Source organism: Clostridium bornimense, assembly GCF_000577895.1.
Lineage (GTDB): Bacteria > Bacillota > Clostridia > Clostridiales > Clostridiaceae > Clostridium_AN > Clostridium_AN bornimense.
In genome coordinates this window covers 2479875-2537545 of record NZ_HG917868.1, presented here as the reverse complement: position 1 = coordinate 2537545, position 57671 = coordinate 2479875, and the positions used below count along the sequence as shown (strand labels likewise).

The window sequence follows — 57671 nt, the reverse complement described above, 5'->3', positions numbered from 1 at the left end:
AAGAAAATTGTAGTTATGGATGAAAAAGGATTAAAAAAATATATTTAAAAATTTGATTTGAATCACATTTTGTTTCTACATATTAATTTATACTAATAAAACAATACGTAGGAAATGTGAGGTAAGAAAATGAAAGAAATATATCTTAATGATTTAAATATAGAGTTAAAGAAATTATTAAATGGTAAGTGGATAGAAAGTGATAGTGATACATACATAGATATACACTCACCTTTAAATAATTCTTTATTAGGTAAAGTTCCAGCAATGAGTAAAGAAGAGGTAGATTTAGCTATAGAAAGTTGTAAAGAGGCTCAAAAGAAGTGGAAATTAACTAATATTTTTGAGAGATCAGAAATATTATATAAAGCAGCTGATATATTAGAAGAGAAAATTGATGAGTTATCAGAATTACTTATTATGGAGGTTGCAAAAGATAGAGAAAGTGCTAGATCAGAAGTTAATAGAACAGCTGATTTTATTAGATTTACAGCAGATACTGCTAAAAATATGCAAGGAGAAATTTTACAAGGTGATAGTTTTAAAGGTGGTACAAAAGACAAGATAGCAATGGTAACAAGAGAACCACTTGGTGTTGTTTTAGCAATATCACCATTTAATTATCCTGTTAATTTAGCAGCATCAAAAATAGCACCAGCCATTATAGGTGGTAATACTGTTATTTTTAAACCAGCAACACAAGGAAGCTTAAGTGGACTATATTTAGCAAATATTTTTCAAAAAGCAGGTGTTCCAGCTGGAGTTATTAATACAATAACAGGAAAAGGTAGTGAGATAGGAGACTATGTTGTTACACATCCTGATATTGATTTTATTAACTTTACAGGAAGTTCAGAGATAGGAGCTAGAATTTCTCAAATATCAAAAATGACACCTACATTAATGGAATTGGGTGGAAAGGATGCAGCTATTGTTTTAAAGGATGCTGATTTAGATTTGGCAGCAAAGAATATTGTTGCAGGTGCTTATTCATATTCTGGACAAAGATGTACAGCAATAAAGAGAGTATTAGTAGAAAATGAAGTTGCAGATAAGTTAGTGGAAAAGCTAAAAGAAAAAGTGGAAAAGCTAGTTGTAGGAAATCCATTAGAAAAACAAGTTGATATTGTACCACTTATAGATAATAAAAGTGCATTATTTGTAGAAGGATTGATTGAAGATGCTATAAAAAAGGGTGGAAAACTTATAGTAGGTGGGAAAAGAGAAGAAAATATAGTTTATCCAACACTTATTGATAATGTTAATGAAAAAATGGAATTAGCATGGGAGGAACCATTCGGACCAGTATTACCTATTTTAAGAGTAAATAATATAGAAGAAGCTATTGAAATAGCTAATAAATCTCAGTATGGATTGCAGTCATCTGTATTTACTGAAAATATAAATGATGCATTTTATATTGCTGGAAAGCTTGAAGTAGGAACTGTTCAAGTTAATAATAAGACAGAAAGAGGGCCAGATCACTTCCCATTTTTAGGCGTGAAGAACTCTGGTATAGGGGTTCAAGGAATAAGATATTCTATAGAAGCAATGAGTAGAGTTAAATCTACTGTAATTAATTTAAGAAAATAATAAATAATAAGATTAAACTTTACATTAGCAAAAGAGGAGAGTATATAGATATGAGTAATAAATGGAAGGGATTTAAGGAGTTAATAGTATTTGATAAAAAGAAAGAAGATGAATTAGTAACTTCATTTTATTTAAAAGCATCAGATGGATTAGAATTACCTAAGCATATACCAGGACAGTTTATTGCTATAAGAGTTGAAATGGAAGATGGTAAGTATAGTAGAACAAGACAATATACATTATCTATGGATTCTAATGAAGATTATTATAGAATTAGTGTAAAAAGAGAAGCAGAAGGTGATGTTAGTAAGTTGCTATGCGATAACATAAATATAGGAGACAAAATTCAAGGAAGTATTCCTATGGGGAAATTCATTTTAAAAGAAAGTGATGCACCACTAGTTTTAATTGGAGGAGGAATAGGAATAACACCAATGTTATCTATGGCTTATGCTACTATTGGGGCAAGTAGAAAAGTAAGCTTAATATATAGTTTAGGAAACTCAAATCATCATAGTTTTAAAGAAGAAATAGATGAGTTAGTGAATAAAAATAATAATATAGAATTAACAACAATTTATACAAGACCATTAGAAAAAGATAAATTAAATGAAGATTTTGATGTTCAAGGTAGAATAACAACACAATGGATGAAAAATAATCTTCCAAAGAATGGACAGTTTTATTTTTGTGGACCAATAGAATTTATGAGAACTATCTATAAAGGTCTAGTATCTATGAATGTAGAAAAAGATTTTATAAATTATGAGTTATTTGCACCAGGAGAAGATATAACTAAATAATAATATCTTATAGTAAGAAGATTGATTATAAATATTATTCTGAAATGACATATATAAACTACAACTAAAATTATCAGTTGTAGTTTTTTAGTTATAAATAAGTTATTGATAGAGTATACTTTTATGAAATATAATAAAGTAAATGGAGTTTAAGATAGAAAAGTATAGATATGGAGGTGACAGTATGAAAAAGAGTAAAGGAATATTGATAATGGTACTTGTGATAATTGCTTTATTGGGACTATACATAGGTATGAAATTTATTTTTAGCAAAGGTGAGAAAAATTCTAATGAAGCATCTATAGTATCTGAAGACCAGTTGATAAATGAAAAGTCAAATAGTGATAAGTATCATAATATAGATATAGACGAACAGAGTGATATAGCATTAGATGATGTAGAAGAGATATTTTTAAATTGTACTACGGCTAATATAAATATTATAGATACTGATAAGGAGAATATAGAGGTATGTTTAGTTGGTCATACTCATGTTAAATCTTATGATTATGCACCAAGATTAGATATTGATAAATCAAATGGTAAGATAGAAATAAATGAAGTAATAGATAATAATTCTACAGGTCTTATAAATATAGGTCAGGAATTAAACATAGAATTAAAGATTCCTAAAGGTTATACAAATAAGTTATATATAAATAATTTCCTTGGTGATATTAATATATCAAGTAGTAATGAATTAATAAAGTATCTAAGTGTAGAGTGTGAAGAAGGAAATATAAGTATTAAAAATATGCTCCCAAAGGAAGTTGTTGTTATAAATAAAGAGGGAAATGTAGAGTTACAAAATATAGGTGGAGAAGTAAGTGTTGATTCTTACTTAGGAGATGTAAAAGTAAAAAATTTAAAAGCAAATGGAAATATATATTTAAAAGTAAATAAAGGTGATGTAGAAACGGAATTGTTAAAAAATACATATAAAGTTATAGCTAAATCAAGTAAAGGAAAAGTAAAAGTAGAAAATTATAAAGCTGATAGTGATATTGTATTAGATATACAAGTAAATGAAGGCGATATAAATGTAAAATAGATTATATAGCGTATAATTTTTAGTTTATAGTGCTTGATATAGATTAGAGTTTTGGATGTGGAGCTGTTGCACAAGGTGTGGCAGCTTTTTTTATTAGGGCACAGGAATATATCAGTGCACAGTGATAGCGTAAACTAGAATTTTTGGATTTATATTAAATAAAAACAACACTTAAGTATAATAGCTCTATATATGAGCTGAACATATAAATATATCACCATAATTGAGAATTGTGAATTAAAAAATAGGCTGCATTGCACAGCCTTAAGAATTATTCAAAATCCAATTATAAATATTCAGTGTTTCAAAGGAGGTATTGAGCCAAGAAAAATTCTTAGCTCGATTAAGGGCTTTGAAGCGCAATTGAACATTGAGCTTCTCATCAGTTAACAAAGTTATCATCGATTTGGTTAATGAATTTTCATCGAAAGGGTCGATTAGTATACCGCCATCAGATACAACTTCAGGTATAGAAGTAGTATTTGATGTTATTACGGGAATACCACAACTCATTGCTTCAAGCGGTGGGAGTCCAAATCCTTCATAAAGAGAAGGATATATGAATATCTCACAACCGTTATAGAAGATAGGCAAATCTTCTTCTGGGATAAACCCAGTAAAAATTATTTTATCATCTAGATTTAAATCATGACAAAGTTTTAGAAGATTTTCACCATCATCTTTAAGTGAGCCTGTCACGACTAACTTTAGTGGTTTATCAAAAACTTTTATCAGATTGTAGAAGGAAAGAATTAGTCCTTTCACATTTTTTCTAGAACTAAATCCTCCTACGTACAGAAGAAAAGGCGTATCTATAGAATATTTTCGTTTTAGATATTGAATACAAGATTGACGTCTAAGTGGTTTATAGATATCCTTTGGAGCTAAATAAGTCACAAAAACTTTTCCTTCAGCATTAGGGAAAAATTTTAATATGTCTTTTTTTGAATGTTCAGATACAGTTATTATGGCAGAGGATTCTTTTATTATTTTTGGCATCTCTTCCATAAATTTAGCAAGGTAACCTTTGCCGACAGTTTCAGGCATTATATATGGAATAAGATCATGAATAGTGACGACTTTTTTACAGTTCATATCTTTATATAATCCAATTCCATTTTGAGGTATATGGTGTATATCTATATCATTAATGTCATTGGTAATAGGAAAATAACTTTCTTCAAAAAATCTATGATATCTTTTAGAACACATATGAATAGTTGAATTTTCTCTTTTATATTTATCATAATCAGGCCCAGACCAGTATAAAAGATAGTGATTTTTTTTGTCTATTTGAAGAAGATTTTTAACTAGACTTTCAGTATAAGTCCCTATACCAGTACCATGATACCAGTTAATACCTCGTCCATCAATTGCTATTCTCATACAATCCTCTCCCTGTAAATACATATCTATTAAAGTATATTACTAAGGAACTAAAAATGTGCTACTTCATATAATATAATATAAATAATTTTTAGGAGTAGAATATGGATATTGAGGCTATAAAAGACGAAGTTGAGAAGTCTTATGGTTTTAATATAAAAAGCATTAATAAGATAAAAAATGTTTATAAGATAATAAATGAAAATGATAAAGATTATTGCTTAAAAGTCATAAGATATGAATTTAAACATTTCTATTTCATTTTTTCTGCCATGAAATATTTGATGGAAAAAGAGTTAGATAGTATGGTTCCTTTCTTAAAAACATTAAATGGAATGGAGTACATTAAGTTAGATAGTAAGTATGGGTACTTAACAGAATGGATAGATGCAAGACAGGCAAATTACGATAATATGGTGGATATAATGCTAGCTGTAGAAGCTATGTCAAAATTACATTTAACTAGTAAAGGTTTTATAGATACAGAAGAGATGAAACCAAGAATAGGTTGGGGAAGGTGGATAAAGACTTTTAATACAAGGATAGATGAGATTTATGATTTTAAAGATAGAATACTTAAAAAGAATATTAAAAGCGAATTTGATCAATTATATTTTCAATTTTTAGAGGAAGAAGCAGATAGAGGAAGACGAGCTGTATCAAAATTAATTAATTCAGAATATTTTAGTCTTATGAACGAAGAAAAAAAATTTAGTGGCTTTTGTCATCATGATTTTGCTCACCATAATGTTATGATACAGCCAGGAAATAAAATTAAGCTTATAGATTTTGATTATTGTATTTTAGATACACATCTACATGATCTTAGTTCAATAATTATTAGAACTATGAAAAATGGCAAATGGGATTTAGAAAAAGCTGAGTTTATACTAAGTGTATATAATGAATCTTTTAAGATTAATGAGAGTGAAATACCAGTGATGTCTGGATTTATTGCTTTCCCACAAGATTTTTGGCAAGTAGGTATTCAATATTATTGGGAAAAGCAAAACTGGGGTGAAGAATTTTTTATGACAAAATTAAAAAAAATTATTGATGATAGAGAAGAACGGGAGGAGTTTGTTGAAGAGTTTGAAAAATTAAAAGTTAGGTGGTAGTTATTATGTTTCAGGATTATCTAAAATCGTTTAATGTAGTTCAAGGAGAACTATCTCCTAGAAAGAATGGAGACATAACTTTTGTAGAGTGTGTTAAGCATCTTCATGTTGTATCAGATTTTTCAAATATAGCATCTAGATATAGTGGTATTGAAGGAAAAATGATAAATAATAAAACTGGGAGATACTATGAGAATATTAAGATGTTATCAAGAAGAGCTGATAAATATATTTATAATCTAGAAAAATTAGATCAGTTAACAGAAGTAGAAGAATATATTTTATTAAATACAAAGGCAATGCTAGAAAGAGGAGAAAGGGCTCTAGAGAAAATTGAATTTTCTTCCTATTTAGAAATATTAAAAAGAAGTATGAATAATACAGAGATATCTATAGGAAATACATCTTTTCACAATATTACAAGGGAAAAAGGAATTATATATTATACTACATTAGACTATTGCAACTATAACTTTATAGAGATTAATGCTGTAGACTTTATAAGAAGGTGTAAGAAAAAGAAAATAAATATAGATTACTCTTCATTAATACGAGATTTTGTTAATTATAATGACTTAAGTAAGTCTAGCGAAAATTTAATATCGGCATTAGTATCTTATCCATATGAATATATGAAATGGGTAAATTATTATAGATTGAAAAAGAAAGAATTATCAGAAGAAGAATATAAAAATAAATTAGATTTATCAAAAATCATAGATGGCGATAGTATTGTGTAGGAGAGGATTTATATGAATAACTATGGGTACAACTTAGATGTTGAGTTATTTGAAAGATTTAATCTAAAGGTTAATGATTTATATCCCTTAAGGAATGTCTATATATTATATACAGATAAAGGCGAAAAGATTTTAAAAAAAGGTGATTGGAAGATAAGTGAATTTAATTTTATAAATTCGTCTTTGGAGTATATATCAAAAAATTTTAACAGAGTTGTGAAGTTTGAAAAAAATGCAAAAGGGGAATATTATACTAATTTTAATGGAGAAATATATGTTATAATGGATAACTTAAAAGGATTAATGTGCGAATTTAATAATCCATTACATTTAAAAATTGCATCTAAAGGATTAAGTGAATTGCATAATGCTGGAGTTGGATTTAACACTAAAATAAAAAATAGAAATAATATTGGAAATTTAGAAGTATCCTTAAAACGATACATTAATGAACTAAAGTTTATTCATAGTCTTATAAATAAGTTTGATAGCTTTACAGACTTTGATAGTAAGGTTTCTAAAGAAATAAGCGGATATATAGAGTTAGGGAAAAAAAGTTTAGAGGGATTGAAAAAAACTGCTTACTTAGATTTATGTAATGAAGAAAATAAAATAACTATTTGTCATCACGATTTGGCTTATCATAATATATTGATAAATGAAGAGAAAGCATATTTTGTGGATTTTGATTATGCTATTGTAGATCTTAGGGTTCATGACTTATGTAATTTCATTAATAAAGTGGAAAAAAATTTTGATTTTAATATAGATAAAGCAAAATTAATTTTAGAGGAGTATTCCAAAGAAAGTGATTTAGATAATAGAGAATTAGAAGTTTTATATTATTTGCTAATGTTTCCTTATGATTTTTATAGTGTATGTAGGGATTATTATACTAGAAGAAAAAATTGGAACGATCAATTATTTAATAGTAAATTAGATAGAAAACTATCATTAAAAGATGAAAAAAATCAGTTCTTAGAAGAATTTAAAAATATGTATAATATAAAATAAAAATATTTTATGGGCAGTAGTGTAACTACTATGGAGAGTATTAAATTTAATACACTATGCCCTACTAATAGTTTAGATTAAAAAAATAGCTATATGCAATTATCTTAATGTTGCAATAGCTATTTTTTATTACTTTTCATGGATTGAACTATATGCATCTAAAGTTTGTTTTGCTGTTTTCTCCCAAGATAGTTCTGAAGAACGAGCAAGACCTTTAGATACTAAGGAATCTTTTAATTCTTTATTTGTAAGTACTAAATACATTTTTTCACATAAGTCATCTACATCATAAGGATCCATTAATATGGCAGCATCTCCAACAATTTCGGGGATGGATGTAGAATTAGAAGTTACTACAGGAGTTCCACAAGCCATGGCCTCTACAGGAGGAAGACCAAAGCCTTCATAAAATGATGGATAGACAAATAATTTTGCAGCGTTATAAATATAAGGTATATGATTCATTTCTATAAATCCAGGAAATATAACTTTATTTTCAATGTTTAAGTCGATAGCTCTAGAATGATAAAGGTCGTAAGATTTACCTTTAGTACCTGCAATTACTAGAGAAATATTCTTTTTATATAAAGTTATTAGCTTAGAAAATGATTCAATTAGTCCAATTATATTTTTTCGTGGAGAAAATCCACCAATATATAAGATAAAATCTCCATCTATACCGTAGTTATGTTTTATTAGACTACAACTTTTAGATTTTGATAAAGGTTTATATATATCTTCAGCTGCTAAATGAGTAACATATACTTTATCTTCATTACAATTAAAAGACCGTATTATATCCCTTTTGGAAAAATTGGATACTGTAATAATTCCATCACAAAGAGGAATTACTTTAGGAATTTCTTCATTGAAGATTTTTAAATACCTATCTGAAGCAGTATTAGGCATTCTATATGGAATAACATCATGTAATGTAATTACGTATTTGCAGATTTTGTCCTTTGAAAGTCCAACACCATTTTGAGGGACATGATATATGTCTAAGTTCTTATCTTTTATTATATTAGGCATGTTAACTTCATCCCAAAATACTCCTGAACCACAAGATTCACTGGTCGCAGTAAGAAAATTACTATTAAGATTTATATTCATATCCCAAGGGGATGGTGCAAAGAGTACATAATCGTTAACTTTATCTATATTATTAAACATATTTAATAATTGGTAAGCGTAAGTACCTATACCTGTACCTCTATACCACTTAGCGGGTCTACAATCAAAACCTATTTTCATGGCTAGGTCCTTTCATAATTCCTATAATTTATTATATTTAGAAGTATGATAAAGTGTTAATTTATTTTATGACAATAAGTATTCTAAAATACATATTACCTTCATATATTAAAATGTGGAGGTGATAGGTATGATGAGAGAGTTTGAAATAGAGAGACAATTTGGAATAAAGATTGAATCAATTAAGCCCAACAAAGGGGTATACTTCCTCAAGACAGATAAGGGGAATAAGTGTCTGAAAAAAGTAAATTATGGGATACAAAAATTACTATTTGTATATGGTGCAAAAGAACATTTAAGAAACAATGGCTTTAATCAAGTAGATAAGAATGACTTAAATATTGATGGAACATCTTACGCTGTTGTTAATGAAGATATATATACTCTTTCAGAATGGATTGAAGGAAGGGAGTGTGATTTTACTAATATTGATGATTTAATAGCTGCAGCGAAGACATTGGCAAGGCTACATGAAGCATCAAAAGGATATGAGCCACCAGAAAATTCTAAATTAAAAACTGATATTGGAAGATGGCCAAGTCTCATGGAAAAAAGAACTAAGGCTCTAGATAAAATGAGGGATATGTGTAGAAAGAAAAATCAAAAAACTGAATTTGATTTAATGTATTTGAAGAATTATGAGGAATTTAAAAAGTTAGGTATTAGAGCAAAGGAAATTTTAAATGATTCTGCTTATTTAGAGTTATGCAAAAAAGCTGAACAAGATAAAAATTTCTGTCATCACGATTATACATACCATAATATAATTGTTGATGATAATAATGAAGTTCACGTAATTGATTTTGATTATTGTAAGAGAGAGGTTAGAGTGTATGATATATCAAATTTTTTAATCAAAGTATTAAAAAGAGTTGATTGGAATATAGAATATGCAAAAACTATAATAGAAGCTTATGATTCTGTGTCATCAATAGAAGAGGAAGAATATAAGGTTTTATATGCTTTCTTAGTGTTTCCACAAAGGTTTTGGAGACTATCAAATAGATTTTATTATAATGAAGTAAATTGGGGGCAAAAGATATTTGATAGAAAAATTAATGATCTTATTAATGAAAGAGAAAAGTTTATTAATTTTATAGAAGAGTTTAAAAAAATATATATTGATAAAGAATAAGGTAATTGAGTGATAATAAATGTCCTATAAGTAAACGGATTTATTATCACTTTTTTCGGTTAATGAATAATATATATAAAGAGCAATATATAGGAGTAAAAAATGAATATAGGAGATAAAGTAGTAAGGAAGTCTCATGGAAAAGATTTGACATTTGAGATTATAGATATTATAGAAAAAGAAGAAAAAACTATATGTATGCTAGTAGGATGTAATATGAGAATTATTGCAGATTCATCAATTGATGATTTAGAATATGCATCACATGAATTTAGTAAAAAGGAAGAGATTTTTGATTCGAAGGTAAAAGATAATATAAAAAAAATAATGAAAATGAGAGGAGGTAGTAATTTAGCGGCTCAAGATACTGGAAAAGTGGTGCAAATGAATAAGGTTAATAAAAAAGATAAAAAAAAAGTTCAGAATAAAGAATTATTTTTCGGTAGACCGGGCAGAATATTACACGTAGATGGAGATTCTAGATATCTAGATGAATGTTTAAAAGCTTATAAACAATTGGGGTTAGTAGCAGAAGGGATAGCTATACCGGAACAAGAACAACCCAATGTTATTGTTGACTTAGTAAAAAAATATAAAGCAGACATTGTAGTTTTAACGGGACATGATGGAATGATAAGAAGTAATGATGATTTTGGTGATTTATTAAACTATAGGAACTCAAAATATTTTGTTGACTCGGTTACTAATTTGAGAGAGTATGAACCTAACTATGATGATTTAGTTATTTTTGCTGGAGCTTGTCAGTCTTGTTATGAATCGATATTAGATGCTGGAGCTAATTTTGCAAGTTCACCGAAGAGGGTTCTTATACATTGTCTTGATCCAGTATTTTTATGTGAAAGAATAGCCTATACCAATATAGCTAGTGTAGTAGAGATAGAACAGGCAATAGGTAATACGTTAACAGGCATCGATGGTATAGGAGGATTACAAACAAGAGGGAAATATAGAGAGGGATTTCCTAAATCAAGCTATATATGATAAAGTTCAGGGAGTGTCCCTGATACATAAAATCGGGCTTAATAAAAGTTGTCGGTATTTGACAATGGATAAAATTGGTGATATAATATAGAATGTGGAAAGAGGGTGTTTCGATGGAAGCAAAAAAAACGCTAGACTCCATTAAGAGAAATATAGAGAGCCACGTGGGAGAGTGTGTAACACTCAGAGCTAATACAGGAAGAAAAAGGATAACTGTAAATAATGGAGTTATAGAGCAAACTTATCCTAGTATATTTATAGTAAGACTAGATGATGACACCCAAAGGAAAGTGACTTATAGTTATTCAGATGTATTAACAAAGACTGTCCAAATTTTATTTACATAATAGTATAATAAAGTTTAACAATTTGCTAATGTATAAGCGCTTAATAATATTTATAGTACATTGAATAAGATAATAAGAACTGCTAAATAGCAGTTCTTTTTATCTTTTTGATATATAAAAATAGAAAGATGGTGGGTATCCATCTTTCCAATGGTATAAAAGGGTATTGAGAATTTATGAGAGGTTATATGGTTAATAACCTCTTTTATAATATATAAAAATGAAATTAAAGTCAATAAAAAAAATGAGATAAAACGAAAAATGTAGAAATTTAAGGAGAAAAATAAATTTTAATCAACAGTAATAATTTAGTGATAAATTATATATAAATCTTATAGAGAAGTAATTGATATTAGAATTCTATATTAATTTTTATCGAGAAAGAATTAATATTACTATTCTATATTAATTTTTATCGAGAAAATTATAGGAGGGGTAGTATGTCGGTAGAACTTTTAAAAGAAAATATAGAGTTTGAAAAATTTTTTGGAGAAAATACATCTAGTGTTATGTTAAAAGAAGATTTTATAATTCCAGATACTAATCCGGATGTAAAAGAAATTGTTGGTGTTGAGACTAGCTATAAAATAAATAACAAAGATGCTATGCAAGATAAAATATATGTTGAAGGAGAAATTTGCTACAATGTTTTATACTTAGCTGAACTAGAGGACAATTGTGAAGTGTTCAACTCAAAGTATACATCAAAATTTTCATGCTATGTAGATATTATTGAGTGTGACAGTAAGATGGATATAAAGGTAGATGCTTTTATAGAACATATTATGTCTACAATGGTTAATGAAAGAAAGGTTTGTGTAGAAGTAGTATTAAAGGTAAAAGGTCAATGTTTTAAAAAGGAACAAGTTGACATTGTCAAAGGTATAGGAAACTTAGAAGGAGTACAATATTTAAATTATCCATTAACAGTAGATAAATTAGGTGGTGCAGGTACAGCTACATTAAAAAATGATTGTACATTAAAGGTGCCTATGGATATGCCTCAAATAGGTACGATATTAAGTTGTAAAGGTATTGTATGTAAAAGAAATGTCAAAGTATTTGATGGGAAAGTTATTGTAGCTGGTGCAATAAAATATAATGCTATATATAAATGTAAGAATTCAAGAGACGTAGATTATTTAGAGAAAGAGGTGCCTTTCGAAGAAGAAGTTATTATAAACAATGCCACCGCCGATATGACAGAAGAAGTAGAAATAAAAATTGATAATTTTGATTTTATACTAAAGGACGATGAATTAGGAGAATCTAGAATTATAGATATTGAATGTGGAGTTAATATTGTTTGCAAAGTAGTAGGAAAAGACGAAATAGAGGTTATCGATGATGCTTATTCTCCAGGATCAATGATTGAGTTAGAAAAAGAAGATAAAGATATCAGCGTACTATTTGGTAATGGTCAAAATGAAACTATAGTAAAAGAGAATATAGAAGTAGATGATGTACCTATAGATGTAGTGTCTATGACAGGTGAGCCTATGGTAACAGATAAAAAAATAGTAGATGACAGAGTGGTGCTTGAAGGAATACTTAAGGTTTATGCTATTTATAAAACTAAAGATGATAAAAACTATGTCAATAATTGTGACGAAGAAGTACCATTTGCTGTAGCGATAGATATTCCGGGTTGTAGAATAGGGATGGAAGCATTGGACACTGTTGCATTAGAAAATATAGAGGGATTTATAGAAGCAGGTACAATAAGTGTTAAAGCATTGATTTCCGCTAAAGTTTTATTGAAGTATAGTACTCATAAAGAGTTTATACAAGGAATTGAGATGTTCGAAGGTGTAGCACCTAAAAAGGCATCTATAATTATCTATATTGTACAAAGTGGAGATACATTGTGGAAAATAGCTAAGAAGTATAGCACCACTGTGGATAAATTAATGGAAATAAATGAAATAGAGATTCCGGAACTTATAAAACCAGGAGATAAAATTATTATAGAAGGACGAGCAGTTATTGTATAGAAAAAGTTGCACTTAACCATTCACGATGCTGAGGTCTTTAAGAAAAAGATATTTCTCTAAAGTACAATTTAATTGTGAATTGAGCTTTGTAAATTGATAATTGGTAAAGGTATATAGTATTTCGTTTTAAAGGTAAAAAATAAAGAACTATCACAACAAAATGAAAATTTGTTAGTGATAGTTCCTTTTATTATGGCACAGGTTAGAAGGCACAGGGTACAAGTAAGGTAAAAATTCCTCTTTAGAAGGAATTTTATTATAGTCCTGCGGACGGCAAGTTATAATTCTCAATTATGGTGATATATTTATATCTTTAGCGAATATATAAAGCTATTATACTTAAGTGTTGTTTTTTATTTACTATAAATCTAGAAATACTAGTCCAAGCTTCATGAAAGTGTAACTTTCATGAGCCCTATGTAATGACCTGTATATCAACTATAATCTAAATAAGAAATATAGTCTAACTTATAACATTTAACTCAACACTTATAATTTAAGAAATTCCGCAGGAATTTCCTCTATACCTGTGACTTGTGCCCTCATACCTGTGCCATGTTAAGAAGTCTAAGTTAATTGTGAGTTGGTTCTATAGTTCGTGTGATATATACATCATTAAATTTGTCTTTAAAAAAGTCATAAAGCTTTTGTGCAGATAATGAATCTTCGCATATACCGAATATAGTTGGACCACTACCGCTCATCATTGAGGCAATGGCTCCGTTATTGATCATATCATTTTTTATAGATTTTAGAATCTTATGCCTACCTAAAGTTACATTCTCTAATAAGTTTCTCATATTATTCTTTACACCGTTAAGATCCATATTATCCATAGCTCGTATTAGATCATAAGTGTTAACATGTGTATTAACTTTAGCGAGATTAAAGTTTTTGTATACATATATAGTTGAAACACCAAAGTTTGGTTTAACAATTACTATAGGCACATTGTTAAAAGGTTTAAGCGGTGTCATTTTTTCGCCTATACCTGAGCATAGAACAGTTCCCCCTTTAATGCAGTAAGGAACGTCTGCACCTAATAGTAATGAAAGCTTTTCTAGATCTTTATCAGAGACTGGAACCTTATATAAATCTCTTAAGCCTCTAAGAACACCAGCAGCATTAGAACTTCCACCGGCCATTCCAGCAGACACTGGAATATTTTTCTCTATATTAATTTTTACTCCGCCTTTTATAGAATAAGTATTTATAAATAATTCAGCTGCTTTATAGGCTATGTTTTTTTCATTATTAGGTACATAAGGCTTAGAACAACATATCTCTATACCACTAGAAAGCTTTGTAAGAGTTATAGTATCATACAGGTCTACTGTTTGCATTACCATCTCTAATAGATGATATCCATCCTCACGTTTACCTACAACATCTAAAGAAAGATTAATTTTCCCGTAACATTTAACTATCATATTTATCCTCCAGAGTTTTCTTAATTATATTATATAGAAAAATAAGAATAAATAAATGAATAAATAGAAAAAATATATTTAACGTGAAAGAGGTGGAAATATGTTATTTTTTGCAGATGGGTATTTTGTTATATTAACTTTTATAGGATTACTTACTGTTTGTATGGCAAAGGAGAATTATGATAAACGAGGAAAAACAGTTTCAGTAATTGTATTTATTGTATCAGTGATTTTATATGGTATACCTAAATTTATATTGTGAGGTGGAATATGGAGGAAAATGTACGAGAATGGATAGATAAATCAATAAAAAATAATTTGGATTATATGAAAGAGTTGTTAAAAGACAATTCAGACGTTATTTATAGAGAGTTTACTGTTTGTGATATTAAATGTGCTCTTATATATATCGATGGTATGGCAGATAAGGTACTCATTAATGATTTTATATTAAAGCCGTTAATGAAAAGAAGAGATATAGTTTTAAATAATGTGGATGATCTTAAAGATAGTTTAATGGCAATAAGTGATCTAAGAGATGAAGATAACTTTCATAAAATGATAATTTCTATGCTTAGTGGTGATACTATGATGATTGTCGATGGATATCAATCAGGTTTTGTCATAGCTACTAGAGCGTGGCCAAATAGAGGTATAAGCGAGCCATCAGGAGAGACGGTGATTCGAGGGTCAAGAGAAGGGTTTACAGAAACTATAAGATTTAATACTGCTTTAGTGAGAAGAAGAATAAGAGATCCTAAATTTAGGATTAAACCAATGACATTAGGAGTAAGATCGAAAAGCGATGTAGCTATAATGTACATTGATGATATTGTAAACCCTGGTGTATTACGAGCTACTATAGAGGAGCTACAGAAGATCAAGCTAGATGCGATATTGGATTCAGGATATATACAATCATATCTTGAGAGAAATACATTATCTCCATTTCCTCAAGTTCAAAGTACAGAAAGACCAGATGTAGTAGCCGCTGCATTATATGAAGGAAGAGTAGCAATTATTGTAGATAACTCACCTTTTGCAATAATTGTACCAGCAACTCTAGTTAATTTATTTCAATCACCAGATGACTATTATCAAAGGTCCATATATGGATCAATTACTAGATTTATAAGAGTTGTAGCGGTACTATTATCTGTATTATTACCAGCATTTTATATAGCTGTGACGTCATTTAGCCCATCGATAATACCATCAAAATTGGCTTACTCTATAGCGGCAGCGAGAGAGGGTGTTCCTTTTCCAGCATTTATAGAAGTAGTAATAATGGAAGTGTCTATGGCGATATTAATGGAAGCAGTGGTAAGGCTACCAAAACCTATAGGTTCAACAATAGGTATAGTAGGTGGACTTATCATAGGTCAGGCAGCAGTTAGTGCAGGAATAGTTAGTCCGATAATGGTTATAATTGTTGGGGTTACCGCTGTGACATCTTTTATATCACCTAGTTATGAAATAACATTTGGATTGAGGATTATAAGATTTCTTTTAATAGCTTTATCAACTTGCTTAGGATTATATGGAATTACAGTGGGGATATTAATAATTTTAATTCATTTAGTAAAATTAAAATCATTTACATTATCTTATCTAAGTCCAGTAGTTAATAGTAATATATCAGATCAAAAAGATGTATTTGTAAGGATGGATTGGAAATATTTTTGGAAGAGACCTAAGTATATGAAAACTCAAGATAAGATAAGACAAAAGTAGGAGGGAAATATGAAAGAATTAAGTATACATCAATTAAGAATGACCCTCCTTGTATCTATAATAGGAGCAGGAGGATTTGCATTTTCGAGAGGATTAGGTGAGTATGTTGGTAAAAATGGGTGGATAATAACAGTAGTTTGTGGTGCTATATCATTAATATCAATGTATCTTATTCTTTATATAAGTAAAGTTAATGGATACGTAGGTATAGGAGAAATAGTTGAAAATTCATTAGGAAAATTTGTAGGTAGAATAGTGCTTATAGAGTTTGCTATTTTTATAATTATAAATGGAAGCCTTCAAGTTAGAGATTATGCAGAAGTAATAAAATTATATTTATTAAATAGAACACCAATTCAATTAATATTGCTAGTTTTAATATTACTTAGTACATATTTAATCATAGGACGAATAGAAGCATTAATAAAATTTAATGAAATAACTGTGTGGATAATGTTAGTGCCAGCATTAGTAGTTCTTCTTTTTGTCATAGGAAGAGGGAAAATTACAAATGTATTACCATTTTTTGATTTTGAAAAAACAAAATTTTTACAAGGAATAAAAGTAGGGATTAATTCATTTACATCATTTGAAATATTATATTTTCTATTGCCTAGATTAAAAGAAGAGGAAAGAAAAAAACTAAAATATTCAGTAGCAGGGGTTGTAGGAATTGCAGTAGCATTTTATATATTATTATATACTGCTATAATATATTACTTTGGAGCTGAGGAAAGTCAGCATTTATTATGGCCTTTTATAGGATTAGTAAAAAGTATTGATATACCAGGAACTTTTATAGAGAGATGGGATGGATTAATACTTATGATTTATATGATATTTAACTTTGCAGCTTTTGTAAATATATATTATGGAGCAGCATATATAACTAAAAAGGTATTTAATTTTAAAAGAATGGTTAATTCTTTTTCTATAGTATCGGTATTATTTTATATAGGAAGTATGTTGCCGAAAAATATATTAGAGAATAATGCATTGCAAGATAACTTTTTATCATATTTATTCTTAATAAATAATATTGTTATACCCATAGTATTAATCATAGGGTTGAAAATAAGGAGGGGAAGATATGAGGAAGCTTAGTGTGTTAATAATTTTAGTTATAATCTTCCCAATGTTATTTGGTTGTTATGATAAAGTTGAAATAGATAAAAGAGCATTTGTATCTACTATAGGATTAGATACTTTTGAATTTATAGATAAAAAAGAAGAGTTGAAAAATATAAATCCAGATGCACCATTTGCTATGAAACAACTAGAGAAGATTAAATTGACTTTGGGATTTCCTAATATTTCTGAAACAGGTGAAAAAGAATCAGGAGATGCACCTAATAATACTATGGTGGCAGAAGCACCATCTTTTGAAGATGCAATAATAAAAATAGGAAATAAGAGTTCTAGAACAGTTACTTTTGGAACAGGAAAGCTAATGGTAATTAGTGAAGATTTTTTTAGATATCCAGATACATTGAAAGAGGTTTTAGATAATATAAGGAGGAGTCCTAATATTAATAGAGTAATGTATGTAATCATTTGCGAAGGTCAGGCAGAAGATATTTTAAAATTCATGCCCCCAATGGAGAATAATGTTGAAAATTATTTGCTTGGACTTATGGAGAATGCAGGAGTAAATTCGTACATAAAACCTGTAAGATTAAATGATATGCTATCATTGATGTCTAAAGAGTGTGATATTGCAATACCTAAGGTATCAATAAAGAAGGAATCTAATGAGGTTGTGTTAAAGGGTGCTTCTATAGTAAAAGATTTTAGTATAGCAGGTAGTTTATCTGAAATAGAAAGTTCTGATATAGAACTTTTAAGAGGTAATCTAAAGGGTGGAAAGAAAATAATTTATATGGAAGGACATCCTGTAGATTATTATATAACTGAAGTTACAAGAAAGTTAAAAGTTAAAGAAGATGAGGGTAAATTAAATTTTCAAGTATTATTACAGTTAGATGGTGAATTACAAGGATATATTCCGGATAAAAAAGCCTTAGATAATGCGGACATAGAGGAGATACAAAATCATTTTGACAACTCTTTAGCCAAAGAAGGAAGGATGGTGCTAGAGGGAGTTCAAAGTCAATATGGAGCAGATTTATTGGAGTTAAAAGAATATTTAAAAGGATATCATCCATTCATATGGAATGATGTAAAAGATAATTGGAGTGATACTTTTAAAAATTCAAAAATCGAAGTATATGTAAAAACTAATATACGAAGAATCGGTGTAGGATATTAAAATAATAAAAAAGTGTTTAAAAAATATATAATTGGTAATAAATAACAATAGATAAACTTAAGGGGGAATAAATATGAAAAAGTTATCTACTGTTATTATTATAATTTTATCTATACTATTATTATTACCTGGAAACAGTGATGCAAAAGGTAAGGATGAGGAAATTCAAAAGGATATTGCAAGTAAAATAATAAGATTTCACGTTATAGCAAATTCTGATTCAGAGGAAGATCAAAATTTAAAAGAGAAAGTAAGAGATGAGATATTAAAATTTATTTCACCTAAGTTAAATGAAAGTAAGTCAAAAGATGAGTCAAGAAAGTTACTAGAAGAATATGATGATGAAATAAAAAATATAGCTTTAAATAAAATTAAAGAAGAGGGATATAGTTATAATGTATCTACTACTTTTGAAAATACTATGTTTCCTGTAAAGCAATATGGAGACTTAGTATTTCCAGAAGGTGAATATGAAGCATATAGAGTAGTTATAGGAAGTGGAGAAGGGAAAAATTGGTGGTGCGTGATGTTTCCACCATTATGTTTTGTAGATGTAACTGTTGGAGAAGTAGAAAAGGAAAAAAGTGATGAAATGATGGAAGGGTATTTAAGTAAAGAAGAATTTGGATATTTGGTTGGAGAAGAAAAATGTGATATAGAGATAAGATTTAAAATTGTAGACTTAATAAGAGATTTTTTAAAAAAGTGACAAAATAAATAATTCTTAGAGATTAGCTTTTGTAAAATAGCACAAAGAAGATAGGTTTTTAAAATATAAAAAACTGCATTTTCTTTGTGCTTTGCAATTTTTATATGTACTTTTGTTTGTAAGGATAGATGTTTTTAAACGATAAAGTTACCGTAAGTATAAAGTTATAGCTAGAATTAAAAGTTAGTATTGTTTTACCTATGAAGCTTTTATTATTTTTTTAATTAGTGTGTATATATCATGTGCAGAATTTGGTTTTGCAAATTTTTTAGTATTTTCCTTCATTGTATTTAATAAGTGATTATTTAAAAGAATATAGTTTATGTTGTTTATGTAGTTAGGATCGTCATCTATATCTATAGCTAAATTATGACGCAATAAAAACTCCTTATTTTTAATTTCTTGACCAGGTAGTGGAGAAAATACTCCCATAGGCAATTCTGATGCAAGAGATTCAGTGATAGTTAATCCACCTGGTTTTGTTAGGAGTAAATCTGATGCTTGCATTAGTTTATTTACGTCATTTGTATATCCGATGATTACAGAAGGTAAGATAGAGGTCTTAGATATTTCTATAAGCGTATCATAGAGATTTTTATTTTTTCCTGCAATTACTATTAATTGAGCATCCAAATCAGATGTTGATAATTCACTAAATAGTTCTGATATTTTACCCATTCCAAGACTTCCACCCATTATTAAGATAGTTTTCTTTTTAGGACTTAATTTTAGTTTCATTAGTGTAGTATCTCTATTAAATTTATCGAAAAAGCTTGGTTTAATTGGTATACCTAGAGTATGTATAGAATTAATATCTACGCCTTTAAAAGCTATTTCCTTTTTCATATCGTCATTTGAGACTATGTAGTGATCTATACCTTGGTGTATCCAACTACTGTGTGAAGCGTAATCGGTTAATATTACTATAGTTGGCAAAGAAATATACTTTTTGCGTTTCAAATAGCCAATCATATCTGCAGCAAATGGATGGGTAGCAATTAGGAAGTCAGGATTAAATTCTTTTATTTTATCATGGACTTCTATGGACATAAGCTGATTAAACTTAGAACTTATATATGAAGTTAGACCATCTTCATCTTCTGTGAAATTATACAACTTTCCAAAGATTGATGGTGTATATTGAATTGTTTTAAGATAACTGCCAATAATAACTTTATCTAAAACAGGACTTATTTCTTTTATAGTATCTAAAATCTTAATTTCGCTATAAGGTTCTTTATTTAATATATATTCTTTTAATGCGCTAGCAGCATGCCCATGTCCTCCACCAGCAGCTACAGAAAAAATCATACATTTCATTTATATGGCACCTCCTACTAGACATATCAAAATTACCTATTTAAGGAATATGCCTATTTATAATTATATAGAATATTTTGTAAATGTTAAAGTACTTTACATTAATATTAAGTTACATTATATTTAAAAGTATGTATTAAATTATAAAAAAGAAGTGTGATAGATATGAAAAAGAAGATTGCTATTATTTTTGGAGGAGAGTCAATAGAGCATGAGGTTTCTTTAGCATCAGCAGCTGAATTATTGACTCATATTGATAAAAGTAAATATTATGTTTATCCTATAGGAATAACTAAAGATGGTGAATGGTTTGAGTATAATGGAGATGTAGAAAAAATTGCGTCAGGGCAATGGGAAAAAGATGAGTTTTATAAAGTTCCTAATGGGGAGAAAATATTATTTAATAGAGATGTAGATTGTGTGTTCCCTCTTTTACATGGAAGAAATGGAGAAGATGGTACTATTCAAGGACTTTGTAAATTACTAAAATTACCCATTGTTGGATCAAAGGTTTTATCATCTTCATTGTGTATGGACAAGGCATATGGGAAATTTATACTTGAAAAGTTTGATCTTCCTGTAACACCATATATGGTTATAACAGAAAAAGAGTTTAAAGATGATAAAGATAGGATATTATCACAAATAGTAAATAATTATTCTTTTCCACTTATAGTTAAGCCTTCTTCTGGTGGATCATCTATGGGGGTATCGAAGGTTAGAATAAAAGAAAATATTGAAAAAGCTATAAAAACAGCTTTTGAATTTGACAATAAAATATTAATAGAAAAGGCAGTAAATCTTAGAGAATTTAAAGTACCTGTGTTAGGTAAGGATAATTTATTTTTAGGAGAAATAGGAGAAATAGATTATCATGGTAAAGAAATTTTTGATTATGAAGAAAAGTATTTAAAAGAAGTAGATAACCTTGTATGTCCTGTAGATTTATCAGAAGAGTATAAAGATAGAATTTATGAATATGCAAAAAAAGCATTTAAGGTTTTAGATTGTTCTGGTATGGCAAGAGTAGATTTCTTTTTTGATAAGGAAACAGAAGAGATTTATATAAATGAAGTTAATACAATACCAGGATTCACCAAGAATTCTTCTTATCCAAAACTTTTAAATAAGAAGGGAATAAGTGAAAAAGATATTATAGATAAACTTATAGAATATGCAATAAATGAATGATAAAGATTAAGGAGTTGGAAAGTTTGACAAGAGCACTAGCAATGTTATCAGGAGGATTAGATTCTATATTAGCAGCTAAACTTATAAAGGATCAAGGAATAGAAGTTATAGGTATAACTTATAAATCATATTTTTTTAATGAAGAAAATGCAAGAAGAATGGTAAAACAAATAGATATACCATTGGAAGTAGTAGATTTTTCAGAGGAGCACTTTGAATTGGTTAAGAATCCCAAACATGGATATGGAAAAAATATGAATCCGTGCATAGATTGTCATGCCATGATGATGAGATATAGTGGAGAGTTATTAAAAAAATTTGAAGCCGATTTTATAATAACAGGAGAAGTTATAAATCAAAGACCAATGAGTCAAAATGCAGGAGCATTAAATACTGTAAAAAAAGAATCTGGATTTAGTGATAAGATACTTAGACCATTATGTGCTAAGTTATTACCTCCAACAGAGATGGAAGAGTCAGGCCTGGTAGATAGAGAAAAGCTTATGAATATCAATGGAAGAAGTAGAAAAGTTCAAATAGAATTAGCAGAAAAGTGGAATATAAAAGATTATCCATCTCCAGCGGGAGGGTGTAAATTAACAGAACCAGGATATTCTAAAAGGCTAAGAGATTTATTAGATAATAATGATGAAGTAACTCCAAGAGATATGGAACTATTAAGATATGGTAGAAGATTTAGAATATCTAGGAATACTGTAATAATATCAGCGAGAACAAAAGATGAAAGTGATTTAATTAAGCCTATTTTAAATAGTAGTGACACAGGATTTATTGTAGATAAATATACAGGATCTATGGTAGTTTTAGTTGGAGAAGCTACTGAAGAGGGAATAAAACTTGCAGCAGCTATAGCAGCTAGATATTCAAAAGGTAAAGATGAAGAAAAAGTAACTGTAAGATACGGAAATGTAACTAAACCTTATAATGGCATTATTATGGTTACGCCAGCGACAGATAAGGAATTGGAACAATATATGATTTAATGGACGATTCCAGTGCACAGTGAGGGCAGTACACAGTTGTGAATGAAATTCCTCGTTAAGAGGGATTTCCACATTTACTGTGCACTGAGTTCATGATAAAGGAGGACGTTTAATGAGAGCACTTATTGAAGTAGAGAGTAAACAAAATATAGATGAAGAAGGTATAAAAGTCATAACTCCTGGTAATTTTTATGAGGAAGATGGTGTATTTTATGCTGTATATGAAGAAACAGAGATTTCAGGAATGGAAGGAACTATTACTACTATAAAAATAGAGGGAAATAAGGTGTTCTTAAATAGAAAAGGTAGTTTAAATTCGGAAATGATTTTTGAGGAAGGAAAAAGTACTTATGTACTTTATGAGACACCATATGGAACTTTAGATATGAAGATAACTACAGATAGTATAACTGGAGAGATAAAAGAAAGTGGTGGGGAGCTAGCTTTAGAGTATATTTTAGAGTTTCCAGGTCAAGCGCCTATAAAAACAAATCTTAAGATAAGCATATCTTTTCAAGATGCAGATGTTATGACAGAAAGTGTAGAATAGTTATTAAAAAAATAAAAATGGAGCTATCGCTCACAAAAATTTATTTGTTATTGCGATGGCTCCTTTATTTTATACATTAATAATATTTTTATTGTAAAATAAAAAAACGATACTAGAAATCTTATATTATTTGTGGTAATATAAGAGTTAGATTTTTTACATTATAATCCTATTTTAAGGGTAATTTTAATTATACAATATAACTTAACATAAGTCAATATATTTAACATAAAGAGGAGGAAAAATATTTATGAAGTCAAATACAAAGTATATTTTTGTTACTGGCGGTGTCGTTTCAGGATTAGGTAAAGGTATAACAGCTGCATCATTAGGTAGATTGTTAAAGAATAGAGGGTTAAAAGTTTCTATACAAAAATTCGACCCATATCTAAATGTTGATCCAGGTACTATGAGTCCCTATCAACATGGTGAAGTTTTCGTTACTGATGATGGTGCAGAAACAGATTTGGATTTAGGACACTACGAAAGATTTATAGACGAGAACCTTTCGAAGAATTCCTCCGTTACTTCAGGTAAGGTTTATTGGAGTGTTTTATCTAAAGAAAGAAGAGGAGATTATTTAGGTGGTACAGTTCAAGTTATTCCTCATATAACAAATGAACTTAAAGAAAGAGTTTATAGAGTAGCTAAGGAAAAAGATGTAGATGTAGTTATAACAGAAATTGGTGGAACTGTAGGGGATATAGAATCACTACCATTCCTTGAGGCTATAAGACAAATCAGATATGATGTTGGTAAAGAAAATGTATGTTATATTCATGTAACATTAATTCCATATTTAAGAATGAGTAAAGAAATAAAGACTAAGCCAACACAACATTCAGTTAAGGAGTTAAGAAGTATCGGTATACAACCAGATGTTATTGTATGTAGAACTGAGCAAGAATTATCTGATGATGTAAAGGGTAAAATTGCTTTATTCTGTAATGTAGATAAAGAAGCTGTTATACAAAACTTAGATGCAAGACATCTTTATGAAGTACCACTAATGCTTCACAAAGAAGGATTAGATAACTATGTTATAGATAGACTTAATATAAAGTGTAATGAGGTTGATAATTCTCAATGGGTTGAGATGGTTAATAGAATTCTTAGCTTAAAGAATAAAGTTAAGATCGGATTAGTTGGAAAGTATGTAGAGTTACACGATGCTTATATTTCAGTAGTAGAATCATTAAATCATGGTGGTTTTGTAAATGACTCTAAAGTAGAAATAAAGTGGATAAATTCAGAAGAGTTGGAAAATGGAGATGTTGAAGAAGCGTTAGGAGATGTAGATGGTATTCTAGTGCCAGGTGGATTTGGAGATAGAGGTGTAGAAGGAAAAATATCTGCTATTAAATATGCAAGAGAAAACAAGATTCCATTCCTTGGAATTTGCCTTGGTATGCAATGTACAGTTATAGAATATGCTAGAAATGTTCTTGGATTTGAAGGTGCACATTCAGCAGAAATAAACCCTGACACCAAATATCCAGTAATTGATTTAATGCCAGATCAAAAAGATGTAGACGAAATGGGCGGAACAATGAGATTAGGATTATATGCATGTAAATTAGAAAAAGGTACAAAAGCTTATGATGCATATAATGAAGAAGTTATCTATGAAAGACATAGACATAGATATGAATTTAATAATGAATTCAGAAAAGAGTTAACAGAATCAGGACTAATCCTTTCAGGAACATCTCCAGATGAGAGATTAGTAGAAATTGTTGAACTTAAGGATCACCCATGGTATGTGGCTGCACAATTCCATCCAGAATTAAAATCAAGACCAAACAGACCACATCCATTATTTAGAGAATTTATTAAAGCAGCATTAGAAAACTCTAATAAATAATTATAAAAAAGTAGCATCTTTCATCGATGCTACTTTTTTATAATTTACAGTGCACATTGAAGGTGGAAGTTGTCGTATTGACAAATTTTCATGGCACAGGTTAGAAGGCACAGGGCACAAGTAAGGTGAAAATTCCTCTTTGAGAGGAATTTTATTATAGTCCTGCGGATAGCTAGTGTATTTTATGGGAGAGATACAGTTTTACCACTACTTAATTAGAACAGGTACTAATATAAACTTAACTCTCTATATATAATCCTATGCAAATATATATTCAAAGCTTCATGAAAGTGCAACTTTCATGAGCCTTCTGTAAGGACTTTTATATCAACTGTAATCTAAATTACCTGTGCCATGTGCCCTCATACTTGTGCCCTGACATATTCCTGTTCATTGTGCACTGAATAAAAATAGTGGATAATTTTTTCTAAATGGGATATAATCAAAAAAGAACGTATCTAAGAATCCAATCTTAATAAATCAAGATCTTTTATATTTTTTCAATTTGTTTCTAATATAAACGCAGAGAGGTGGAAGTGCTATTTTGAATAGTAAAGATTATGAAAATATGAAGCTTAATGAGCTAAAAGAGCTTGCTAAGGAGTTAAATATTAAAAATTATTCTAAATATAAAAAAAGTGAGTTAATTGACGTTATAAAACAGTCTAGAAATGAAGAGGAAGGCGCAAAAATAGAAGTTAATGGTGTTACATTAAAAGAAAGTATAAAGCCTAAGAATAATGTTGTTGAGGAAAAAAGAGAATCAAATACTTATTCACATCAAAGTAGCACTAGACCTCATCATCAATCAAGACAAGAAAATAGTGAAGAAAAAAGAGAAAAAATGAAAGAAATGATAAGTACTCTTGATATGGCTAAAGGAGTAATTGAAATAAATGAAAGTAATAATTTTGGGTTTTTGAGAGGAAAAAATTATTTAACATGTTCAGATGATGTATATGTATCACCTTCTCAAATAAGAAGATTTAACTTGAAAACTGGTGATGAAATAGAAGGTAAGGTCAGAAATCCTAAAGAAGGTGAAAAATTTAGAGCGTTAGTATATGTTCATAAAATAAATGGTGAAGAACCAGATAGAGCTGTAGGTAGAGTACCTTTTGAGAAACTAACACCAATATATCCAACTGAAAGGATAAAACTTGAGACAGTACCAACTGAGATGTCTACGAGACTTATGGATTTTATATCTCCTATTGGTAAAGGACAAAGAGGTCTTATAGTTGCTCCACCGAAGGCTGGTAAAACTACTCTTTTAAAAAATGTTGCTAATGCAATAACTACAAATAATCCAGAGATAAAACTTATAGTAGTACTTATTGATGAAAGACCAGAAGAAGTAACTGAGATGGAGAGAAGTATAAAAGGAGAAGTTATTTACTCTACTTTTGATCAAGATCCTAGTAGACATATAAGAGTAGCTAATATGGTTCTTGAAAGAGGAAAGAGAATGGTGGAGCAAGGTCAAAATGTTGTTATCCTTTTAGATTCATTAACTAGACTTGCTAGAGCAAATAATCTACTTGTTACACCAACAGGAAGAACTCTTTCAGGGGGATTAGACCCAGCTGCATTATTTATGCCAAAGAGATTATTTGGAGCAGCTAGAAATATAGAAGAAGGTGGAAGTCTTACAATTCTAGCTACAGTACTTACTGATACTGGTAGTAGGATGGATGATGTTATATTTGAAGAGTTTAAAGGTACTGGTAATATGGAAGTACATTTAGATAGAAGATTACAAGAAAGAAGAATATTCCCAGCAATAGATATTTATAAATCAGGAACAAGAAGAGAAGAATATTTACTTAGTGATGAAGAAAAACGTGCAGCAACAAATGTAAGAAGAAAATTAAATAGTGACAATAATACTATGGCTGTTACAGAGTTGATTATAAATTTATTAAATGACAGTAAAACTAATAGTGAATTTATAGCTAAGATAAACAATAAGATAAAAGAGTAAAAATAAAAAAGGTTCACAAAATGTGAACCTTTTTTACATAAGTAGAATATGAATAAAATTATTTGTTCATGTTGTATTTCTTCATGAACTTTTCTACTCTTCCACCTACATCGATAAGTTTTTGCTTACCAGTGTAGAATGGGTGACATTTAGAGCATATTTCTACCTTTAATTCATCTTTAACAGAACCAGTTGTGAAAGTGTTACCACATGCACATTTTACTACTGCTTCATTATTGAATTTTGGATGTAATCCTTCTTTCATTGTTATTCACCTCGCTAAAATATTGAGAACACTCATTTAAGTCCCAAAGTCAAAAAGGACTTAAACTTAATTAAGGTAAATCTTTAATTTAAAAGTCAAAAAATCATTTATTATCATTATAAAAAATTAATCTCCTTATGTAAAGATATTTAATAAAAATATTTATTGCCAAATATTTTTATATATCTATAATACTTTAATAACTAATTATTATTTGATAGAATATACCCAGGTAAACTAAAGATGAGATTTAAATTTTTGGAGGTGTAATAAAATGTACAGACCTAAAGATCATGGTTGTATTGAAGTAGTATGTGGTCCTATGTATAGTGGAAAATCAGAAGAACTTATAAGAAGAATTAGAAGAGCTGAAATAGCAAAACAAAAAGTTCAAGTGTTTAAGCCAACTATTGATGATAGATATGATAAACAAGATATAGTTTCTCATAGAGGAGATAAAATTCAAGGAATACCTATAAGTAGAAGTGAAGAGATTTTAAATTATCTTGATGAAGATACAGAAGTTATAGGGATAGATGAGGTACAATTTTTTGATGATGGAATTATAAAAGTTGTAAATCAGTTGGCTGATAATAATAAGAGAGTTATTGTAGCTGGTTTAGATACAGATTTTAGAGGAGAACCTTTTAATGTAATGCCACAACTTATGGCTATAGCTGAATTTGTTGATAAGATTACTGCTATATGTATGAAATGTGGTAATCCGGCAACTAAAACGCAAAGATTAATTGATGGTAAGCCAGCAGATTATAATGATCCTATTGTATTAATAGGTGCAAAGGAATCTTATGAGGCTAGATGTAGAAATTGTCATGAGGTTCCTAATAAAAGGAGGTAGCTTATGGGAAAAAAGAATGTTGGGGGTCAAGCAGTAATTGAAGGTGTCTATATGCGCGGAGAAAGTGGATGTGGCACAGCTGTACGATTGGAATCAGGGAAAATAAAAGCTAGTTTTGATAATAAAATGCCTTTAAATAAAAGAAAGGGGCTTTGGTCTAAACCATTTATAAGGGGAGTAGTTGGATTAATAGATTCTATGGTAGAAGGAATATCAAAACTAAATTATTCAGCTTCTTTTTTCGAAGAAGTAGAAGCAGAGAGTAAGTTTGAAAAATGGTTAGAGGATAAGTTTGGAGATAAATTAAATAGTATTATTTCTGTAGTCACAATAATTTTTTCTGTTTTTATATCTTTAGGTTTATTTATGTTTATTCCAACAGCATTGGCAAATATATTTAAAAAAATTGGTATAGAATCTACTATCATGTTAAATCTTATAGAAGGTCTAATAAGAATAGGTATATTTTTCTCATACATAGTGCTTATTTCAAAATTAGATGATATAAAAAGATTATTTCAATATCATGGTGCAGAACATAAAACAATTTTTGCATATGAAAAAGGATTAGAGCTTACTCCTGCCAATGCAAAAAAACAAAGTAGATTTCATCCACGTTGTGGTACTAACTTTATGTTTTTAGTAATGGTGGTTTCTATATTATTATTCTCATTTACTGGATGGGGAAATGCTTTTGAAAGATTATTTTGGAGAATAGTTTTATTACCAGTAGTGGCAGGGACAACTTATGAAATAATAAGATGGCTTGGAAAGAGTGATAGCAAATTATCTAACATATTAGCTTATCCAGGATTACGATTTCAAAGATTAACTACAAGAGAACCAGATGAAAAAATGCTAGAAGTAGCAATTATAGCATTAAAATTAGCAGAAGGTATAATAACTGTTAGTGATGTTGAAAATATGTATAAAGAAAATCATGATGAAGAAGTATTTCCAATAGAGATGAAAGAAGCAGTAGGAGGAAAAAATGAAAATTAGAGAAGCGTTGAATAAGGGGAGTAATATCTTAAAAGAGTCAGAAATTGAATATTTTAAAGAAGATGCCCTTGAGCTTCTATCTGTTATATTAGATACAGATAAGATTAATATAATTTTGAATGGGGAAGAATTATTAGATAGTGATAAAGAAGAGCAATATTTTAATTGGATTGAGAGAAGAAGTAAAAAAGAACCATTAAAATATATAATAGGATATGCAGAGTTTTTTGGCCTTGTATTGAAGGTGAAAAATGGTGTATTAATACCTAGAGTAGATACAGAGACTTTAGTAGAAGAAGTTATTGCAATAGAAAAAGAAAAAAAGAATATTTTAGATATGTGTTGCGGAAGTGGAGCTATAGGAATAGCATTAGCTAAAAATATAAAAAATGTAACGGTAACTTTAGCTGATATTTCGAAGATTGCAGAAGAAGTAACTAAAGAAAATATAGATAGATTGGATATAGAGAATGCAAAATTTATTCATAGTAATTTATTTGAAAATATAGAAACAAATAGATTTGATGTGATAGTGAGTAATCCACCGTATATTAGAACTGATGTAATAGAGACGTTGATGGAAGATGTGAAAGATTATGAACCTCATCTAGCATTAGATGGTGGGGAAGATGGATTGTATTTTTATGATAAAATAACAAAAGAAGCTATCAGACATCTTTGTGAAGGTGGTTATTTATGCTATGAAATAGGATATGATCAAGGAAATGAAGTTAGGAAATTGATGGAAAACTCAGGGTTTAAGGATGTAAGAATTGTCAAGGATTTAGCAGGTAATGATAGGGTAGCTATAGGTCACCTTTAGTTGAGTAAAGTAAAATTATGTGATATAATTGTAAATCGAGAAATTTTAAGTGCGGAGTTGATAAATAATGTTAGATAGACTTAACTTTATTGAAAATAAATATGATGAATTATCAGTAAAAATATCAGATCCATCAGTTATGGCGGATCAAAAAGAATGGCAAAAGCTTTGTAAGGAACATTCTGAATTAGAAGTTATAGTTACTAAATATAAAGAATATAAAAAGGCATGTGATGATTTAGAATATAATAAAGAGATGTTACAAGATTCAGATACTGATGCTGAAATGAAAGAAATGATAGAAGAAGAAATAAAAGAATTAAACGCAGTAAAAGAAGAAAGTGCGAAAGAACTTAGAATTTTATTATTACCTAAAGATCCTAATGATTCTAAAAATGTTTATGTAGAAATAAGAGCTGGAGCAGGTGGAGAAGAGGCAGCATTATTTGCCGCTAATTTAACTAGAATGTATGTAAAATATGCAGAAAAACATCGTTGGACTGTAGAGACTATGTCTATAAATGCTACTGATATTGGTGGGTTTAAAGAAATAGTATTTATGATAAAAGGTAATGGAGCTTATTCCATGTTAAAATATGAATCAGGAGTTCATAGAGTTCAAAGAGTTCCAGATACAGAATCAAGCGGAAGAATTCATACATCTACAGCTACTGTTGCAGTTCTACCAGAAGTAGATGATGTAGAAATTGATATAAATCCAAATGACTTAAGAATTGATGTATTTAGAGCGTCAGGTAATGGTGGACAATGCGTTAATACAACAGATTCAGCGGTAAGAATTACTCATATACCTACTGGACTTGTAGTTTCATGTCAAGATGAAAAATCACAGCTTAAAAATAAAGAAAAAGCTATGAAAGTGTTAAAAGCTAGAATGTTTGAGATGGAAGAAGCAAAAAGAAATGCAGCAATAGCAGAAGATAGAAAGAGCCAAGTAGGTACTGGGGATAGAAGTGAAAGAATAAGAACATATAACTATCCACAAGGTAGAGTTACAGATCATAGAATAGGATTAACTCTTTATAAGTTAGAAAGTTTCCTTAATGGAGAAATTCAAGAAGTTATAGATGCTTTAATAACAGAAGATCAAGCTAAGAAAATGGAAGCTATGGGGAACGCGGGAGAAATGTAAAAATAAAAAACTTGAGGAGAGGTTAGATGGATATAAATAAAGCTATTAGAAAGCAAAATCGATCATTTAAGATATTTATGCTAACTATTTGCTTTATTTTTTTTATGAATCCCCTAATTTTATATTTATCTCAAATAAGAAATATTATACTAATAATAATTCTAGGTATTATTGAAATTTTAATAGTAATTGTTGCATCAGTAGCTATAAATAATCAACGATTGGATTATGATATAAAAAATGATTATATAATAATAAAGAGTGGATTTATTAAAAGAGAAAAAGCTATAGTTTTTTTAGAAAGTGTATGTGGTATTCATGTATATAAATCAAATGATGATATAAAAATAATTATTTTTACTACTAGAAAAATACCTTTGAAAAGTTGCAGAGTATTAGGTGAGGTAAAATTTAAGAAAAATAAAGATTTATATAATTTAGTAGATAGAATGGTAAGAAAAAATAAAGAAAAAATTTACTTCTATACTGTTAAAACTGGTGGATACAAAAAATATTTATTATTAGATTATTTATATAAAAATTGTATTTATTCTATAGTATCAGCCTCTGCTATTGAGGAGATAAAAAGATATAGAGAGGAATATTAATCATAATAAATCTCTTTCAGCATAAATAATACTGGAGGGGATTATTATGGAAGAGAAAGTTATATATACAATATTATTAGCGGTGACGATATCTTTCCTAGGTATGTTAATTGGAACATTAATAGGAGTAATGATGAAGAAGCCTTCTAATAGATTACTATCAAATACATTGTGTTTTGGTAGTGGATTTATGTTCATATTGGTTTTTGCAGATTTAATACCTGAAGCTTTAGAATGGAATGTTATGGGGACATTAACAATATCTTTAGTATCTATATTTATTCTTTTTTTATTAGATTATTATTTTTCTGGGAATACTAATAATCATAAGAAAGTAGCAATATTTATGGCTGCAGGTATAATGTTACATAATTTTCCTGAAGGCTTAATTATGGGAGTAGGATTTATGACTAACGATGCTTTAGGTATTAAGATGTCAATGATGATAGGACTTCATGAAATTCCAGAAGCAATGACATTAACAGCTCCTATGATGGCTGCAAAGATGAAAAAGAAGAATATTATTATAAGTACTTTAGCTACATTTATTCCGTCAGTATTAGGTATTTTTATAGGTGTAATTTTTTCATCAATATCTAAGAGTTTTATGGGAAGTGCTTTAGCATTAGCATCTGGTGTAATGGCATATGTAGTATTTTTAGAAATGTTACCGGAAGCTTCTAAACTATATAAAGGAAAAGATTCATATGTTTATTTTATTATAGGAACTATTTTAGCTTCTATAATTGTAATATTATTATAGAGTGGTGTTTAATATGGATACAAAAATTATTATTTTAGATGAAAACAATATTGATGAGAAATTAATTAAATCGGCAGGAGATGCTATTAGAAACGGTAAACTTGTAGCATTTCCAACGGAAACGGTATATGGATTAGGTGCAAATGCATTAGATGAAGAAGCTGTTAAAAATATTTACATAGCAAAAGGACGTCCTTCAGATAATCCATTGATAGTCCATATTTCAAAAGTAGAAGATGTTGATTTAGTTGCTAAAGAAGTACCGGCAGTGGCAAGAGAAATAATGGATAAATATTGGCCGGGTCCTATTACAATAATATTACCCAAAAGACCAGAGATTCCATATGTAACTTCAGGAGGGTTAGAATCAGTTGGTGTTAGATTGCCATCTGAAGAGATTGCAAGAAAGGTAATAGATGCTGCTACAGTACCAGTAGCGGCACCTTCTGCTAACTTGTCTGGTAAACCTAGTCCAACTAATGTAGAGAGAGTTATAGAGGATTTACAAGATAGGGTGGATTACATAATTGGTGGAAAGTCATCTGTTATTGGATTAGAGTCAACAGTTATTGATTGTACAATATATCCACCATGTATATTGAGGCCTGGAGCTATAACGTTAGAAGACTTAAAAAATATTGATGAAAATATTTATATGGATAAAGGAATTGAGTCTAATAATACAAATGAAGGAATTAAGCCAAAAGCACCAGGAATGAAATATAGACACTATGCTCCTAAAGCGGCAGTAAAAATCGTTTCAGGTAATGCAAATAAAGTTATAGAAGAGATATCTTCAATTTTAGAAAGAGAAGAAAAGTTAGGTAAGAAGATAGGTATTATTGCCACTGATGAGACAATAAATAAATATAGTACATCTATAGTTATTTCTCTTGGAAGTAGAAAAAATTTATATGAAATAGGGAAAAATATCTTTGAATCATTAAGGAAACTTGACGATTTAGAAGTAGATATGATTTTATGTGAAGGTATAGAGGAAAAAGGATATGGTGTTGCAATAATGAATAGGTTAAAAAAAGCGGCGACTTTTGATATAATAGAAGTATATTAATTAAGGTGGTGTCAATATGAAGGTAGCATTAGGTTGTGACCATGGTGGATATCATTTAAAAAATGATATAATAAAACACTTGGAAAGTAAAAATATCGAAATTAAAGATTTTGGAACGTATAGCACAGAATCTTGCGACTATCCTGATTACGCATTAAAAGTTGCAGAAGAGGTAGCAAGTAAAAATTATGATTTTGGAATTTTAATTTGTGGAACAGGGATAGGAATATCAATAGCAGCCAATAAGGTGCCAGGAATAAGAGCAGCATTATGCTCAGATACATTTTCAGCTCATGCTACAAGAGAGCATAATAATGCTAACATATTAGCATTAGGAGCTAGAGTAGTGGGACCAGGTTTAGCATTAGATATAGTAGATACATTTTTAAATGCTAAATTCGAAGGAGATAGACATATCAACAGAATTGATAAAATTTCACAAATAGAAAAAAAGTATAATGCCTAGGAGGATAATATGAGCAAGGTAACAGAAATCAATCACCCATTAGTACAACATAAGTTAGCATTAATCAGAGATAAAAATACAGGTTCTAAAGATTTTAGAGAATTAGTAGAAGAAGTTGCAACTCTTATGGCTTATGAAGTTACAAGAGATGTACAATTAGAAACTGTAGAGATAGAAACTCCTATATGCAAAACTAAATGTAAGATGTTAGCTGGTAAGAAAATAGCTATAGTACCTATATTAAGAGCAGGACTTGGAATGGTAGATGGTATGATAAAATTAATTCCGGCTGCAAAAGTAGGACACGTAGGATTATATAGAGATGAAGTTACTCTTAAGCCTGTAGAATATTTTTGTAAATTACCAAGCGATATAAATGAAAGAGATATTATTGTAGTTGATCCAATGCTTGCTACTGGAGGTTCTGCTATAGGGGCCATTGATGTTCTTAAGAAAAGAGGAGCTAAGTATATAAGATTAATGTGCTTAATTGCTTCACCAGAAGGTGTTAAGGCTGTTCAAACAGCGCACCCAGATGTTGACATATATTTAGGTTCTTTAGATGAAAAATTAAATGAACATGGATATATTGTGCCAGGGCTTGGAGATGCTGGAGATAGATTATTCGGAACTAAATAATCATAAACTAAAAACTCTAGGGTTACCTAGAGTTTTGTAATATAAATAAGTTTAAGATAGTATAATCTTAATTAGAATGAGGAATGAATTATGACGAGTATATTTTTAATTACAATTGCTGCGTTTATTTCATGTATCACTGTTCCATTTGTTAAAGTCTTAGCAAAAAAGGTTGGAGCTATAGATGAACCAACTGGTGGAAGAAGGATACATAAAAAGCCTATGCCTAGGCTTGGAGGATTAAGTATATACATAAGTTTTATAATAACTATGACTTTTTTTACAGAGTCTATTGGAAAAGAAGAAATTTGTATTATGATAGGAGCAACAGTAATTGTAATCGGGGGAATAATTGATGATATAAAGGAACTATCGCCAAAGTGCAAGTTTATGTTTCAAATTGTAGCATCGCTAATTTTAATAGTGGGGAATATAAAGATATCCATTGTATCTAATCCTTTCAATAGTAATTTTGCATATTTTGATATAAATTACTTATCTATACCGATAACTATATTTTGGGTTGTAGGTATAACTAATGCTTTTAATTTTAGTGATGGCTTAGACGGTTTATGTGCAGGGATGGGATTTATATCCTCTTTTACTGTATTTTTAATTGCGTTAAGTAATGGTAGAGGAGAAGCAGCAGCATTAATTATAGTATTAGCTGGTGCAATACTAGGATTTTTACCTTATAACTTTAATCCAGCTTCTATATTTTTAGGAGATACAGGTTCTCAACTTATAGGCTTTTTAATAGCTAGTATTTCAATGGTAGGAACATTAAAATATGCAACAGTATTTACTATAGCTGTACCAATATTAGCTATAGGAATACCAATTTTAGATACAGCTTTTGCAATGATAAGAAGAAAAATAAATGGAAGATCTATGTTTTCAGCTGACAAAGGGCATCTTCATCATAGACTTCTTAATCTTGGATTGTCACAAAGAAAAGCAGTATCAATAATGTATTTAATAAATGGAGGATTATCAATAATTGCAGTAATAGCTATGGAGTTAGAGACTAATGTAGCTTATATATTATTTGCAATAACAATATTAATAATTATTATAATTGGATGGAAATTATCCTTCTTTAGAATGAAGGAGTAGATTGGGAGGAAATAATGGAAAAAATAAAGGTTATGACATTGTTTGGAACAAGACCAGAAGCAGTAAAAATGGCACCCTTAGTTAAAGAATTAGAGAAGTGTGAGGTCATAGAATCTATTGTATGTGTAACTGCACAACATAGAGAAATGTTAGATCAAGTTTTAGAGTTATTTAAAATTTCACCAAACTATGATTTGAATATTATGAAAGAAAAACAAACATTAACAGGGATAACTACTAGAGTCTTAGAAGGAATTGAAGATGTGCTAGACAAAGAAAAACCAGATATTGTTTTAGTCCATGGTGATACTACAACAACATTTGCCGGGGGATTAGCAGCTTTTTATAAGCAAATAAAGGTTGGTCATGTAGAAGCGGGACTTAGAACCTTTGATAAGTATTTTCCATTTCCAGAAGAAATGAATAGAAAACTTACTGGAGCCTTAGCTGATATGCATTTTTCACCGACTACAGCATCAAAAAGTAATTTGTTGAGAGAAGGTGTTGATGAAGAGACTATATTTATAACAGGAAATACGGTTATAGATGCTATGGAACATACAGTAGAAGAAAATTATGTTTTCGAAAATAATAGATTAAATGAAATTAATTTTGAAGATAAAAAGATAATAATGGTTACTGCTCATAGAAGAGAGAATTGGGGAGAAGGCATAAAAAATATTTGTGAAGCATTGAAAGAGATAGTTGAAGATAATAAAGACGTAGAATTAGTATATCTAGTTCATTTAAATCCTATAGTAAAAGATATGGTAGAGGAATATTTAGGTAATGTAGAAAGAGTACATTTGTTACCACCATTAGACACTAAAGAAACACATAACTTAATGAATAGGTCATATATGATTATGACAGATTCAGGTGGATTGCAAGAAGAGGCACCACATCTTGGGAAACCTGTTTTAGTACTTAGAGATGTAACTGAAAGACCAGAAGCAGTAGAAGCAGGAACTGTAAAATTAGTTGGTACTAATAAAAAAGCAATTATAAGTGAAGCAAATACGTTAATACGAAATATTAATGAATATGAAAAAATGAGTAGAGCAATAAATCCTTATGGTGATGGTAACGCATCAAAACGAATTGTGGAGAATATATTATATTATTTTAATATGAGAGAGAATAAAGCAGAGGATTATAAGTGCGAATAATAACATTGTGTAATTTTTAACGAATTCCTTGATAATAAATGTAAAAAAAGATATAATTATTATGGAAACATTTTACGGTAAATTATTAGGGAGGTATTAAAATGAGGGATGTCGTTATATGTAGTGCTGTAAGAACTGCCATAGGTAGTTTTGGTGGTACTTTAAAAGACGTACCAGCTGTTGATCTTGGAGCAGCTGTAATCAAAGAAGCTTTAAATAGAGCAAATATCAGTGGAGAAGTTATAGATGAAGTTATAATGGGTAATGTTATTACTGCAGGACTTGGTCAAAACCCAGCAAGACAAGCAGCAGTTAAAGCAGGACTTCCAATAGAAGTGTCAGCTATGACAATAAATAAAGTTTGTGGATCTGGACTTAGAGCAGTATCTTTAGCATATCAAATGATTCAATCAGGTGAAGCTGATGCAGTCGTTGCTGGAGGTATGGAAAACATGTCTGCAGCTCCATATGTAGTACCTAATGCTAGATGGGGTGCAAGAATGGGCGATGCAACTATGAAGGATTCTATGATTAATGATGCATTGTGGGATGCCTTCAATCAATATCATATGGGTATAACAGCAGAAAATATTGCAGAACAATGGGGATTAACAAGAGAAATGCAAGATGAGTTTGCTGTAAATTCTCAAATGAAAGCAGAAAAGGCAATTAAAGAAGGTAAATTTGAAGATGAAATAGTGCCAATAACTATTCCTCAAAGAAAAGGAGACCCGATTGTATTTAAACAAGACGAGTTCCCAAGATTCGGTACTACTATTGATAAATTAGCAAAATTAAGACCATCATTCAAGAAAGATGGAACAGTTACTGCAGGAAATGCTTCAGGTATCAATGATGGAGCAGCAGCATTAGTTGTTATGAGTGCAGAAAAAGCTGAAGCATTAGGAATTAAACCATTAGCAAAGATCACTTCATGGGGATCAAAAGGGGTAGATCCTAAGATAATGGGATATGGACCATTTGCAGCAACTAAAGTTGCTCTTGAAAGAGCTGGATTAACTATAGGTGATATGGATCTTATAGAAGCTAACGAAGCTTTTGCAGCTCAAAGTTTAGCAGTTGCTAAAGATTTAGAATTTAATATGGATATAGTAAATGTAAATGGTGGAGCTATTGCACTTGGACATCCAGTAGGAGCATCAGGAGCAAGAATTTTAGTAACTCTTCTTCATGAAATGAAGAAAAGAGATTCAAAGAGAGGATTAGCAACTCTTTGTATCGGTGGTGGAATGGGTACATCAGTAATAGTAGAAAGATTATAAAACATATTGGAATATAAATAGAGAATGTTGCAAGATAACAAAGATTATTTTGCAACATTTTTATATACACTAATAATGTAGTGAATTTAGTAGAATAATATAAAATATGAATAAAAGAAACCTTAATATAATGAAAAGATAATAGAGTTTATTCAAAGTGGTAAATATCTATCTTTATGTTATATATATAAGAAAAATAAAATATGAAGAAATATAAAAAATTTTTTGAATCAAATAATAGTTAGAATTGCAAAAAAATAAAACTGACCAGTCAGTACTATAAGTTTTCAAATTATTAACAATATATTTTATGTTTATTAAGATGTAAGAAATTATGGAAAATAACGTTTACTCAAATAAAAATATACATTTATTTACAGTATAAAAAGTAAATAAAAACTTATAGTCTGGTTAAAAGTATAACAAATAAAATTCAGAAAATTTAGTAAAATCTATCAAATGAATAATGGTAAATTAAGAGGAAGGAAATAGGAGGATATAGAAGAATAGTCATTAATTAATGAAATATAGAGTTGTAAATTAATAAAATGGAAGAATTTTAGTGTATAAGAGGAAAAATGAGGTTTTATTCTTAAATTTATCGGTACTATAATTAGTTACAGAAGTTGCAAGGAGAAAAAAGTATGTTAAAAAAAACACTAACAATTAATACATTATTATTAGCTAGCATATATTTGGTAACAACTTTTTTTATTCCTAGTGATTATCAGTCCTACACACTATCCGGAGTTTTAGGAATTTTAATTTCTAGTATTAATTTTACTATGAATTATTATATTTCTTATAAATCAACTAATAACTTTAGAATAGTATTTGGATTTATTGTAAGACTAATGATGACAGGTATAACAGGGATAATTTTAGTTTTGAAGAATCCATATGCATGTATAACATTTTTAATTGGTTATACTATTGCAATAGTACCTTTAATTTTAGTCAATCAAATAAAACTTAATAAAGGAGAGTGAGGCTGTGAAAGAAGCAAAAGTCTTGTATACTTTTGATTTTTTAGGTTTTAAATTAAAACTAACTGATCAAGGGCTACATTCGATAATAGTACAGTGGGCCATTATGGCATTAATAATAATTGTTGCTATTATTTTAACAAGAAATTTAAAAAGTAGGCCAGATAGGAAGCAAACAGTTTTAGAAATGCTTGTTACATGGATAAGAGATCTAGTTGATAGTAACATGGGAAAGGAATACAGGAAGTTTGTACCGTTTATAGGCACAATCGGAATATATCTTATTTTATTAAATCTAGTTGGTATTTTTGCAATCAAACCTCCAACTTCAGATTTAAGTACTACTTTAGGATTAGCGATAGTGAGTTTTACTGTAGTAAATGCTTATTCAATGAAAAGCAATGGTATAGTGGGATATATTAAGGGATTAGCACATCCTATGGCATTTATGTTTCCGTTAAATTTGATGGAAAGAGGAATATATTTATTTACTCTTACATTGAGATTATTTGGAAATATATTAGTAGGAACTATAATAATAGACTTAGTATATAACGGTTTAGTATGTAATTTAGGGAACTCACTTCTTGGTAACTTTGGTTTTGTGTTAGGGCTAGGTCTACCAATACCGTTACATTTCTTTTTTGACTTGTTCGATGGTGCAATTCAAACATTTATTTTTATGATGTTAACAATGGCCAATATTAAAATGGTAAATGAAGATTAATTGATTTAGGAGGAATTGAAAATGAATGAATTTTTTGTAAAAGGTATGATCGCGATAGCTGCAGGAGTAGCAACACTTGGAGTTGCAGGTGCAGGTATTGGTATAGGTATGATAGGTAGTAAGGCTTGTGAATCTATAGCAAGACAACCAGAAGCTGCTGGAGAAATAAGAAGTTCAATGATACTTTCAATAGCATTCTCAGAAGTAACAGCTATTTATGCTTTATTTATAGCTATTATATTAGTATTTATGAAATTATAATTTAAATGTTTATTAATTAGCTCTGAAAGGAGGCTAGTATATGGAGATAAATCCACTAAATATTATTGCTGCAATAATAAACTTTATTATATTATATTTTATCTTAAAGAAATTTTTCTTTGAGAAAATAACAAAGGTTATTGATGATAGATGTGATGAAGTTAACAGCACCATAGAAAGAGCTAAGGAACAAGAAGCTCAAGGAAAGAAATTTCAAGAGGAAAATAGAGCTCTTTTAGCACAAAGTAAGCAAAAAGGTAAAGAAATAGTTGAAAAATATAAAGTAAAAGCTGAAAGTGTTTCAAAAGACATAATAGATAATGCACATAAAGAAGCTTCTGAAATAGTTCAAAGAGCTAGAAAAGATAGTGAAAGAGAAAAAGCAAAACTTAAGGATGAGATGAAAAATGAGGCAGTTGAGTTATCTGTACTTATGTCATCTAAGGCTCTAGAAAAAACTATAGATGAAGAAGAACATAGAAAGCTTATTTCTGATTTTATAATTAAGGTAGGAGATTAATTATGTATGAATATTTAGATAGGAGATATGCAAAAGCACTTTATGAATTAGCTGAGAAAAATAATAAAGTAGAAGAGTATCTTCAAGATTTAAAAGAAATAGTAAGCATAGTTAATTCCAATGAAGAGTTAAAAAAGATTATAGTTCATCCAGAGATAAGTATTGCAAGAAAAAAAGAGATATTTTCCAATTTGTTTAAAAATCATGTAGACCCAGAGTTACTATCATTTTTAATGCTTTTAATTAGTAAGGATAGAATAGTAGAGTTAGAGAAAAAAGTAATTGAGATGGAGAAAATTCATCTTGAAAGACAAAATAAGGTATTAGCGGAAGTTAAGACAGTTATTCCTCTAACTGAAGAAGAACGAACTGCATTGATTAAAAAGTTAGAAAAAAAATGTGACAAAACTGTAATTTTAAAAGAAGTCATAGATCCATCTATAATAGGCGGAGTTTATGTAAGAATAGGAAATGATGTCATTGATGGAACAATTAAAAGCAAGCTTGATGAAATGAGAGAGCTAGTATTAAAAGAAGAATAGAGGTGAGGTCATGAATATTAAGCCTGAAGAAATTACAACTATAATTAAAAAAGAAATTGAACAATATTCTAAAAAAATAGAAACAGTAGATTCAGGTACTATTATTCAAATAGGTGATGGTATTGCAAGAGTTTATGGCTTAGACGATTGTATGGAAGGTGAGCTTTTAGAATTTCCAAATGGAGTCTATGGAATGGCTTTAAACCTTGAACAAGACAATGTCGGATGTGTTCTTCTTGGAGACGAAGAAGGAATTAAAGAAGGCGATATCGTAAAATCAACTGGAAAAGTTGTTGAAGTTCCTGTTGGAGAAGAACTTATAGGAAGAGTTGTAAATCCATTAGGACAACCAATTGATGGAAAAGGACCAATAAAGGCAGCAGCTTATAAACCAGCAGAAAGAAAAGCTTATGGAGTCATAGATAGAAAATCTGTAAATGAACCATTACAAACAGGAATTAAGGCAATAGATTCAATGATTCCAATAGGAAAAGGTCAAAGAGAACTTATTATTGGAGACAGACAAACTGGTAAAACAGCATTAGCTATAGATACTATTATAAATCAAAAAGGTAAAGATGTTATTTGTGTATATGTTGCTATAGGACAAAAACAATCTACTGTAGCTAGTATAGTTAATACATTAACAAAAGAAGGAGCAATGGATTATTCAATAATTGTCTCTTCTACTGCTTCAGAAAGTGCACCAATGCAATATTTATCTCCATTTTCTGGTGTAACTATGGCTGAATATTTCATGGAACAAGGAAAAGATGTATTAATAATATATGATGATTTATCTAAGCATGCAGTTGCTTATAGAACAATGTCATTATTACTTAGAAGACCACCAGGAAGAGAAGCTTATCCAGGGGATGTATTCTATCTTCATTCAAGACTTCTTGAAAGATCAGCAAAACTTAGTGATGAACTAGGAGGAGGTTCTATTACTGCGTTACCAATAATAGAAACTTTAGCAGGAGATATATCTGCGTATATTCCAACCAATGTTATATCAATTACAGATGGTCAAATATTCTTAGAGACAGAATTATTTAATGCAGGACAAAAACCAGCTGTAAATGCCGGTATATCTGTATCAAGAGTTGGTGGAGCTGCACAAACTAAAGCAATGAAATCTATAACAGGTACATTGAGATTAGAGCTTGCTCAATATAGAGAATTATCAGCTTTTGCTCAATTTGGATCAGATCTTGATAAAGAATCTAAAAATAGACTTGCAAAAGGTGCTAGATTAATGGAAGTATTAAAGCAAGATCAATATGAGCCATTAGATGTTGAAAAACAAGTTGTAACTTTCTATACAGCAGTTGCTAGTTTATTGAATGATATAGAAGTGAAAGATATAAGAAGATTTGAAAAGGGATTATTAGAATCAATAGATACTCATCATAAAGATATATATGAAAAGTTAAAGGACGGTAAGCTAACTGATGAGATAAAGAAAGAAATTGAAAGTGCTGTAGATGAATACAAAAAGGAATTTTTAGCATAAATCTGATTAAAAAGTATGCTAAAGGAGGTGGAGTATGCCAGCAGGTCTTATTGAAATAAAAAGAAGAATAAAATCTATAACAAATACAAAAAAGATTACTAAGGCCATGGGACTTATTGCCACCACAAAGCTTAGAAGGGCTAGAGTATCACTTACAAGATATTCAAAATATTATAATGAGTTTGAAAATATTTATGATGATATTTTAGCAAGTGTTGATAGCATGGAAATAAGCAAGAATCCTTATATATATGGTAATGGATGTGAAAAGAAGCTATATATAGTTCTAACCTCAGATTCGGGTATGTGTGGAGGATTCAATGGTGGAGTAATATCTAAACTTTTAGAAACAATGGATAAGAAAGATGAAAATGTCTTTATATTGGTTGGTCAAAATGGAAGAACATATTTAAGGAAGTATAAGTTTAATACTTTAGCAGAATATGTAGAGATTCCTGATGTACCAACTAATAAAGAATCTTCGGAAATTGTTAGAAAAGTTTTAGAGCTTTATAAAAATAAAGAAGTTGGAGAAGTTCATTTAGTATATACAAAATTTTATTCAACAGTAAAATTAGAGCCAGCAACGAAAAGAATTTTACCTTTATCTGCAGATGCTAAAAGAGGTAAAAGATATATGGATGATGAAGACGATGATAACTATAAAATAGAATCTATTATATATAGTTATGTAAACAGTGAAATATTAAATGGAATGTTAAATTCAAAAACTTCAGAGCAAGCCTCTAGAATGACAGCTATGGATGGTGCTACTAAAAATGCTGATGACATAATAAATAAGTTAACAATTAAGTTTAATAGAATAAGACAAACAGCTATAACACTGGAAATATCAGAGATAGTTGGAGGGGCAGAAGCTCAAAAATAGTAAGGAGGTGTACTATGCCAGGTACTATAGGAAAAGTAGTGCAAGTTATAGGACCGGTTATCGATGTACAATTCGATTCTGATAGCTTGCCAAATATATTAAATGCTATTGAAATAAATATGGGTGATTTTACATTAACTGCAGAAGTTGAACAACACTTAGGTGATGATATCGTAAGAACTATATCAATGGAAGCAACTGAAGGTGTAAAAAGAGGAATGGATGCTTTAGATACAGGTAAACCTATTTCTGTACCAGTTGGAGAAGGAACTCTAGGAAGACTATTTAACTGTTTAGGTCAACCAATTGATAAAGGTGAGCCTCTAAAAGATGTATCAAAAGCGCCTATTCATAGAGCAGCGCCTAAGTTTGATGAGCAGGCTGTAGAACCAGAGATGTTTGAAACAGGTATAAAGGTTATAGATTTATTAGCACCATATCAAAAAGGTGGAAAGATCGGACTTTTTGGAGGAGCAGGTGTCGGAAAAACAGTACTTATCCAAGAATTAATAAATAATATAGCTAAAGAGCATGGTGGATTATCTGTATTCACCGGTGTAGGAGAAAGAACAAGAGAAGGTAATGATTTATATCATGAAATGAAGGATTCTGGAGTTATAGAAAAAACTGCTTTAGTATTTGGTCAAATGAATGAGCCACCAGGAGCAAGAATGAGAGTTGCTCTTACAGGACTTACTATGGCAGAATATTTCAGAGATCAAGGTCAAGATGTATTATTATTTATAGATAATATATTTAGATTTACTCAAGCTGGTTCAGAAGTATCAGCACTTTTAGGAAGAATACCATCAGCTGTTGGTTACCAACCAACATTAGCTACAGAAATGGGAGCACTTCAAGAAAGAATAACATCTACAAAGAATGGATCAATTACATCTGTTCAAGCTGTTTATGTTCCTGCTGATGACCTAACAGACCCAGCTCCAGCAACAACATTTGCTCACTTAGATGCAACAACAGTTTTATCAAGAAGTATTGTTGAACTTGGTATCTATCCAGCTGTTGATCCGCTAGATTCTACATCTAGAATACTTGATCCTAGAATAGTAGGAGAAGAACATTATGAGGTTGCTTTAGAAGTTAAGCATATATTGGAAAAATATAAAGAACTTCAAGATATAATCGCTATTTTAGGTATGGAAGAATTATCAGAAGAAGATAAAATAGTTGTAACAAGAGCTAGAAAAATTCAAAAATTCTTATCACAACCATTTACTGTAGGAGAACAGTTCACAGGAATGAAAGGTAAGTATGTACCTGTAGCTGAAACAGTAAGAGGATTTAAAGAAATATTAGAAGGTAAATGTGATGATTTACCAGAAGTGGCATTTCTTTTCATGGGAACTATTGATGATGTAAGAGAAAATGCTAAATCAATGCTAGAGAGCTAGTATAGGAGTGATAATATGAATAAGAAATTTCATCTTACTATTGTAACTCCAGATAATACCTATTATGAAGGCGAAGTTGACGAATTAGTAGTAACTACAGAAAAAGGTCCAATAGGTATACTAGCAAACAGATTAAGCATAATAACAGCAGTAGTACCTTCAGTAATAAGTTATTATGAAGATGGAAATAAGAAAGTTTTATTTACATCTAGTGGTGTGTTTAAATTTAGAGATAATAAAGCAGTACTAATGGTAGATGCTTGCGAATCTAAGGAAGAGATAGATAAGAAGAGAGCAGAAGAGGCTCTAGAAAGAAGTAAAAATCGATTAAAAGAACATAGCGATAAAGTTAATGTAGCTAGAGCAAAAATGGCGATGGCAAGAGCTATGGGAAGATTAAGTTTAATTGATAAATACTAATATATAAGGAACCAAACATAAATTATATAGTTATGTTTGGTTCTTTTTACATACAGTGCACAGTAAATGTGAATTTTCCCTTAAAGGGGAAATTATTATAGTCCTGCGGACGGCGAGTAAGTTTGTGGGGAGGTAATGAAAGTTATCATTTTCATATAACTCAAAAAACTGACATACTCTATAGCTGAAACTTAAATTTAAACACTTATAATTTAAGAAATTCCGCAGGAATTTCCTCCATCACTGTGCACTGATAAAAAATTCTTCTCACCAAACTATCTTATTGTCTATATAATAAAATATAAAATGAATATTAAGTAAAAATATGGCAATACTTTAGTTGAGGTGATATATATGAAGAGACTAGCTATAAGTATTGTTTTTGTTCTCTTAATTTTACAGGGATATAATGAGGGCTTACTTTATTATGGACAAGATATAGATCCTATAGAAGAAGTTTTTGATTTAGATAAAACCTATATAAAAGAAAAAGGGATTAAAATTCAAATAACATTAATTAATGAAAAAAATATTATAGGAGATATATGCAAATGGGCAAAGTGTAAAGAGGATACTTATGAAGAAGAAAATGGTGACAATTGTGTCATAAAAGGAGAAATAAAAGGGAAGTTAGGAAATGGGTACTATATTAAAAATGGAAAAGAAATAAATATAATGTTTTCAGGAAGAAAAAACGTAAATTTAAGGTTAATGAAAGATAAATTACTAAGATATTTAGACGGAAATTATAGCGTTTTATCTATAAATGAATATATAATTTATGATTGTAATGAAAAGAATATAAATGAAGAAAAAAATAATATAAAGAAACAAATAGAAAAACAAGAATTTTCCAATGTAAAAGAAAGTGATATTAATAATAGTACATTGATAACGATGAATTCACATTTATTTACTCCTGTAAATGATGGAATATCATTGATTGATTTATCAGTAGCTTTTGTGTCCTATCCAAATGATGACTACATAATAATTTCAACACCAATAATACCAATAACATACTAAGAATACTATTTGGAGGATCAAAATGGAAAAAATATTTGTAAGTGGTGGAAACAAACTTAAAGGAAAAGTACGCATAGATTCTGCTAAGAATTCAGTGTTGCCAATTATAGCGTCAAGTATTTTAACATCTGATACTATCATAATAAAAAATGCACCAATGCTTAATGATGTACAAGTGATATGTGAATTATTAAAATCTTTAGGTTGCAATATTAGTATAAATAAGATAAAAGGTGAAATATCTATAGATAGTTCAAAGGTCCAAGAGATAGAACCTTCAGGGGAGTTAGTAAGAAGAATGAGAGCATCATTCCTTGTAATGGGGCCAATGCTTGCAAGATTTGGGAAGTTCAAAATATCATTACCGGGAGGTTGTAATATTGGAACTAGACCAATAGATTTACATTTAAAAGGATTAAAAGCTTTAGGGGCAGAAATATCAACAGAAGGTGGTGTAGTTGAAGTTAGATGCAACAAGTTAAAAGGAAATAAAATATATTTAGATTTTCCATCTGTAGGAGCTACAGAAAATATAATGATGGCATCAACTACAGCTAAGGGTGTAACAGTTTTAGAAAATGCAGCAGAAGAGCCAGAAATAGAAGACTTAGCAAACTTTTTGAATAAAATGGGAGCTAAGATTTATGGCGCAGGAACTGATACAATAATTATTGAGGGTGTCGACAGGTTAAAAGGTGTGGAGTATATACCTATATTTGATAGAATAGAAGCAGGAACATTTATGATAGCTGCAGCAATAACAAAAAGTAAGATAACTTTAGAAAATGCTAGAGAATATTATATGAAACCTCTAGTGGCAAAACTAAGAGAAATGGGTGTAGAAATAACATCGATAGAAGATAATGTTATTGAAGTTAACGGAAATGTTCAGTTAAAACCAGTAGACATAAAGACATTGCCGCATCCAGGATTTCCTACAGATATGCAATCGCAAATTATGGCATTATTAGCAACAGTTAAAGGTACTTCAGTAATTACAGAAACAATATTTGAAAATAGGTTTATGCATGTTAGTGAGCTTAATAGAATGGGCTGTAAAATAAAAATTGAAGGAAGAAGTGCAATTATAGAAGGTGTAGAAGAGTTATCAGGATGTGAGGTAAAAGCAACAGATTTACGAGCAGGAGCAGCTCTTATTATTGCTGGATTAGTAGCAAAAGGAGAGACTATAGTAGATGACATATATCATATAGATAGAGGATATGTAAATATAGAAGAGAAATTCAGAAATTTAGGAGCAAAAGTTTATAGGAGAGAAGTTTAAAATTACTTTTATAATATTAAGTAATTAAAATTTGCAAAACTACTAATGATAAGAGATTGCGTTAAAATATTTTTTACCAATCTCTTATTTCTTTTTTATCATATTATTTTTATCTAATCATAAACTTATAATAAGATGAAATTATAGGGTGACAGAGAGGAAGAAATAATGAAAAGAATAGTATATATGATTTCTATTATTATAGGGCTTATAGCAATGTCATCATTAATAATAGCTACATCTGTTAACCAAATGAAAGAAAATAAAAAGGTAGCTGCTGTTAGTGATGTAGATACTAAAGCGATTATAGATGAACATAAGATTAAAAAGGTTGATGGAGAAATAAAAATACGATTATTAAGAAACGCTACAAACTCCGTAGAAGAGATGAAACTTGAAGATTATGTGTTAGGAGTAGTATCGGCAGAAATGCCAGCAGAGTTTCCAGAAGAAGCAATTAAGGCGCAAGCAGTTGCCGCTAGGACATATGCTTTAGCACATGTAGAGGAGTTTGGCGGTACAAGCTATTCTAAAGAAAAGAATGCAAATCTTATAGATACTGTAGCAAATCAAGTATACTATTCTAAGGATCAAAGGTTTGCGGGATGGCCAGAAAATAAGCAGGAAGGATATTGGAGTAAAATAACAGAGGCGGTTAGTTCAACAAAAGGAGAAGTGTTAACTTACAATGATCAATTGGTACTTAGTCCTTACTTTTTCTCTACTTCATGGGGAAAAACAGAAGATGCAGTAAGTGTATTTAATCATCAGGAACCTTATTTAACTAGTGTTGATTCGCCAGGAGAAGAAGATTCACCTAAATATACATATAGCACAGAAAAGAGTAATGATGAGGTTATAGATGCAATAAATGCTAACTATAGCAATTGTCTCAATAGTACAGAATCATTAAGATCTCAGATAGAAATTTTGGAAAGAGATTCTGCTGATGGAGTAAGTAAAATTAAAGTTGGAAATCAAACTTTAACAGGTGTCGAAGTTAGAAAGTTATTAAAGTTAAACTCTACAAATTTTCAAATTGAATTTAAAGATAATACAATAGTATTTAATACAAAAGGATATGGACATAACGTTGGAATGAGTCAATGGGGAGCTAGAGCTATGGCGAAAGCTGGAAGTGGATATGTTGATATATTAAAGCATTATTACACAGGAGTAGAAATATTTAATATATATAAATAAGACAAGCTACAAGGTGGAAACACTTTGTAGTTTCTTTTTTTGCAATTCACAATTCGCAATTAAGGTTAATTTTACCTGAGCGGAAAATATTAGAGCGCTGCGGACAGTTTTTTGGAATTTACAATTTACGGCTGGGAAGAATCGATACTTAACCTTGATAGGTCCTAATATTGTAAGTATTAGAAATTTAGTATCTATAAATGAAAGGACTTGCCCTGCTATGTACTGCACACTGAAAACTATTCACTATCATATGTTTAATTGGAGATAAGAAGCTATTCTACTTAAGTGTTGGTGAAATAGGATGCAGGTTTAAGAAATAAATTTTAAAAATGATAGTTTAAGGGGGGATATGTAAGGGGTGAATAATTGAATATATAGCAACACTTAAACTTAATAGATTCTAATATGAGAAATTAAAGTATTAGAAATTTAGTATCCAGAGATAAAAGTAATTTAACTATTCTTTTGTAACACTGCAATGAAATTCTTCTTAAAAGTAATTTTCACATTTACTGTGCACTGCTCTGTAGTATTTTGTCGTAAAAAAATAACTTATTTAGTGTTTAAAATTTATACCTAAGGACAAACTAAAGAAATGGAGGTGTTATTAATGGATAAAAAAGATAACAATGGAACTTCATTATTAGAAAATATTAAAAAGCATAAATATCATATTGCTTTAGTTTCTGGAGTTATAATGATTGCTTTAGCAGTAGCAGTTCTTGTAATTACCACTAAAACAACTTCAAATGATGATAGTATAAATTCTGCAAAAGCTACAAGTGCTGAAGTTGAGTCAAATGCTAATAATGAAACTAATGATAAGGAAGCTAATGAAGCTATACCAAGTAATGCTGTAGAAGTGAAAAATACAGATATGGCCGTTACATCTAATAGTGTAGAAACTACTTTATCTCTTGCATCACCAATTGATGGTGGAAAGATTGTAATTCCATATATGGGTGATGACGGAACTATAAAGAAGAATAATGGAGCAATCTCAATGTATGGCGTATATATTGAAGCAAAAGAAAACACTCCAGTTAAAGCTTGTGAGAAAGGTGTAGTTGAAGCTATTAATACAACTGAAAATGGCTTGACTGTAACAATATCTCATAATGATAATACTAAAACTACTTATGGTAATTTATCAGAAGTTAAGGTTAAGGAGAAAGATGAAGTTCAAAAAGGTGAAGAGGTAGGGGTTACAGGAACAACTTCAACATTTATTAATTCTGTAAGTGAATTAAGTAAGTGCCCAACATCCCTATACTTTGAAACACTACAAAAGAATGGTGATACTTTTGAGAAAGTTAATCCAACTACATTAATAGAAGGCTTAAATTAATTGTAAGAGTGAGTCATTTTCATAGTGTGAAAATGACTCACATAACAATAAGGAGGATATTAAAATGAAAGATTATATAGAAAATAGAGTTTTAGATGTAGCAAAATATATAATTGATTCAAAGTCTACAATTAGAAAAACTGCTAAGATATTTGGCGTAAGTAAAAGTACTATACATAAAGATATGACAGAAAGATTACCACTAATAAATCCACAAATAGCAGAACAAGCAAAGATAGTTTTAGATATTAATAAATCTGAAAGACATATAAGAGGTGGAAAAGCTACAAAAATGAAGTATAAAGCTATTGAAGGATAAAAGTTAAACAATTATAATATTATAAAGAGAACTAGAAGAAATAGTAGAAAAATGCTAGAATTAACTTTAGAAGTGAAAGTTCATATAATATTATGGTAGGAGTGGAAAGTATGTTTTTTAGAAGAGGGAGTGACATGGGCATAGATTTAGGAACAGCAAGTGTCCTAGTGTATGCGAAAGGTAAGGGGATTATATTACAAGAACCATCTGTTGTTGCTATTAATAGAAACACTAGAGAAGTGTTAGCAGTTGGTGAAGAAGCGAGACAAATGATAGGTAGAACACCAGGTAATATTGTGGCTATAAGACCGTTAAGAGATGGTGTAATATCTGATTATGATATAACAGAGATAATGCTTAAAACATTTATAAAGAAAGCTTGTGGAAAGAAGAGAGTTAGTGCACCAAGTATTGTAATCTGTATTCCATGTGAAGCCACAGAAGTAGAAAAAAGAGCTGTTAGAGATGCAGGTAAAAATGCAGGTGCTCAAAGGGTTGAACTTATAGAAGAACCTTTAGCAGCGGCTATAGGTGCAGGAATAGATATTGGTAAAGCTAGTGGAACAATGGTTATAGATATTGGCGGAGGTACTACAGATATAGCTATTATTTCTCTTGGTGGAATGGTTGTTAGAAGTTCTATAAAAATAGCTGGTGACTCATTTGATGAAGCTATAATTAAATATATAAGAAAAAATTATAAATTAATGATTGGTGAAAGAACAGCAGAACAATTAAAAATAAATATTGGTACTGCTGATGTTAGAGAAGAAAATGCGTCAATGGATATAAAAGGTAGAGATTTAGTTACAGGACTACCTAAAAATATAACAGTAACTTCAGAAGAAATGAGAGAAGCTTTAGATGAAAGTGTAAGAGCTATTGCAGATTGTGCTCACTCTGTTCTTGAAAGAACACCACCAGAATTAGCGGCAGATATATCAGATAAAGGTATATATATGACAGGTGGAGGAGCTTTATTACATGGTTTAGATAGATTAATATCTAAGGTTACAAATGTACCAGTTTATGTTGCAGATGATGCAGTGTCTTGTGTTGCATTAGGTACAGGGGAAGCGTTAAAGTATATAGATAGCTTAGATGATAACGGAGATTCTATATTTGAATAGTATTTATAATACTATTAATTATATTTATATAAATGATTTTATTTAAAATCTTAATTTAAAGGGTATTTGAAAACATTTTTCAAGTACCCTTTTTTATAAATATACTTATAAAAATAAATCATTATCCTTATGATTTAAACAATAAGCATATAAAATAGTATTTACGATAACAGATGACATATCAATTATTAAATCAAGACGGGTACTTCTATTAGTAAAAAATTCTGTATTATCGCAAGAATCAACTATACCAATTATAGAAATATTACCTACATCGGGAAGAGTTTTTCCAACACCTTTTCCTGGAGAGATAGGTTGATTACGAATTTGAATATCTCCTATACTACTGTCATCACCTAGGCAAGCATCTATAGCGATTATGTTGTTGTTAGGATGCTTTTCTTTAATTAATTTTAATTGATTTTCTAAATTAAGAGCATGAATTGGAGTTTTAATTGTTCCGTAAACAGTAAGGGGAAAGAACTTATTAATGAGCATAGATCCTACAATAGGGCCAAGAGAATCTCCGATACATCTATCTGTTCCAATGCAAATTATTATCGTATTATCATCTATATAATCTTTTAAAAATTGGGCTAGTTGTACATATGCCAATTCTTTTTTAAAGTGAACTTTAATTTTTTTCACAAAAACACCCCCATAAAATTTATATGAGGGTATATAGAGGAAATAGAATGTTATTTTTCTTTATGCCATATATTTAATTGCTCTATATTTGTTAGGGATTTCAGAAGGTTGATTTGTACATCTGGAATTTCAGTTTTTAGATTATAGGTTAAGTCTTTTATAAATTGTCTTTTAGTCTTTCCATCAGCTGGACATGGATTTTTAACTATTTCTATATCATTATCTTTTACAAAAGATTTTATTTCGTTTTCATCTATATATACCATAGGTCGTATTACAGTGATGTCCATTCGGGATAAATATGTTTTTGGAGTAAAACAGTTAATTCGTCCTTCATAAAACATGGACATAAGTAATGTTTCAATAGCATCATTTTTATGATGTCCTAGGGCTATTTTATTACAATTAAGATTTTTAGCGCTACTATTTAGCATTCCACGTCTTAATTTTGCACATAAGGAGCAAGGATTTTTTTCTTTTTTTATGTTAAAAACTATGTTAGATATATCTGTTGGAATTATATGATATTCTACATTTAATTTTTTACTTAAAATTGAAACACTAGAAAAGTCACATCCATTACCTGGATCTAAAGAAATACCTACCAAGTCAAATTCTTTAGGAGAAATTTTTTTGTATATAGATAGTAAGTATAGCAAAGTAAGTGAATCTTTACCTCCAGATATACCTATAGCGATTTTATCTCCGTCTTCGATTAAATTAAAATCTTCTATAGCTCTTTTGAATTTTTTAATAAGCTTTTTATAGTCCATATTTTCTTACACCTCACATTCTGAAGTAATTATAATACATAATTTATGAACATTAAATATAAGATGTAAAAAATAAGGCTTATTTAGAGGCTATAATATAAAAATGAGTTAATGCTTAAAAAAGAGATAAATAAAGATAAATAGAGAATAATAAGAATAATTTTAAATAATGAGTTTATATCGGTGTTGATGAAAAATAGCTATACATGTATACTAGTCATTGTCGACGGGGCGGAAACGCAAAGCGACAAAACATGTGGGAGCATAGCTCAGCTGGGAGAGCATCTGCCTTACAAGCAGAGGGTCACAGGTTCGAGCCCTGTTGTTCCCACCACATATGCTGGCATGGCTCAACTGGTAGAGCAGCTGACTTGTAATCAGCAGGTTACGGGTTCAAGTCCTGTTGCCAGCACCAATATAATATAATAAGGGCGGGTTCCCGAGTGGCCAAAGGGGGCAGACTGTAAATCTGTTACGTTTCGTTTCGATGGTTCGAATCCATCTCCGCCCACCATATATTATATTAAACAAAATAAAATATATATGCTGGCATGGCTCAATTGGTAGAGCAGCTGACTTGTAATCAGCAGGTTACGGGTTCAAGTCCTGTTGCCAGCACCAACTAAGGGCGGGTTCCCGAGTGGCCAAAGGGGGCAGACTGTAAATCTGTTACGTTTCGTTTCGATGGTTCGAATCCATCTCCGCCCACCAAAAAAAAGAGAAGTAATCTTCTCTTTTTTTTATGATAAATATCTTAAATAATATGGATATAATTACTTATTATGTAAAATTAACATTGACTGAAAAGTTTAATTGTGTTAAAATATCAATAAAAATAAATAAATACTCTTATCAAGAGAGGTGGAGGGAAAAGGGCCCTATGAAACCCGGCAACCTGTGGAAGACACAAAGGTGCCAATTCCTGTAGTTTATACTACGAGATAAGAGATGAGTGACAGCATCTTCTTATTGTAGGGTGCTTTTTTTATGCACCGAGATAATTATATATAAAGGGAGGAAGTACATTGAAAAAATTATTTACTTCAGAATCAGTAACAGAAGGACATCCTGATAAAATTTGTGACCAAATTTCAGATGCAATATTAGATTCTTTACTTGCTCAAGATCCAATGTCTAGAGTAGCTTGTGAAACAACAGCGACAACAGGTATGGTCATGGTAATGGGTGAAATAACTACAAAAGGATATGTAGATGTTCAAAAAGTAGTTAGAGAAACAGTAAAAGAAATAGGATATGACAGAGCTAAATATGGATTTGATTGTGATACATTGGCAGTTTTATCATCAATAGACGAACAATCAGCAGATATAGCTATGGGAGTAGATGAAGCATTAGAAAGCAGACAAGGAGAAAAAGATGAAGTTGAAGCAGTAGGTGCTGGAGATCAAGGAATGATGTTCGGATTTGCTACTACAGAAACTCCAGAATTTATGCCAATGCCAATAGCTATGGCTCATAGATTATCAAGAAGATTAACAGAAGTTAGAAAGAACGGAACTCTTCCATATTTAAGACCAGATGGTAAAACACAAGTTACAGTTGAATATAAGGATAATAAACCAGTTAGAATTGATGCTATTGTTATTTCTACTCAACATGGGCCAGAAGTTGAGCATGATCAAATAGTTAAAGATTTAAAGAAATATGTAATAGAAGCTGTTATTCCAGCAGAACTTCTTGATGGAGAAACAAAATATTATATAAATCCAACAGGAAGATTTGTTATCGGTGGACCACAAGGTGATACTGGATTAACAGGAAGAAAGATAATAGTAGACACTTATGGTGGATATGGAAGACATGGTGGAGGAGCATTCTCAGGAAAAGATCCAACAAAGGTAGATAGATCTGCTGCTTATGCTGCAAGATGGGTTGCTAAGAATTTAGTAGCAGCTGGTGTTGCTGATAAGCTTGAAATTCAATTAGCATATGCAATTGGAGTTTCTAAACCAGTTTCAATCGAAATCGAAACCTTTGGTACTGGAAAATTAGATGAAGAAAAAATTGTTGATATCGTAAATAGAGTATTTGATTTAAGACCAGGAGCTATAATTAAATCTTTAGATTTAAGAAGACCTATTTACAAACAAACAGCAGCATACGGACACTTTGGAAGAACTGACGTAGAACTTCCATGGGAACAACTTGATAAAGTTGAAGAAATAAAGAAATACCTATAGGTAATATATCAAAAGGAGTTATCGTATTAGCAAATGAAAATTTGTTAGCGATAGCTCCTTTTTGTTAATTCACAATTCTCAATTAAGATTAATTTTCCCCTGTGGGGAAAATATTATAGTCCTGCGGACAAGCAATTATAATTTGCATTTAGTAATTCTTAATTAGGGTGATATATATATTTAGCACATATATAGAGCTAGTATACTTAAGTGTTGTTTTTTGCTTACTATAAATCCAGGAGTTCTAGTCCAAGCTACATAAAAGTGTAACTTTCATTAGCCCCCTGTAATGACTTTTATATCAAATAAAATTAATATAAGAAAACTAATCTATTCTATAAGACCAAACTGAAACACTTAGATTCTAAGAAATTCCGCAGGAATTTCCACCATAACTCTTCACTCTTACTTATTCGTTACTTTTGTGCATTACTAATTGTGAATCGCGAATTGTGAACTGATATCTGTTAGGTTATAATAAAATTAATAAATAATATAAGGAGAATTTTAGAGCGATATGGTAACTATTGAGGGTGTTATTGAAACTATAACTTTTAAAAATGATGAAAATGGATATGTAATTGGTAAGGTAAAGGATAATAGTGATAAATTAATAACATTTGTTGGGATAGTACCATTTGCAACTGAGGGGTTACATGTAAAGATTGAAGGAGAGTGGACAGTACATCCTAAATTTGGAGAGCAGTTGAAAGTTAGTAATATAGAAGAGGTTTTACCTACATCTATAATAGGAATAGAAAGATACTTATCTTCAGGAATAATTACTGGAATAGGTCCAGTTACAGCAAAGAAGATTGTTGAGAAATTTGGGGAAGATACATTAACTATATTAGATGAAAATATTGATAGATTACGAGAAATAGAAGGTGTTGGAGAGAAGAAGCTAAATACTATAAAAAATTCTTATGAAAAAGGTAGAGGTGTAAGAAAAATAAATATTTTCTTGCAGACTTATGGAATAACTCCAACTCAATGCGCAAAAATTTATAAAAAATATGGAGAAGAATCAATAGAAATAGTTAAGGAAAATCCATATAAGTTAACGGAAGATATAAGTGGAATAGGTTTTAAAAGTGCCGATAAAATAGCAAGAAGTTTAGGAATAGAAGCTAGTTCTCCATTTAGAATTAAGTCTGGAATTATATATGTATTAAATAATTATTGTGCCTTAGGTAATTCCTGCATGCCTATAGATTTACTTATTAGCCAAGGTGAAGAGATATTACTTGTATCTGCAGATGATATTGAAAAAAATTTAATGGAGATTAGTCTTGACTTAAAGGTAAAGATTGAGGAGATAGATCATAAAGTATATGTTTATCCATTAACAATATACTATAGTGAATTATCAGTTACTCATAAATTAATAACTTTATCTACATCGGATTACAATAAATTAGATATAGATGTTGATAAAGAAATAAAAGAGTTTGAAGATGAAAATGATATATCACTTCAAGAAATACAAAAAGAAGCTGTAAAAGGTATTTTTAATACTGGAGTAGAGGTAATAACAGGAGGACCGGGGACTGGTAAGACTACAATTATAAATTGTATTACAACAATCTTTGAAGATAACGGTTATAAGGTGTTTATGGCGGCACCGACAGGAAGAGCAGCAAAGAGAATAACAGAATCAACTGGAAGAGAGGCTAAAACTATCCATAGACTATTAGAAATGGGAGTCTCAGAGGATGAAGGAATCGGTTTTAATAGAGGTGAAGAGAAACC

The 57671-nt window shown here is 29.9% G+C and carries 57 protein-coding genes, 5 tRNA genes and 1 riboswitch (2 of these 63 cut by a window edge); of the genes, 55 read left to right on the top strand and 7 right to left on the bottom strand.

The window, feature by feature from the left end; translation table 11 throughout:
- The 4 genes from CM240_RS11500 to CM240_RS11485 all read left to right on the top strand — a co-directional run.
- Window positions 1-48, top strand: the final stretch of a protein-coding gene (locus tag CM240_RS11500; protein WP_044039276.1) for a Crp/Fnr family transcriptional regulator. Its footprint begins 654 nt before the window's first position; the window shows 48 of its 702 coding nt (coding positions 655-702); its start codon lies off the left edge, out of view; the stop codon is at window positions 46-48.
- Window positions 49-129: 81 nt separating this feature from the next.
- Window positions 130-1593: an NADP-dependent glyceraldehyde-3-phosphate dehydrogenase gene (locus CM240_RS11495; protein ID WP_051483817.1), complete on the top strand. Its 1464-nt coding sequence runs from the start codon at window positions 130-132 to the stop codon at window positions 1591-1593.
- A gap of 50 nt (window positions 1594-1643) precedes the next feature.
- Entirely contained in the window at window positions 1644-2396 is a 753-nt protein-coding gene (locus CM240_RS11490) for an FAD-binding oxidoreductase (RefSeq protein WP_044039275.1), read from the top strand.
- Window positions 2397-2580: 184 nt separating this feature from the next.
- Window positions 2581-3447, top strand: coding sequence for a DUF4097 family beta strand repeat-containing protein (locus CM240_RS11485; RefSeq protein WP_044039274.1), 867 nt, complete (start codon window positions 2581-2583; stop codon window positions 3445-3447).
- A gap of 264 nt (window positions 3448-3711) precedes the next feature.
- Here the strand turns inward: CM240_RS11485 and CM240_RS11480 are convergent, their stop codons facing one another.
- Complete coding sequence (locus CM240_RS11480; RefSeq protein WP_044039273.1) at window positions 3712-4833, bottom strand: glycosyltransferase family 4 protein; 1122 nt, start codon at window positions 4831-4833, stop codon at window positions 3712-3714.
- A gap of 104 nt (window positions 4834-4937) precedes the next feature.
- Between CM240_RS11480 and CM240_RS11475 the strand changes: the two genes are divergently transcribed.
- From CM240_RS11475 to CM240_RS11465, 3 genes are read left to right on the top strand one after another with little or no spacing between them, the layout of a single operon-like run.
- Window positions 4938-5951: a CotS family spore coat protein gene (locus tag CM240_RS11475; protein WP_044039272.1), complete on the top strand. Its 1014-nt coding sequence runs from the start codon at window positions 4938-4940 to the stop codon at window positions 5949-5951.
- Between the two features lie 5 nt (window positions 5952-5956).
- Complete coding sequence (locus CM240_RS17535) at window positions 5957-6691, top strand: protein kinase family protein (protein ID WP_051483816.1); 735 nt, start codon at window positions 5957-5959, stop codon at window positions 6689-6691.
- A gap of 12 nt (window positions 6692-6703) precedes the next feature.
- Window positions 6704-7705, top strand: coding sequence for a CotS family spore coat protein (locus tag CM240_RS11465; RefSeq protein WP_044039271.1), 1002 nt, complete (start codon window positions 6704-6706; stop codon window positions 7703-7705).
- A gap of 129 nt (window positions 7706-7834) precedes the next feature.
- Here CM240_RS11465 and CM240_RS11460 read toward each other — a convergent pair whose 3' ends face one another.
- Window positions 7835-8959 (bottom strand): glycosyltransferase family 4 protein, encoded by a 1125-nt coding sequence (locus tag CM240_RS11460; RefSeq protein WP_044039270.1) that lies wholly within the window; start codon window positions 8957-8959, stop codon window positions 7835-7837.
- Window positions 8960-9089: 130 nt separating this feature from the next.
- On the opposite strand from CM240_RS11460, the gene CM240_RS11455 reads away from it, so the two are divergent.
- The 4 genes from CM240_RS11455 (at window position 9090) to CM240_RS11440 (ending at window position 13437) form a co-directional block, all read left to right on the top strand.
- On the top strand, window positions 9090-10094 hold the full coding sequence (locus tag CM240_RS11455) for a CotS family spore coat protein (RefSeq protein WP_044039269.1): 1005 nt from the start codon (window positions 9090-9092) through the stop codon (window positions 10092-10094).
- A 102-nt stretch (window positions 10095-10196) separates the two neighbouring features.
- Entirely contained in the window at window positions 10197-11096 is a 900-nt protein-coding gene (yabG, locus tag CM240_RS11450; RefSeq protein ID WP_044039268.1) for a sporulation peptidase YabG, read from the top strand.
- Window positions 11097-11209: 113 nt separating this feature from the next.
- The gene (locus CM240_RS11445) at window positions 11210-11443 is read left to right on the top strand and encodes a Veg family protein (RefSeq protein ID WP_044039267.1); all 234 of its coding nucleotides are present in this window, start codon (window positions 11210-11212) and stop codon (window positions 11441-11443) included.
- A 440-nt stretch (window positions 11444-11883) separates the two neighbouring features.
- Window positions 11884-13437 carry a DUF3794 and LysM peptidoglycan-binding domain-containing protein gene (locus CM240_RS11440; RefSeq protein WP_044039266.1) on the top strand — a complete coding sequence of 518 codons (1554 nt, stop codon included), beginning with the start codon at window positions 11884-11886 and terminating at the stop codon, window positions 13435-13437.
- A gap of 572 nt (window positions 13438-14009) precedes the next feature.
- Here CM240_RS11440 and ispE read toward each other — a convergent pair.
- The gene (gene ispE / locus CM240_RS11435; RefSeq protein ID WP_044039265.1) at window positions 14010-14867 is read right to left on the bottom strand and encodes a 4-(cytidine 5'-diphospho)-2-C-methyl-D-erythritol kinase; all 858 of its coding nucleotides are present in this window, start codon (window positions 14865-14867) and stop codon (window positions 14010-14012) included.
- A 100-nt stretch (window positions 14868-14967) separates the two neighbouring features.
- Here ispE and CM240_RS17530 point away from each other — a divergent pair, with 100 nt between their 5' ends.
- From CM240_RS17530 to spoIIR, 5 genes are all read left to right on the top strand, one after another.
- Window positions 14968-15129, top strand: a complete 162-nt coding sequence (locus CM240_RS17530; protein WP_156930546.1) for a hypothetical protein — start codon at window positions 14968-14970, stop codon at window positions 15127-15129.
- A gap of 8 nt (window positions 15130-15137) precedes the next feature.
- Window positions 15138-16601 carry a spore germination protein gene (locus CM240_RS11430; RefSeq protein ID WP_044039264.1) on the top strand — a complete coding sequence of 488 codons (1464 nt, stop codon included), beginning with the start codon at window positions 15138-15140 and terminating at the stop codon, window positions 16599-16601.
- A 9-nt stretch (window positions 16602-16610) separates the two neighbouring features.
- The gene (locus tag CM240_RS11425) at window positions 16611-17705 is read left to right on the top strand and encodes a GerAB/ArcD/ProY family transporter (protein WP_044039263.1); all 1095 of its coding nucleotides are present in this window, start codon (window positions 16611-16613) and stop codon (window positions 17703-17705) included.
- Window positions 17692-18870 (top strand): Ger(x)C family spore germination protein, encoded by a 1179-nt coding sequence (locus CM240_RS11420; protein WP_044039262.1) that lies wholly within the window; start codon window positions 17692-17694, stop codon window positions 18868-18870. The genes CM240_RS11425 and CM240_RS11420 overlap by 14 nt, the downstream gene beginning before the upstream one ends.
- Window positions 18871-18943: 73 nt before the next feature.
- Entirely contained in the window at window positions 18944-19579 is a 636-nt protein-coding gene (gene spoIIR / locus CM240_RS11415) for a stage II sporulation protein R (protein WP_044039261.1), read from the top strand.
- A gap of 198 nt (window positions 19580-19777) precedes the next feature.
- Here spoIIR and CM240_RS11410 read toward each other — a convergent pair whose 3' ends face one another.
- On the bottom strand, window positions 19778-20899 hold the full coding sequence (locus tag CM240_RS11410) for an MGDG synthase family glycosyltransferase (protein ID WP_044039260.1): 1122 nt from the start codon (window positions 20897-20899) through the stop codon (window positions 19778-19780).
- A gap of 165 nt (window positions 20900-21064) precedes the next feature.
- Between CM240_RS11410 and CM240_RS11405 the strand changes: the two genes are divergently transcribed.
- The 5 genes from CM240_RS11405 to rho all read left to right on the top strand — a co-directional run bounded on the left by CM240_RS11405 (window position 21065) and on the right by rho (window position 27492).
- Window positions 21065-22090 (top strand): D-alanine--D-alanine ligase family protein, encoded by a 1026-nt coding sequence (locus CM240_RS11405; protein WP_044039259.1) that lies wholly within the window; start codon window positions 21065-21067, stop codon window positions 22088-22090.
- A gap of 23 nt (window positions 22091-22113) precedes the next feature.
- Window positions 22114-23094, top strand: a complete 981-nt coding sequence (locus CM240_RS11400; RefSeq protein WP_044039258.1) for a DUF814 domain-containing protein — start codon at window positions 22114-22116, stop codon at window positions 23092-23094.
- Window positions 23095-23206: 112 nt separating this feature from the next.
- Window positions 23207-23644: a YwiB family protein gene (locus CM240_RS11395; RefSeq protein ID WP_044039257.1), complete on the top strand. Its 438-nt coding sequence runs from the start codon at window positions 23207-23209 to the stop codon at window positions 23642-23644.
- A gap of 250 nt (window positions 23645-23894) precedes the next feature.
- Window positions 23895-25508, top strand: a complete 1614-nt coding sequence (locus tag CM240_RS11390; protein ID WP_044039256.1) for a CTP synthase — start codon at window positions 23895-23897, stop codon at window positions 25506-25508.
- Between the two features lie 544 nt (window positions 25509-26052).
- Window positions 26053-27492, top strand: a complete 1440-nt coding sequence (gene rho, locus CM240_RS11385; protein ID WP_156930545.1) for a transcription termination factor Rho — start codon at window positions 26053-26055, stop codon at window positions 27490-27492.
- Between the two features lie 58 nt (window positions 27493-27550).
- On the opposite strand, the gene rpmE is transcribed toward rho, so the two are convergent.
- Entirely contained in the window at window positions 27551-27757 is a 207-nt protein-coding gene (rpmE, locus tag CM240_RS11380) for a 50S ribosomal protein L31 (RefSeq protein ID WP_044039254.1), read from the bottom strand.
- A gap of 274 nt (window positions 27758-28031) precedes the next feature.
- Here rpmE and CM240_RS11375 point away from each other — a divergent pair, with 274 nt between their 5' ends.
- The 27 genes from CM240_RS11375 (at window position 28032) to mreB (ending at window position 52297) form a co-directional block, all read left to right on the top strand.
- Window positions 28032-28616, top strand: coding sequence for a thymidine kinase (locus CM240_RS11375; protein WP_044039253.1), 585 nt, complete (start codon window positions 28032-28034; stop codon window positions 28614-28616).
- A gap of 3 nt (window positions 28617-28619) precedes the next feature.
- Complete coding sequence (locus CM240_RS11370; RefSeq protein WP_044039252.1) at window positions 28620-29618, top strand: DUF1385 domain-containing protein; 999 nt, start codon at window positions 28620-28622, stop codon at window positions 29616-29618.
- Complete coding sequence (gene prmC / locus CM240_RS11365; RefSeq protein WP_044039251.1) at window positions 29608-30441, top strand: peptide chain release factor N(5)-glutamine methyltransferase; 834 nt, start codon at window positions 29608-29610, stop codon at window positions 30439-30441. The genes CM240_RS11370 and prmC overlap by 11 nt, the downstream gene beginning before the upstream one ends.
- A gap of 64 nt (window positions 30442-30505) precedes the next feature.
- The gene (gene prfA, locus CM240_RS11360; protein ID WP_173400243.1) at window positions 30506-31594 is read left to right on the top strand and encodes a peptide chain release factor 1; all 1089 of its coding nucleotides are present in this window, start codon (window positions 30506-30508) and stop codon (window positions 31592-31594) included.
- A 26-nt stretch (window positions 31595-31620) separates the two neighbouring features.
- Window positions 31621-32202: a hypothetical protein gene (locus CM240_RS11355; protein ID WP_044039245.1), complete on the top strand. Its 582-nt coding sequence runs from the start codon at window positions 31621-31623 to the stop codon at window positions 32200-32202.
- Window positions 32203-32248: 46 nt separating this feature from the next.
- On the top strand, window positions 32249-32965 hold the full coding sequence (locus CM240_RS11350; protein WP_044039243.1) for a ZIP family metal transporter: 717 nt from the start codon (window positions 32249-32251) through the stop codon (window positions 32963-32965).
- Between the two features lie 13 nt (window positions 32966-32978).
- Window positions 32979-34037, top strand: coding sequence for an L-threonylcarbamoyladenylate synthase (locus CM240_RS11345; protein ID WP_044039239.1), 1059 nt, complete (start codon window positions 32979-32981; stop codon window positions 34035-34037).
- A gap of 16 nt (window positions 34038-34053) precedes the next feature.
- On the top strand, window positions 34054-34503 hold the full coding sequence (rpiB, locus tag CM240_RS11340; RefSeq protein ID WP_044039236.1) for a ribose 5-phosphate isomerase B: 450 nt from the start codon (window positions 34054-34056) through the stop codon (window positions 34501-34503).
- A gap of 9 nt (window positions 34504-34512) precedes the next feature.
- On the top strand, window positions 34513-35142 hold the full coding sequence (gene upp / locus CM240_RS11335; RefSeq protein WP_044039233.1) for a uracil phosphoribosyltransferase: 630 nt from the start codon (window positions 34513-34515) through the stop codon (window positions 35140-35142).
- Between the two features lie 90 nt (window positions 35143-35232).
- Window positions 35233-36258, top strand: coding sequence for an MraY family glycosyltransferase (locus CM240_RS11330; RefSeq protein ID WP_044039231.1), 1026 nt, complete (start codon window positions 35233-35235; stop codon window positions 36256-36258).
- A 14-nt stretch (window positions 36259-36272) separates the two neighbouring features.
- On the top strand, window positions 36273-37427 hold the full coding sequence (gene wecB, locus CM240_RS11325; RefSeq protein WP_044039229.1) for a non-hydrolyzing UDP-N-acetylglucosamine 2-epimerase: 1155 nt from the start codon (window positions 36273-36275) through the stop codon (window positions 37425-37427).
- A 101-nt stretch (window positions 37428-37528) separates the two neighbouring features.
- Entirely contained in the window at window positions 37529-38710 is a 1182-nt protein-coding gene (locus tag CM240_RS11320; protein ID WP_044039227.1) for an acetyl-CoA C-acetyltransferase, read from the top strand.
- 644 nt (window positions 38711-39354) lie between these two features.
- Window positions 39355-39699: an ATP synthase subunit I gene (locus tag CM240_RS11315; RefSeq protein ID WP_044039225.1), complete on the top strand. Its 345-nt coding sequence runs from the start codon at window positions 39355-39357 to the stop codon at window positions 39697-39699.
- A gap of 4 nt (window positions 39700-39703) precedes the next feature.
- Entirely contained in the window at window positions 39704-40423 is a 720-nt protein-coding gene (locus CM240_RS11310) for a F0F1 ATP synthase subunit A (protein ID WP_044039223.1), read from the top strand.
- 21 nt (window positions 40424-40444) lie between these two features.
- Window positions 40445-40684 (top strand): ATP synthase F0 subunit C, encoded by a 240-nt coding sequence (gene atpE / locus CM240_RS11305; protein WP_044039221.1) that lies wholly within the window; start codon window positions 40445-40447, stop codon window positions 40682-40684.
- A 40-nt stretch (window positions 40685-40724) separates the two neighbouring features.
- Window positions 40725-41204: a F0F1 ATP synthase subunit B gene (locus CM240_RS11300; RefSeq protein ID WP_044039219.1), complete on the top strand. Its 480-nt coding sequence runs from the start codon at window positions 40725-40727 to the stop codon at window positions 41202-41204.
- A gap of 2 nt (window positions 41205-41206) precedes the next feature.
- Complete coding sequence (locus CM240_RS11295; protein WP_044039217.1) at window positions 41207-41746, top strand: F0F1 ATP synthase subunit delta; 540 nt, start codon at window positions 41207-41209, stop codon at window positions 41744-41746.
- A 10-nt stretch (window positions 41747-41756) separates the two neighbouring features.
- Entirely contained in the window at window positions 41757-43262 is a 1506-nt protein-coding gene (atpA, locus tag CM240_RS11290; RefSeq protein ID WP_044039215.1) for a F0F1 ATP synthase subunit alpha, read from the top strand.
- Between the two features lie 34 nt (window positions 43263-43296).
- A complete protein-coding gene (gene atpG, locus CM240_RS11285) occupies window positions 43297-44151 on the top strand; it encodes an ATP synthase F1 subunit gamma (RefSeq protein ID WP_044039213.1) in 855 nt (284 codons plus the stop codon).
- Window positions 44152-44165: 14 nt separating this feature from the next.
- Complete coding sequence (gene atpD, locus CM240_RS11280; protein ID WP_044039211.1) at window positions 44166-45563, top strand: F0F1 ATP synthase subunit beta; 1398 nt, start codon at window positions 44166-44168, stop codon at window positions 45561-45563.
- Window positions 45564-45578: 15 nt separating this feature from the next.
- Window positions 45579-45983 (top strand): ATP synthase F1 subunit epsilon, encoded by a 405-nt coding sequence (atpC, locus tag CM240_RS11275; protein WP_044039209.1) that lies wholly within the window; start codon window positions 45579-45581, stop codon window positions 45981-45983.
- Window positions 45984-46337: 354 nt separating this feature from the next.
- A complete protein-coding gene (locus CM240_RS11270) occupies window positions 46338-47009 on the top strand; it encodes a hypothetical protein (RefSeq protein WP_044039207.1) in 672 nt (223 codons plus the stop codon).
- Between the two features lie 22 nt (window positions 47010-47031).
- Window positions 47032-48294 (top strand): UDP-N-acetylglucosamine 1-carboxyvinyltransferase, encoded by a 1263-nt coding sequence (murA, locus tag CM240_RS11265; protein ID WP_044039204.1) that lies wholly within the window; start codon window positions 47032-47034, stop codon window positions 48292-48294.
- Between the two features lie 168 nt (window positions 48295-48462).
- Window positions 48463-49497 carry a stage II sporulation protein D gene (spoIID, locus tag CM240_RS11260; protein ID WP_044039202.1) on the top strand — a complete coding sequence of 345 codons (1035 nt, stop codon included), beginning with the start codon at window positions 48463-48465 and terminating at the stop codon, window positions 49495-49497.
- Window positions 49498-50110: 613 nt separating this feature from the next.
- The gene (locus CM240_RS11255) at window positions 50111-50848 is read left to right on the top strand and encodes a M23 family metallopeptidase (protein WP_044039200.1); all 738 of its coding nucleotides are present in this window, start codon (window positions 50111-50113) and stop codon (window positions 50846-50848) included.
- A gap of 64 nt (window positions 50849-50912) precedes the next feature.
- Window positions 50913-51167 carry a sporulation transcriptional regulator SpoIIID gene (gene spoIIID, locus CM240_RS11250; protein WP_044039197.1) on the top strand — a complete coding sequence of 85 codons (255 nt, stop codon included), beginning with the start codon at window positions 50913-50915 and terminating at the stop codon, window positions 51165-51167.
- Window positions 51168-51277: 110 nt separating this feature from the next.
- Window positions 51278-52297: a rod shape-determining protein gene (gene mreB, locus CM240_RS11245; RefSeq protein WP_044039195.1), complete on the top strand. Its 1020-nt coding sequence runs from the start codon at window positions 51278-51280 to the stop codon at window positions 52295-52297.
- Between the two features lie 105 nt (window positions 52298-52402).
- Here the strand turns inward: mreB and yyaC are convergent, their stop codons facing one another.
- Window positions 52403-52945 carry a spore protease YyaC gene (gene yyaC / locus CM240_RS11240; RefSeq protein WP_044039193.1) on the bottom strand — a complete coding sequence of 181 codons (543 nt, stop codon included), beginning with the start codon at window positions 52943-52945 and terminating at the stop codon, window positions 52403-52405.
- Between the two features lie 50 nt (window positions 52946-52995).
- Window positions 52996-53718 carry a tRNA 2-thiocytidine biosynthesis TtcA family protein gene (locus CM240_RS11235; RefSeq protein WP_044039191.1) on the bottom strand — a complete coding sequence of 241 codons (723 nt, stop codon included), beginning with the start codon at window positions 53716-53718 and terminating at the stop codon, window positions 52996-52998.
- Between the two features lie 258 nt (window positions 53719-53976).
- Between CM240_RS11235 and CM240_RS11230 the strand changes: the two genes are divergently transcribed.
- From CM240_RS11230 to recD2, 7 genes are all read left to right on the top strand, one after another.
- Window positions 53977-54052, top strand: a tRNA-Val gene (locus CM240_RS11230).
- Window positions 54053-54057: 5 nt separating this feature from the next.
- Window positions 54058-54133, top strand: a tRNA-Thr gene (locus tag CM240_RS11225).
- Between the two features lie 14 nt (window positions 54134-54147).
- A tRNA-Tyr gene (locus tag CM240_RS11220) sits at window positions 54148-54232 on the top strand.
- 31 nt (window positions 54233-54263) lie between these two features.
- Window positions 54264-54339, top strand: a tRNA-Thr gene (locus CM240_RS11215).
- Window positions 54340-54344: 5 nt separating this feature from the next.
- A tRNA-Tyr gene (locus CM240_RS11210) sits at window positions 54345-54429 on the top strand.
- A gap of 135 nt (window positions 54430-54564) precedes the next feature.
- A riboswitch (SAM riboswitch) is annotated at window positions 54565-54666 on the top strand.
- A gap of 77 nt (window positions 54667-54743) precedes the next feature.
- Window positions 54744-55919, top strand: a complete 1176-nt coding sequence (gene metK / locus CM240_RS11205) for a methionine adenosyltransferase (protein WP_044039189.1) — start codon at window positions 54744-54746, stop codon at window positions 55917-55919.
- A 517-nt stretch (window positions 55920-56436) separates the two neighbouring features.
- Window positions 56437-57671 carry the 5' portion of an SF1B family DNA helicase RecD2 gene (recD2, locus tag CM240_RS11200; RefSeq protein WP_044039185.1) on the top strand. The gene runs 982 nt beyond the window's last position, so only the first 1235 of its 2217 coding nucleotides appear in the window; its start codon is at window positions 56437-56439; its stop codon lies beyond the right edge, outside the window.

What these genes read in the sequence shown, in the direction of transcription:
- CM240_RS11495 (WP_051483817.1), top strand. Translation starts at nt 130, where the DNA reads ATGAAAGAAATATATCTTAATGATTTAAATATAGAGTTAAAGAAATTA.
- CM240_RS11490 (WP_044039275.1), top strand. Translation starts at nt 1,644, where the DNA reads ATGAGTAATAAATGGAAGGGATTTAAGGAGTTAATAGTATTTGATAAA.
- CM240_RS11485 (WP_044039274.1), top strand. Translation starts at nt 2,581, where the DNA reads ATGAAAAAGAGTAAAGGAATATTGATAATGGTACTTGTGATAATTGCT.
- CM240_RS11480 (WP_044039273.1), bottom strand. Translation starts at nt 4,833, where the DNA reads ATGAGAATAGCAATTGATGGACGAGGTATTAACTGGTATCATGGTACT.
- CM240_RS11475 (WP_044039272.1), top strand. Translation starts at nt 4,938, where the DNA reads ATGGATATTGAGGCTATAAAAGACGAAGTTGAGAAGTCTTATGGTTTT.
- CM240_RS17535 (WP_051483816.1), top strand. Translation starts at nt 5,957, where the DNA reads ATGTTTCAGGATTATCTAAAATCGTTTAATGTAGTTCAAGGAGAACTA.
- CM240_RS11465 (WP_044039271.1), top strand. Translation starts at nt 6,704, where the DNA reads ATGAATAACTATGGGTACAACTTAGATGTTGAGTTATTTGAAAGATTT.
- CM240_RS11460 (WP_044039270.1), bottom strand. Translation starts at nt 8,959, where the DNA reads ATGAAAATAGGTTTTGATTGTAGACCCGCTAAGTGGTATAGAGGTACA.
- CM240_RS11455 (WP_044039269.1), top strand. Translation starts at nt 9,090, where the DNA reads ATGATGAGAGAGTTTGAAATAGAGAGACAATTTGGAATAAAGATTGAA.
- yabG (WP_044039268.1), top strand. Translation starts at nt 10,197, where the DNA reads ATGAATATAGGAGATAAAGTAGTAAGGAAGTCTCATGGAAAAGATTTG.
- CM240_RS11445 (WP_044039267.1), top strand. Translation starts at nt 11,210, where the DNA reads ATGGAAGCAAAAAAAACGCTAGACTCCATTAAGAGAAATATAGAGAGC.
- CM240_RS11440 (WP_044039266.1), top strand. Translation starts at nt 11,884, where the DNA reads ATGTCGGTAGAACTTTTAAAAGAAAATATAGAGTTTGAAAAATTTTTT.
- ispE (WP_044039265.1), bottom strand. Translation starts at nt 14,867, where the DNA reads ATGATAGTTAAATGTTACGGGAAAATTAATCTTTCTTTAGATGTTGTA.
- CM240_RS17530 (WP_156930546.1), top strand. Translation starts at nt 14,968, where the DNA reads ATGTTATTTTTTGCAGATGGGTATTTTGTTATATTAACTTTTATAGGA.
- CM240_RS11430 (WP_044039264.1), top strand. Translation starts at nt 15,138, where the DNA reads ATGGAGGAAAATGTACGAGAATGGATAGATAAATCAATAAAAAATAAT.
- CM240_RS11425 (WP_044039263.1), top strand. Translation starts at nt 16,611, where the DNA reads ATGAAAGAATTAAGTATACATCAATTAAGAATGACCCTCCTTGTATCT.
- CM240_RS11420 (WP_044039262.1), top strand. Translation starts at nt 17,692, where the DNA reads ATGAGGAAGCTTAGTGTGTTAATAATTTTAGTTATAATCTTCCCAATG.
- spoIIR (WP_044039261.1), top strand. Translation starts at nt 18,944, where the DNA reads ATGAAAAAGTTATCTACTGTTATTATTATAATTTTATCTATACTATTA.
- CM240_RS11410 (WP_044039260.1), bottom strand. Translation starts at nt 20,899, where the DNA reads ATGAAATGTATGATTTTTTCTGTAGCTGCTGGTGGAGGACATGGGCAT.
- CM240_RS11405 (WP_044039259.1), top strand. Translation starts at nt 21,065, where the DNA reads ATGAAAAAGAAGATTGCTATTATTTTTGGAGGAGAGTCAATAGAGCAT.
- CM240_RS11395 (WP_044039257.1), top strand. Translation starts at nt 23,207, where the DNA reads ATGAGAGCACTTATTGAAGTAGAGAGTAAACAAAATATAGATGAAGAA.
- CM240_RS11390 (WP_044039256.1), top strand. Translation starts at nt 23,895, where the DNA reads ATGAAGTCAAATACAAAGTATATTTTTGTTACTGGCGGTGTCGTTTCA.
- rpmE (WP_044039254.1), bottom strand. Translation starts at nt 27,757, where the DNA reads ATGAAAGAAGGATTACATCCAAAATTCAATAATGAAGCAGTAGTAAAA.
- CM240_RS11375 (WP_044039253.1), top strand. Translation starts at nt 28,032, where the DNA reads ATGTACAGACCTAAAGATCATGGTTGTATTGAAGTAGTATGTGGTCCT.
- CM240_RS11370 (WP_044039252.1), top strand. Translation starts at nt 28,620, where the DNA reads ATGGGAAAAAAGAATGTTGGGGGTCAAGCAGTAATTGAAGGTGTCTAT.
- prmC (WP_044039251.1), top strand. Translation starts at nt 29,608, where the DNA reads ATGAAAATTAGAGAAGCGTTGAATAAGGGGAGTAATATCTTAAAAGAG.
- CM240_RS11355 (WP_044039245.1), top strand. Translation starts at nt 31,621, where the DNA reads ATGGATATAAATAAAGCTATTAGAAAGCAAAATCGATCATTTAAGATA.
- CM240_RS11350 (WP_044039243.1), top strand. Translation starts at nt 32,249, where the DNA reads ATGGAAGAGAAAGTTATATATACAATATTATTAGCGGTGACGATATCT.
- CM240_RS11345 (WP_044039239.1), top strand. Translation starts at nt 32,979, where the DNA reads ATGGATACAAAAATTATTATTTTAGATGAAAACAATATTGATGAGAAA.
- rpiB (WP_044039236.1), top strand. Translation starts at nt 34,054, where the DNA reads ATGAAGGTAGCATTAGGTTGTGACCATGGTGGATATCATTTAAAAAAT.
- upp (WP_044039233.1), top strand. Translation starts at nt 34,513, where the DNA reads ATGAGCAAGGTAACAGAAATCAATCACCCATTAGTACAACATAAGTTA.
- CM240_RS11330 (WP_044039231.1), top strand. Translation starts at nt 35,233, where the DNA reads ATGACGAGTATATTTTTAATTACAATTGCTGCGTTTATTTCATGTATC.
- wecB (WP_044039229.1), top strand. Translation starts at nt 36,273, where the DNA reads ATGGAAAAAATAAAGGTTATGACATTGTTTGGAACAAGACCAGAAGCA.
- CM240_RS11320 (WP_044039227.1), top strand. Translation starts at nt 37,529, where the DNA reads ATGAGGGATGTCGTTATATGTAGTGCTGTAAGAACTGCCATAGGTAGT.
- CM240_RS11315 (WP_044039225.1), top strand. Translation starts at nt 39,355, where the DNA reads ATGTTAAAAAAAACACTAACAATTAATACATTATTATTAGCTAGCATA.
- atpE (WP_044039221.1), top strand. Translation starts at nt 40,445, where the DNA reads ATGAATGAATTTTTTGTAAAAGGTATGATCGCGATAGCTGCAGGAGTA.
- CM240_RS11300 (WP_044039219.1), top strand. Translation starts at nt 40,725, where the DNA reads ATGGAGATAAATCCACTAAATATTATTGCTGCAATAATAAACTTTATT.
- CM240_RS11295 (WP_044039217.1), top strand. Translation starts at nt 41,207, where the DNA reads ATGTATGAATATTTAGATAGGAGATATGCAAAAGCACTTTATGAATTA.
- atpA (WP_044039215.1), top strand. Translation starts at nt 41,757, where the DNA reads ATGAATATTAAGCCTGAAGAAATTACAACTATAATTAAAAAAGAAATT.
- atpG (WP_044039213.1), top strand. Translation starts at nt 43,297, where the DNA reads ATGCCAGCAGGTCTTATTGAAATAAAAAGAAGAATAAAATCTATAACA.
- atpD (WP_044039211.1), top strand. Translation starts at nt 44,166, where the DNA reads ATGCCAGGTACTATAGGAAAAGTAGTGCAAGTTATAGGACCGGTTATC.
- atpC (WP_044039209.1), top strand. Translation starts at nt 45,579, where the DNA reads ATGAATAAGAAATTTCATCTTACTATTGTAACTCCAGATAATACCTAT.
- CM240_RS11270 (WP_044039207.1), top strand. Translation starts at nt 46,338, where the DNA reads ATGAAGAGACTAGCTATAAGTATTGTTTTTGTTCTCTTAATTTTACAG.
- murA (WP_044039204.1), top strand. Translation starts at nt 47,032, where the DNA reads ATGGAAAAAATATTTGTAAGTGGTGGAAACAAACTTAAAGGAAAAGTA.
- spoIID (WP_044039202.1), top strand. Translation starts at nt 48,463, where the DNA reads ATGAAAAGAATAGTATATATGATTTCTATTATTATAGGGCTTATAGCA.
- CM240_RS11255 (WP_044039200.1), top strand. Translation starts at nt 50,111, where the DNA reads ATGGATAAAAAAGATAACAATGGAACTTCATTATTAGAAAATATTAAA.
- spoIIID (WP_044039197.1), top strand. Translation starts at nt 50,913, where the DNA reads ATGAAAGATTATATAGAAAATAGAGTTTTAGATGTAGCAAAATATATA.
- mreB (WP_044039195.1), top strand. Translation starts at nt 51,278, where the DNA reads ATGTTTTTTAGAAGAGGGAGTGACATGGGCATAGATTTAGGAACAGCA.
- CM240_RS11235 (WP_044039191.1), bottom strand. Translation starts at nt 53,718, where the DNA reads ATGGACTATAAAAAGCTTATTAAAAAATTCAAAAGAGCTATAGAAGAT.